49 protein-coding genes, 3 tRNA genes and 1 pseudogene (1 of these 53 running past the window's edge) are annotated in these 57,671 nt (G+C 45.0%); 18 read left to right on the forward strand and 35 right to left on the reverse strand.

Annotation, left to right across the window (positions count from 1 at the left end; translation table 11 throughout):
- Nucleotides 1-133 precede the first annotated feature (133 nt).
- Together CIK89_RS12155 and CIK89_RS12160 are read left to right on the forward strand one after the other, a co-directional pair.
- Nucleotides 134-1,165 (forward strand): glycosyltransferase family 4 protein, encoded by a 1,032-nt coding sequence (locus tag CIK89_RS12155; RefSeq protein ID WP_094391629.1) that lies wholly within the window; start codon nt 134-136, stop codon nt 1,163-1,165.
- 15 nt (nt 1,166-1,180) lie between these two features.
- The gene (locus CIK89_RS12160; RefSeq protein WP_094391630.1) at nt 1,181-1,630 is read left to right on the forward strand and encodes a WbuC family cupin fold metalloprotein; all 450 of its coding nucleotides are present in this window, start codon (nt 1,181-1,183) and stop codon (nt 1,628-1,630) included.
- A 128-nt stretch (nt 1,631-1,758) separates the two neighbouring features.
- On the opposite strand, the gene CIK89_RS12165 is transcribed toward CIK89_RS12160, so the two are convergent.
- From CIK89_RS12165 to CIK89_RS12195, 7 genes are all read right to left on the reverse strand, one after another.
- On the reverse strand, nt 1,759-2,244 hold the full coding sequence (locus tag CIK89_RS12165; protein ID WP_094391631.1) for a D-Ala-D-Ala carboxypeptidase family metallohydrolase: 486 nt from the start codon (nt 2,242-2,244) through the stop codon (nt 1,759-1,761).
- A gap of 36 nt (nt 2,245-2,280) precedes the next feature.
- A complete protein-coding gene (locus CIK89_RS12170; RefSeq protein WP_094391632.1) occupies nt 2,281-2,712 on the reverse strand; it encodes a DUF5675 family protein in 432 nt (143 codons plus the stop codon).
- Between the two features lie 66 nt (nt 2,713-2,778).
- On the reverse strand, nt 2,779-3,714 hold the full coding sequence (locus CIK89_RS12175; RefSeq protein ID WP_094391633.1) for a CHC2 zinc finger domain-containing protein: 936 nt from the start codon (nt 3,712-3,714) through the stop codon (nt 2,779-2,781).
- Nucleotides 3,711-5,090 carry a DUF3987 domain-containing protein gene (locus CIK89_RS12180; RefSeq protein ID WP_094391634.1) on the reverse strand — a complete coding sequence of 460 codons (1,380 nt, stop codon included), beginning with the start codon at nt 5,088-5,090 and terminating at the stop codon, nt 3,711-3,713. The genes CIK89_RS12175 and CIK89_RS12180 overlap by 4 nt, the downstream gene beginning before the upstream one ends.
- Nucleotides 5,091-5,092: 2 nt before the next feature.
- Entirely contained in the window at nt 5,093-5,425 is a 333-nt protein-coding gene (locus CIK89_RS12185; RefSeq protein ID WP_094391635.1) for a hypothetical protein, read from the reverse strand.
- A 13-nt stretch (nt 5,426-5,438) separates the two neighbouring features.
- A complete protein-coding gene (locus CIK89_RS12190; RefSeq protein ID WP_094391636.1) occupies nt 5,439-5,780 on the reverse strand; it encodes a hypothetical protein in 342 nt (113 codons plus the stop codon).
- A 16-nt stretch (nt 5,781-5,796) separates the two neighbouring features.
- Nucleotides 5,797-6,087: a hypothetical protein gene (locus CIK89_RS12195; protein WP_094391637.1), complete on the reverse strand. Its 291-nt coding sequence runs from the start codon at nt 6,085-6,087 to the stop codon at nt 5,797-5,799.
- 224 nt (nt 6,088-6,311) lie between these two features.
- Between CIK89_RS12195 and CIK89_RS12200 the strand changes: the two genes are divergently transcribed.
- From CIK89_RS12200 to CIK89_RS12215, 4 genes are all read left to right on the forward strand, one after another.
- Nucleotides 6,312-7,070, forward strand: coding sequence for a hypothetical protein (locus CIK89_RS12200; protein ID WP_094391638.1), 759 nt, complete (start codon nt 6,312-6,314; stop codon nt 7,068-7,070).
- A gap of 159 nt (nt 7,071-7,229) precedes the next feature.
- Complete coding sequence (locus tag CIK89_RS12205) at nt 7,230-7,706, forward strand: transposase (protein ID WP_144007418.1); 477 nt, start codon at nt 7,230-7,232, stop codon at nt 7,704-7,706.
- Between the two features lie 259 nt (nt 7,707-7,965).
- Nucleotides 7,966-9,231 carry an ATP/GTP-binding protein gene (locus CIK89_RS12210; RefSeq protein WP_094391640.1) on the forward strand — a complete coding sequence of 422 codons (1,266 nt, stop codon included), beginning with the start codon at nt 7,966-7,968 and terminating at the stop codon, nt 9,229-9,231.
- A 9-nt stretch (nt 9,232-9,240) separates the two neighbouring features.
- On the forward strand, nt 9,241-9,933 hold the full coding sequence (locus CIK89_RS12215; RefSeq protein WP_094391641.1) for an RloB family protein: 693 nt from the start codon (nt 9,241-9,243) through the stop codon (nt 9,931-9,933).
- A 521-nt stretch (nt 9,934-10,454) separates the two neighbouring features.
- Here the strand turns inward: CIK89_RS12215 and CIK89_RS12220 are convergent.
- The gene (locus tag CIK89_RS12220) at nt 10,455-12,206 is read right to left on the reverse strand and encodes a phospho-sugar mutase (protein WP_094391642.1); all 1,752 of its coding nucleotides are present in this window, start codon (nt 12,204-12,206) and stop codon (nt 10,455-10,457) included.
- A gap of 1,178 nt (nt 12,207-13,384) precedes the next feature.
- Nucleotides 13,385-13,457, reverse strand: a tRNA-Met gene (locus CIK89_RS12225).
- 187 nt (nt 13,458-13,644) lie between these two features.
- On the opposite strand from CIK89_RS12225, the gene CIK89_RS12230 reads away from it, so the two are divergent.
- On the forward strand, nt 13,645-14,247 hold the full coding sequence (locus CIK89_RS12230; protein ID WP_094391643.1) for a TetR/AcrR family transcriptional regulator: 603 nt from the start codon (nt 13,645-13,647) through the stop codon (nt 14,245-14,247).
- 58 nt (nt 14,248-14,305) lie between these two features.
- The gene (fabG, locus tag CIK89_RS12235) at nt 14,306-15,064 is read left to right on the forward strand and encodes a 3-oxoacyl-[acyl-carrier-protein] reductase (RefSeq protein WP_094391644.1); all 759 of its coding nucleotides are present in this window, start codon (nt 14,306-14,308) and stop codon (nt 15,062-15,064) included.
- A 92-nt stretch (nt 15,065-15,156) separates the two neighbouring features.
- Here the strand turns inward: fabG and CIK89_RS12240 are convergent, their stop codons facing one another.
- Nucleotides 15,157-15,867 (reverse strand): LytTR family DNA-binding domain-containing protein, encoded by a 711-nt coding sequence (locus CIK89_RS12240; RefSeq protein WP_094391645.1) that lies wholly within the window; start codon nt 15,865-15,867, stop codon nt 15,157-15,159.
- 293 nt (nt 15,868-16,160) lie between these two features.
- Here CIK89_RS12240 and CIK89_RS14060 point away from each other — a divergent pair, with 293 nt between their 5' ends.
- On the forward strand, nt 16,161-16,244 hold the full coding sequence (locus CIK89_RS14060) for a hypothetical protein (RefSeq protein WP_371593509.1): 84 nt from the start codon (nt 16,161-16,163) through the stop codon (nt 16,242-16,244).
- Here the strand turns inward: CIK89_RS14060 and CIK89_RS14065 are convergent.
- The 5 genes and pseudogenes from CIK89_RS14065 to CIK89_RS12265 form a co-directional block, all read right to left on the reverse strand.
- Nucleotides 16,218-16,868, reverse strand: a pseudogene (locus tag CIK89_RS14065) (histidine kinase); the annotation flags it as partial. The gene CIK89_RS14060 and the pseudogene CIK89_RS14065 sit on opposite strands and share 27 nt — an antisense overlap.
- A complete protein-coding gene (locus CIK89_RS12250; RefSeq protein ID WP_094391646.1) occupies nt 16,861-18,081 on the reverse strand; it encodes an ABC transporter permease in 1,221 nt (406 codons plus the stop codon). The pseudogene CIK89_RS14065 and the gene CIK89_RS12250, both read right to left, overlap by 8 nt.
- 32 nt (nt 18,082-18,113) lie before the next feature.
- Complete coding sequence (locus CIK89_RS12255) at nt 18,114-18,872, reverse strand: ABC transporter ATP-binding protein (protein ID WP_094391647.1); 759 nt, start codon at nt 18,870-18,872, stop codon at nt 18,114-18,116.
- Nucleotides 18,873-18,877: 5 nt separating this feature from the next.
- Nucleotides 18,878-20,065, reverse strand: a complete 1,188-nt coding sequence (locus CIK89_RS12260; protein ID WP_094391648.1) for an efflux RND transporter periplasmic adaptor subunit — start codon at nt 20,063-20,065, stop codon at nt 18,878-18,880.
- A gap of 41 nt (nt 20,066-20,106) precedes the next feature.
- Nucleotides 20,107-21,444: a TolC family protein gene (locus tag CIK89_RS12265; protein ID WP_094391649.1), complete on the reverse strand. Its 1,338-nt coding sequence runs from the start codon at nt 21,442-21,444 to the stop codon at nt 20,107-20,109.
- An 840-nt stretch (nt 21,445-22,284) separates the two neighbouring features.
- Between CIK89_RS12265 and CIK89_RS12270 the strand changes: the two genes are divergently transcribed.
- From CIK89_RS12270 to CIK89_RS12285, 4 genes are read left to right on the forward strand one after another with little or no spacing between them, the layout of a single operon-like run.
- The gene (locus CIK89_RS12270) at nt 22,285-23,115 is read left to right on the forward strand and encodes a prephenate dehydratase (protein ID WP_094391650.1); all 831 of its coding nucleotides are present in this window, start codon (nt 22,285-22,287) and stop codon (nt 23,113-23,115) included.
- A 38-nt stretch (nt 23,116-23,153) separates the two neighbouring features.
- Entirely contained in the window at nt 23,154-24,320 is a 1,167-nt protein-coding gene (locus CIK89_RS12275) for a pyridoxal phosphate-dependent aminotransferase (protein ID WP_094391651.1), read from the forward strand.
- A gap of 51 nt (nt 24,321-24,371) precedes the next feature.
- Nucleotides 24,372-25,436, forward strand: a complete 1,065-nt coding sequence (locus tag CIK89_RS12280; RefSeq protein WP_094391652.1) for a bifunctional 3-deoxy-7-phosphoheptulonate synthase/chorismate mutase type II — start codon at nt 24,372-24,374, stop codon at nt 25,434-25,436.
- Nucleotides 25,433-26,230 carry a prephenate dehydrogenase/arogenate dehydrogenase family protein gene (locus CIK89_RS12285; protein ID WP_094391653.1) on the forward strand — a complete coding sequence of 266 codons (798 nt, stop codon included), beginning with the start codon at nt 25,433-25,435 and terminating at the stop codon, nt 26,228-26,230. Before CIK89_RS12280 ends, CIK89_RS12285 begins: the two co-directional genes overlap by 4 nt.
- Nucleotides 26,231-26,379: 149 nt before the next feature.
- On the opposite strand, the gene CIK89_RS12290 is transcribed toward CIK89_RS12285, so the two are convergent.
- The 11 genes from CIK89_RS12290 to CIK89_RS12340 form a co-directional block, all read right to left on the reverse strand.
- On the reverse strand, nt 26,380-27,678 hold the full coding sequence (locus CIK89_RS12290) for a serine dehydratase subunit alpha family protein (RefSeq protein ID WP_094391654.1): 1,299 nt from the start codon (nt 27,676-27,678) through the stop codon (nt 26,380-26,382).
- 26 nt (nt 27,679-27,704) lie between these two features.
- Nucleotides 27,705-28,547 (reverse strand): 4-(cytidine 5'-diphospho)-2-C-methyl-D-erythritol kinase, encoded by an 843-nt coding sequence (gene ispE, locus CIK89_RS12295; RefSeq protein WP_094391655.1) that lies wholly within the window; start codon nt 28,545-28,547, stop codon nt 27,705-27,707.
- Nucleotides 28,548-28,593: 46 nt separating this feature from the next.
- Entirely contained in the window at nt 28,594-30,321 is a 1,728-nt protein-coding gene (locus CIK89_RS12300) for an AAA family ATPase (protein ID WP_094391656.1), read from the reverse strand.
- A gap of 30 nt (nt 30,322-30,351) precedes the next feature.
- Nucleotides 30,352-32,826, reverse strand: coding sequence for a transglycosylase domain-containing protein (locus tag CIK89_RS12305; RefSeq protein ID WP_094391657.1), 2,475 nt, complete (start codon nt 32,824-32,826; stop codon nt 30,352-30,354).
- Nucleotides 32,823-33,710, reverse strand: a complete 888-nt coding sequence (miaA, locus tag CIK89_RS12310) for a tRNA (adenosine(37)-N6)-dimethylallyltransferase MiaA (RefSeq protein WP_094391658.1) — start codon at nt 33,708-33,710, stop codon at nt 32,823-32,825. Before miaA ends, CIK89_RS12305 begins: the two co-directional genes overlap by 4 nt.
- 1 nt (nt 33,711) lies before the next feature.
- Complete coding sequence (lpxA, locus tag CIK89_RS12315; protein WP_094391659.1) at nt 33,712-34,482, reverse strand: acyl-ACP--UDP-N-acetylglucosamine O-acyltransferase; 771 nt, start codon at nt 34,480-34,482, stop codon at nt 33,712-33,714.
- Nucleotides 34,483-34,539: 57 nt separating this feature from the next.
- Nucleotides 34,540-35,922: a bifunctional UDP-3-O-[3-hydroxymyristoyl] N-acetylglucosamine deacetylase/3-hydroxyacyl-ACP dehydratase gene (locus tag CIK89_RS12320; protein ID WP_094391660.1), complete on the reverse strand. Its 1,383-nt coding sequence runs from the start codon at nt 35,920-35,922 to the stop codon at nt 34,540-34,542.
- A 2-nt stretch (nt 35,923-35,924) separates the two neighbouring features.
- Nucleotides 35,925-36,962 (reverse strand): UDP-3-O-(3-hydroxymyristoyl)glucosamine N-acyltransferase, encoded by a 1,038-nt coding sequence (lpxD, locus tag CIK89_RS12325; RefSeq protein ID WP_094391661.1) that lies wholly within the window; start codon nt 36,960-36,962, stop codon nt 35,925-35,927.
- Nucleotides 36,963-37,011: 49 nt separating this feature from the next.
- On the reverse strand, nt 37,012-38,232 hold the full coding sequence (locus CIK89_RS12330; protein WP_094391699.1) for an HD domain-containing protein: 1,221 nt from the start codon (nt 38,230-38,232) through the stop codon (nt 37,012-37,014).
- A gap of 238 nt (nt 38,233-38,470) precedes the next feature.
- A tRNA-Cys gene (locus CIK89_RS12335) sits at nt 38,471-38,542 on the reverse strand.
- Nucleotides 38,543-38,737: 195 nt separating this feature from the next.
- Nucleotides 38,738-39,775: a diacylglycerol kinase family protein gene (locus CIK89_RS12340; protein ID WP_094391662.1), complete on the reverse strand. Its 1,038-nt coding sequence runs from the start codon at nt 39,773-39,775 to the stop codon at nt 38,738-38,740.
- A 162-nt stretch (nt 39,776-39,937) separates the two neighbouring features.
- On the opposite strand from CIK89_RS12340, the gene CIK89_RS12345 reads away from it, so the two are divergent.
- The 3 genes from CIK89_RS12345 (at nt 39,938) to CIK89_RS12360 (ending at nt 44,229) form a co-directional block, all read left to right on the forward strand.
- Nucleotides 39,938-41,125 carry an aminotransferase class I/II-fold pyridoxal phosphate-dependent enzyme gene (locus CIK89_RS12345; protein WP_094391663.1) on the forward strand — a complete coding sequence of 396 codons (1,188 nt, stop codon included), beginning with the start codon at nt 39,938-39,940 and terminating at the stop codon, nt 41,123-41,125.
- 207 nt (nt 41,126-41,332) lie between these two features.
- A tRNA-Pro gene (locus CIK89_RS12350) sits at nt 41,333-41,405 on the forward strand.
- 370 nt (nt 41,406-41,775) lie between these two features.
- Nucleotides 41,776-44,229 carry a helix-turn-helix domain-containing protein gene (locus tag CIK89_RS12360; protein ID WP_158215029.1) on the forward strand — a complete coding sequence of 818 codons (2,454 nt, stop codon included), beginning with the start codon at nt 41,776-41,778 and terminating at the stop codon, nt 44,227-44,229.
- On the opposite strand, the gene CIK89_RS12365 is transcribed toward CIK89_RS12360, so the two are convergent.
- Nucleotides 44,221-45,504, reverse strand: a complete 1,284-nt coding sequence (locus tag CIK89_RS12365; RefSeq protein WP_094391666.1) for a DUF5103 domain-containing protein — start codon at nt 45,502-45,504, stop codon at nt 44,221-44,223. The genes CIK89_RS12360 and CIK89_RS12365 overlap by 9 nt on opposite strands.
- 71 nt (nt 45,505-45,575) lie before the next feature.
- Between CIK89_RS12365 and CIK89_RS12370 the strand changes: the two genes are divergently transcribed.
- The gene (locus CIK89_RS12370) at nt 45,576-46,214 is read left to right on the forward strand and encodes a hypothetical protein (RefSeq protein ID WP_094391667.1); all 639 of its coding nucleotides are present in this window, start codon (nt 45,576-45,578) and stop codon (nt 46,212-46,214) included.
- Nucleotides 46,215-46,322: 108 nt separating this feature from the next.
- Here the strand turns inward: CIK89_RS12370 and CIK89_RS12375 are convergent, their stop codons facing one another.
- From CIK89_RS12375 to rho, 8 genes are all read right to left on the reverse strand, one after another.
- The gene (locus CIK89_RS12375) at nt 46,323-47,384 is read right to left on the reverse strand and encodes an endonuclease/exonuclease/phosphatase family protein (RefSeq protein ID WP_094391668.1); all 1,062 of its coding nucleotides are present in this window, start codon (nt 47,382-47,384) and stop codon (nt 46,323-46,325) included.
- A gap of 30 nt (nt 47,385-47,414) precedes the next feature.
- Nucleotides 47,415-48,668 carry an ATP-binding protein gene (locus CIK89_RS13980; RefSeq protein ID WP_094391669.1) on the reverse strand — a complete coding sequence of 418 codons (1,254 nt, stop codon included), beginning with the start codon at nt 48,666-48,668 and terminating at the stop codon, nt 47,415-47,417.
- 100 nt (nt 48,669-48,768) lie between these two features.
- Nucleotides 48,769-49,953: a glycosyltransferase family 2 protein gene (locus tag CIK89_RS12385; RefSeq protein WP_094391670.1), complete on the reverse strand. Its 1,185-nt coding sequence runs from the start codon at nt 49,951-49,953 to the stop codon at nt 48,769-48,771.
- Nucleotides 49,954-49,977: 24 nt separating this feature from the next.
- Complete coding sequence (locus CIK89_RS12390; protein ID WP_094391671.1) at nt 49,978-51,555, reverse strand: Rne/Rng family ribonuclease; 1,578 nt, start codon at nt 51,553-51,555, stop codon at nt 49,978-49,980.
- A 242-nt stretch (nt 51,556-51,797) separates the two neighbouring features.
- Entirely contained in the window at nt 51,798-52,073 is a 276-nt protein-coding gene (locus tag CIK89_RS12395; protein WP_094391672.1) for an HU family DNA-binding protein, read from the reverse strand.
- Nucleotides 52,074-52,251: 178 nt separating this feature from the next.
- Complete coding sequence (locus CIK89_RS12400) at nt 52,252-52,854, reverse strand: riboflavin synthase (protein WP_094391673.1); 603 nt, start codon at nt 52,852-52,854, stop codon at nt 52,252-52,254.
- 403 nt (nt 52,855-53,257) lie between these two features.
- A complete protein-coding gene (glyA, locus tag CIK89_RS12405) occupies nt 53,258-54,538 on the reverse strand; it encodes a serine hydroxymethyltransferase (RefSeq protein WP_094391674.1) in 1,281 nt (426 codons plus the stop codon).
- 28 nt (nt 54,539-54,566) lie between these two features.
- Complete coding sequence (rho, locus tag CIK89_RS12410) at nt 54,567-56,546, reverse strand: transcription termination factor Rho (protein WP_094391675.1); 1,980 nt, start codon at nt 56,544-56,546, stop codon at nt 54,567-54,569.
- Nucleotides 56,547-57,306: 760 nt separating this feature from the next.
- Here rho and fabD point away from each other — a divergent pair.
- A protein-coding gene (gene fabD / locus CIK89_RS12415; protein WP_094391676.1) for an ACP S-malonyltransferase crosses the window boundary here: on the forward strand, nt 57,307-57,671 show its start. Its footprint extends 526 nt past the window's final position; 365 of the gene's 891 nt are visible here — the first part of the coding sequence; it begins with the start codon at nt 57,307-57,309; its stop codon lies off the right edge, out of view.

Genomic DNA, 57,671 nt, shown 5'->3' on the forward strand with positions numbered 1-57,671 from the left:
AACCTTAATCAGGCTCTTGTAGAAATTTCTGTAAGAGAGTATATAGATAGTATTGGTTTTACAGGTGTTGCTATCCATAAATCAGGAGTACCTTTTAGAAATTTATAGTATAACAATTATTTATTGACATAATATGAATCTATATGTAACTTACGGAATCATTTTCATGATTCTTTTGGTCTTGGAGCTTGTCTATTTCAAGATTGCGGACAAGTGTAACATCATCGATAAGCCGAATGAGAGGTCTTCGCATAGCACAATAGTGCTGCGTGGTGGCGGTATCATCTTCATGTTGGGGCTGTGGATATGGTCGGCGTTTTATGGGATTAGCTATCCATGGTTCCTAACAGCTGTCACGTTGATTGCGGGCGTGAGCTTCGTGGATGACATCCAATCGTTGCCCGACTCGGTGCGGCTTGTGGCTCAGTTTGTGGCTATGGGACTGATGTTCTATCAATTGGACATGCTGCATTGGGAGATGTGGTGGGTGGTGATCATTGCGCTTATCGTGTGTGTGGGTGCTTCAAACGTCATCAACTTCATGGATGGCATCAACGGCATTACGGGCGGATATGCGCTCTCTGTGCTGCTGCCTCTGCTGCTGATCAACAATGGTGCTGCCGGATGCGACCTGAACGCTAAAGTGGCTTTCGTGCCTACTTCGCTCATCATGACGGTCATCTTGGCGGATGTGGTGTTCTGCCTGTTCAACTTCCGTCCGAAGGGTAAGGCGAAATGCTTTGCAGGCGATGTGGGTTCAATTGGCATTGCCTTTATCCTGCTGTTCATGATCGGGCAGCTGATAATGAAGACTGGCGATGTGACGTATCTTGTTTTCTTGTTGGTGTATGGTGTGGATGGCTGCCTGACTATCTGCCACCGCATTATGCTGCATGAGAATCTCGGAGAGGCGCATCGCAAGCATGCGTATCAGTTGATGGCGAATGAGCTGAAAATTGGACATGTGACTGTTTCGTTGATTTACATGGGAATACAGTTGGTCATATCACTCGGATTTATTTACTTAATTCCGAATACAATTGTGGCGCATTGGGCGTATCTTGTCGGTATGTTTATTTTGTTGGCGGTGGCTTATGTGCTATTTAAGAAGAAGTATTATCATTTGCATGAGGATTATTTGAAGGAATTAGGAATTAGAAATTAGGAATTAGGAATTAAGATGGAAATAATTGAAATTAATGATAATCTGTTGGCGGCATTGCATCTGCGTGCTGCTGACTCGGAGAGACTGAGGATGAACTATGACCTCAGGACGACTGCCGATGACACGTCGCAGAGGATGCTGAATGCCTTGGAGGTGGGGACGAGGGTGCCGATACATCGGCATTTGGAGACGAGCGAGACGACAATTTGTCTGCATGGGTGCATGGATGTAGTGTTCTATGACTTGAAGCCGAATGAGGACTGTGGCGGCCCGGTGATGGGGGACTGCGGAACGGTGATTGCCGATGGCATGGAGGCGAATGTGTTTGAGCGGTATCGGGTGAGGCTCTGTCCCCGAGAGGGGAAGTATGGGGTGCAGATACCGCTTGGGGCATGGCACTCGGTGGAGGTGTATGAGCCGAGCACGATATTCGAGGCGAAGGACGGGGCGTATAGGGTCAGGTGACAGGTACCTTAACCATCTATAAACAATTAAGAATTGGCACGAGACAAAAACGAATCAGGGACCTGACTCCTGACCCTGCGGGGATGGAAAATGCTCCCATCCCGATTGGGGAATGAGAGCATTGAGGGTTACTTCTTCCAGATGTTGCTGATGACGCAACGACGGTTGTGCTTGAGCGAATGGCTGACGTGGATCCAGTGGGTGACGGTGCCCTCCTTGTTCTTGCGGTGCTCCATGATGCACTGGTCGAACTGGGTGTTTTCGATTATCCAATCCATCCAATCACTGAGGAGCGAGAGGGATTGCGATGGCGATAGCTTCTTGCCGTTGATGTCGAGCAGGGGGGCGGCGATGTCGGCTGCCTCGCCGGTCATGTGCTGAGAGGTGCGAACACCACCCACGAGCTGGTTGAGCTTCTTGCAGCGGTAGCCGCTGGAGATGACCACCGGACGGTCGAGGTGACGACGCAGGGGTTCGAGGACTTCTTGACAGAGGCGACGGAGATTGTCGATAGCCGAGGCCGATGGGGTGTTGTCGATGCCTCGGGCTGAGGCGGTGGCGCTTCGGGTGAATTCCGAAAGGCGAAAATGCTGACTTAAATACGTATCTTCCATACTATATATATAATGAGTGATAATGTCAGAATAGTTTCATGCGTTGATGATTTTGAGGGTTACTTCATTGCCTCGCTCTATACTTTTGCGGAGACGTTCGTAGAGGGTGTCGAAAGCGGCTCTTGAGTGCTTGAGGCATCCAGGACAGATGAAGGTGCCGACGATGATGCTGCCGTCTTCACGATGATATACGCCATTGCCGGGTTTGAGCAAGTGGCATACCTGTGGCTGATTGCGGTTGAGCTTGATGCAAGTGAGCCTTTTGCAGCTGCTGCAGTCGCCTATCTTGATGACGGGCATCTTGCGGGCATACTTGCGGCACTTGACGATGCTAAGTGGATAGACTCCGGAGGGAAGTGCCGTGGCGACATTCTCGGCGGTGTTGCAGAGACGGAGTGAACCGTCGATGGTGAGACTACCATCAATTGTCTCATTGGTTTTGCGATGGCGGGTGATAAGTATCTGCATAATATAAAAATGAAATTCTATCGAGTTGACGTTTGACGTTTTGACGTTTTAGACTCTCTCGCAGGCTCAGTGCTTGCTAAGATAGTAATCAGAATAGTCCTTGTAATCAGGTGGGAGCTGGTGGCGGACAATGGAAGAGGGTGACCCAAGCAATCGTCGCAAATCCAGAAACAAACGCTCACCGGGCTCGTCCTGATCGGGATACATGTGTAAGACTGTTGATAGCTGAGAGTTGAGGGTTGAGAGTATTTGCAGATCCTGCGGCTTGAGGAGCGTTGCCGACGGTATTGCAACGGCCTTGTGACCACTGGAGAGCATTGCCCAACAGTCGCTTGCTCCCTCTGTGATAAACAGAGGCTCGCCTTTCTTGAGAAGCTTCAGCACGGGCAGATTGTAGATGTGGCAGGTGTGACCGTAGGGAAACTTAAAGCGAGGGGCGGATGATGACTGATTGTTGATTGATGATGACTGATAACTGAGATTGCGGTTCTGAACGCCTATCAGATGGCTGTCGATGTCATAATAGGGAATCTGGAGCCACGACGTGCCTTGCTTGTCGGTGAAGGAGTTGAGGCGACACCAACTGACGACTCGCGGGTCGAGCTTGCGCTGGTCGAAGAGAAAAGTGCGTGCTGCTTCGTTGAGGAAGGGACGCTCGAAGAACCTGAGGTACTTGCTGGCGTCGAATGTGTGCTTGGGCGTTTGGGGTTTGTCGGCAGGTTGCCACTCTGAGAGAATGACGTTGTGCTCGTCGGCAAGCCACTTGCAGGCATCGGCAAACTTTAGATTGAGATGGTTGGCCACAAGATCGATGGTTCGGCCATTTGCTCCACACACATAGCAGCGGTAGCGGTTCTTGGATGTATTGAAATGTAGCGACGGACGTTGGTCGTCGTGGAAGGGACAGAGAGAGAAATGGCGCTTCACTATGAGTCCCAGTCGCTTAGCGACCCCCTCTATGGGGAGGTCGATAAGCTTTTGGATGTCGTTTTGGTCTATCATATTTTCTTGAATGTGTTTTTGTCGAGTTCAACAATGAGCTTGAGCTTCTTCCACAGACTGATGAAGGTGCGTGCTGGCGAGGTGAGCTCTTGCTGCTTGATGAGCAGCTTGAGCTGGTCGCGGGTGAAGGTCTCGGTGCAGAGGTCGTAGAGCCTTGGCTTCTGGGATGGTGCTTCTCCGGCACGCTTGGCGTTGAGCTCGTTGAACTTGTCGCCCCAGCGGTTTAACATTCCATGGATGATATACTCGCTGAGAAAGCGGTAGATGCGGATGCAATGATTCTGGATGGCGACTGATGACTGATTACTGAACGCTGATGATTGAGAATTTAATGATTCCTCCAGCAGATACAGGTAATAGCATAAAGTGGTGGCTCGGAAGGCACTCACACTGGCACGCTTGCGGAACACCTTGATGGCTTCCGACCCCGAGAGGCTGTACTCCTTGGCCTTGCGCTTGATGAAGCGGCGGCACTCGTTGTCGAGCCAGCACATGTCGATCTCCTTCGTGGGCTGCAACTGTCCTTCGGGAGTGTAGGTGTCCTGCATCATCTTTTCAAGTATGGCGTTGATGCTCTGCAGTTGGGAGTCACTATAGGGTATGAACACCTCGTTGTCGGATTCCACGTCGTCGTCGAGTTGACAGACAATGCATCGGGTGATGTTGCCGCCCTCGATGGCCTTGCGGTCGTAATACTCGTCGAGTGCCGCCGGAGTGGCGCAGAACATCGAACAAATATTTATATCAACGATCGCCGAATAGCTGTTGTCCGACGCATAGTCGATACCGAAGAGCGAGCCAAGGTCGTAGGCCGTACGCATGATGGTGCGAAGGTTTGAATAGCCTTGCTTGCCGGCATCGGTCACCTGGGCGAGTTCCTCGGCGAACATCCAAAAGGTGAGGGTGTCACCAAGGATGCGCTCGTAGAAATCGGCTCGCTTGGTGAGGACGGTCTTGGAGATGGTGGGAGGAATGACGCGGATGGTGGTTCGCGGTTCCTCTTCCAACTTCTCGTTGGCTTTCCGGCGCTTCTTCTTCTCGCGATACTCCTGTTCGAGTCGGCGTTGCTCCTTGTCGCGAGCTTTGAGGGTGTCGTTCATGATGAGACCCTCGATGTCGGCGGCAAATGACTTGCCGCACGACTGGGCGCCCTCGATGACCACCTGAAGCAGCAGCGAGTGCATGCGGGTGGTGTCGTGATAATACTTAACGCGGATGCGGCTTGCCAATGCACACAGGGGGGCGAGTGAGGCAATGAAGCTCGGCACCTTGCGCGAGCAGGGGGCATTGCTGACAATCTCGCGGATGATGGGTGGCAGGTCCTTGTCCTTGGGCAGACTAAGCCGATCGAGTGTGGTTTCAAGTTCGTCTTCCATCTTTAGTCAATGATATTAAATGCGTTCAACAATTCAGAATATACCTTGAAGGCAAGATATTGGCGGTTGGTGATGCCACTGGCGTTGATCGTCTTCATGTGAATCTGATACTTGCCGTTCTGCATGTGCACCAACGAGCAGTAGTTGCCATCGAAGAGCTTCGGGTTGCGCTTGGGGCGACGGCTCTTCACCGCCTCCTCGAACCGGAAGCCACCGGTGATCTTGCTGATTACGCCGTTGAGGCACTGTCCTTCTTCGATGGGGAGGGACGGTTGGGTGTTGTCGGGTGTCTGGAATGTGCAATCCAGGGTCACGTTGGGATAAGTCTTTTTCATAATGCAAAATGAATTAGAGTTTGGGAATTGACTTGTTGCGGTAGTGAAGCGGACGGAGAATCTTCTTGTTCTCAGGCTCGTCGTTGAAGCCGCCTCCGGCACGTGTGATGTAGAAGTAGAGCGCGCCTAAGGTGAAGTTGGCGGGCGGAATGATGTCGCCACTTTCGAGATAGTCGAGAAGCGAGTAGCAGAGCTCCTCTTGGGCGCGCTTCTTCAATACGCGAAGGATGGGGCGCACGAAATCCTGCTGCTCGGGCTTCAGGTAGTTGAACAAATCAGACTGAACTGATTTTGGGAATACGATCGGATCGGTGGATTGACCTGCCGATGATTGACGGTAAAAATTCTGTTGCATACGGAATATAAATATATTAGAAATGAAATTGCTGGATGAATTGTTCGATGTCGGCACATATATCGCCCATCTGGATGAGCATGTTGTCCTGACGGTTTTCGCTCATCTGAGCGGCACGGCGCCATGCTTCGAGTGCCACCTCGTTGCTGAGGTCTTCGAGAAAGCGGCGCGAGGATCGTTCTGACCTTCTCCTCAGGTAGGGCTTAAGACGACGGGCACACTCTGGACGATCGCTGATGTAGTACTCGGTGAAGCTGCGGAAGCTGATGAACTCTTCGTTTTGCTGAAGTGATTTCTTAATTCTCATAATTGTTCATTTAAATTAATTTTATTGATTATTATGTGGTGCGGAAAGCCGACATGCGCCTGACCTGCATCTGACATTGAATCAGCAAAAAATCATCCATCAGGGGCGTAATACCTGTTAATACCAAATCTATTTTTTCGACCGCTATAGAGGCAAACTATTAAGATTTGGCGCAAACTATTAAGAACTATTAGAAACCATAGAAAATGTATTAGAACGATATTATGATAAGACTGACTGAGGCTGAAATCGACACTCTGGATGCCGAATACAGCAGGATCTATCCTCTCTACAACGTCATCTCGACCGTGGTGGAGGACTATGAGGGAAGCAAGGGCGGACTGCGTGCAGTGGAAGTGTGGCGCGAGGTGCTCGATCTGGAGATGCGATTGCCCACTGCCCCTCGTCCCGACAGATTCATCGCCAGCGAGCGAACACGGCTGATGAAGAAGTTCAGGCGATTTATGGTGTATTATAAGGGTGAGCTTTGCAGAGAGTCAGCAGAAGACCGAAGCGACGAGGATGTGGAGCGAAGCCTGATATGTGTGCTGCTGGCTTTCGGAATGAGGCTGGCAAGCTATCCCGAGGGAATGGACAACCCCTACGAGCCCATCATGAGGCGCATACGCAAGATGGCTCTGCAATGCAAAGACCTGGAGATGGTGGCAGCCATCACTAACGAATACTACGATGCTGAGGACGAGGAGGAGGAACTTGGCAACTTTGTGCCCGAGGAGGACGTGCTGAGGCCTCACGTAAGGCCAAGGCTCACAAGTGAGATGCAGGCGATTCACGACCGACTGAAGCCGGTGTTCACTTACTTTGCAGATGTCCTGGTGTACGAGAAGACCGTGAGTGCCAATGTGGCTGAAGAGGTCTTCTATGGCATTTGGGACAATCTGTTGATGAACGAGAGCATACTGAAGGAGCTTGACAAGCCAAACATGCCAGAGGGACAGGTCAGTGGCATCAGCTTAAACTGAGGGTATAAACGGATCTACAATACAAGCATGCCGAGGCAAGCGAGGAAGGAATCTTGCACAGGGATATTTCATGTGATGATGCGTGGCATCAATCATCAGAATATCTCTGACCTTCGGTCGAGCCTGCTCACGCTCGACAATGCTCAAGCGAGCTAGGCATTGTACTCGCTTAATCGCAGCCTTGAAGATGAAGAGGATAATTGGCAGTTTATCAATACTCTTGATCGGATGCGCTTGCGTACTGATGATAACGGGCTTCCTTGTGGAACGAACTGCACCTATTATGGCTATTGCCTGATGGCTAATCATTTCCACCTTTTGATTCGTGAGCGTGAGGAGAAGGTGGGGGAGACGGTTAAGCGTATAGCAAGTTCTTATGTGTATTACTATAATAAGAAGTATGGACGTGACGGGCACTTGTTTAAAGAACGCTTTAAGAGTGAGCCGGTGAACGACATGGCTTATTTCGTAACGCTTCTGAGATATATACACCAGAATCCAGTGAAGGCAGGAATCGTGAGCGACATCAAGGATTATGATTTTAGCAGCTGGGGCGAGTTACGGAATTACGGAGTTACGGAGTTACACTCCTGTCGCACAGGCTCAAGCAGCAGGGCATCCTCTGAGATCCTTTGAAAATCCTCAAAGAATCCTGGACTTATTCCGAGAATCTTGGAGAATCCTGCAAGATTTTGAAAATCTCTCTAACATTTTAGGAGGAACTCTGCAAGACGGGGTTCGCTGATGGCTTACAATGAAAAATGTGTTTTTTTTTCTAATTTTTGGGCTGTTAAATAGGTTGTTTGTGTTAAAACGTCTTGATTTTTGAGATATTTTCTCGTAATTTACAGGTTATGCCGATTGTTATTTGTATCTTTGCACAAAAAATTGAGATATGCTAGTAAATTTCACAGTTAAGAATTATCGCTCTTTTAAACAGGAACGAACTTTTGGTATGGAGGCGAGTTCCATAAAGGAACATAAAAAGTCTGTCATCAACAAAGGTAAATACAAGCTGCTTCCGTTGGCAGTTTTCTATGGTGCAAATTCTAGTGGCAAGAGTAATTTCATTCTGGCAATATCTACTATGCGAAGTATGGTCAGACGTTCTGTGCGTTTGAATGAAGGTGATGCGCTACCTTACGACCCTTTTGCATTGGATGAAAATTCTGACTCGCAACCTACGTTGTTTGAGATACAGTTTATAAAAGGTGAGGTCCTATATCGCTATGGTTTTGAATACAACAAAACCGATATTATCTCTGAGTGGCTTTATGAGAAGCGATTTGGCGAGAAAGAGTATGAACTCTTCATGCGCTCGCGAGACATCATTGAAGTGTCTGAGAAAAGATTCCCTGAAGGTCAAGGAAAAGAAGATCTGACCAATTCGAATCGTCTCTTTCTGTCACTTGTTGCTCAGCTGAAGGGTGAAAAGTCCAATTCGATAATGGGCTGGTTTGGTGAATGTAATGTACTATCAGGAATCGATAGTGAAGGTTATGAGGCCTTTACGCTCAGAATGTTTTTGGAGCATTTGAATGGAGCTGATCAGGCTCAGGAGTTTTTTAAAACTCTGCAACTGGGCTTTACCCGATTTTCTGTAAAGAAAGTAGATATTCCCAAAGAAGCCTTAGATAGTGCTCCTCTGTCTATAAGGGCACAGCTTGAAAAGGATATTGTGACAGGTAGTTTTGTTGAGCCAATTACTACTCATAATGTCTATAATGAAAATGGTCTTGTGATAGGGGAACGCAATTTCCACAAGAATCAGATGGAGTCTGAGGGGACGAAGAAAGTTATAGAGATTTCCGGCCCTATATTTGATACGCTGAACGAGGGCAAGACTCTGATTGTTGATGAACTTGATGCAAAGCTTCACCCATTACTGACTCGGAACATCGTACTTCTATTCATGGATCCAGAGAAGAACAGACATGGTGCACAGTTGATCTTCGCTACTCACGATACAAATCTGCTTGATTTGGAAATTATTCGGCGTGACCAAATCTGGTTCGCTGAGAAGGATACGGTGGAGGCTACAGATATCTATTCTCTTGTGGAATTCAAGGATGAGGATGGAAAGAAAGTGCGCAATGATCGTGACATCAAGCGAGATTATATTCGCGGACGATATGGCGCTATACCTTTCATTGGAAAATAGAGTACTGCTATGGGATATTCTAGAAAAGAAGAAATCGCAAAACTGAGGCGGGAACGAAAAGAAGCCAAGGCTGCCAAGAAACGCAAGGAGAATGTTCGTGAAAAGCTCGTGCGTTTCCTCATAGTCTGTGAAGGTACGAAGACAGAGCCGCATTACTTTGAGGCTCTAATCAAGAACTACATTTCTACTGTCCGTGAGGTGACGATTGAGGGCGAAGGTAGGGCTACGGTAGCTTTGATTGACAGAACACAGGAAATCAAGACAGAACTGGAGCGTAAAAATGCCATGTCTTTTGACCGTGTGTGGGTGGTATTTGACAAGGATGATTTCGATGATTTTAACGATGCCATCAAGAAAGCCCATAAGTTGGGTTTCCAAAGTGCCTGGACGAATGAAGCCTTTGAACTCTGGTACTATTTGCATTTTGAGTATCTTGACACAGCCATTAGCCGCGAGGCCTACATTGACAAATTGCAAGATGCCTTTCGTAAGAAGATGGGCGATGAAGGCTTTAAGTATCGGAAAGGAAATCCCGATATATACAGCTTACTTCAGCAGTATGGTCGTGAGGACTTGGCCAAGCGCTTTGCAAAACAACTTCGGGCATTACATAATGATGGCAACTATGCGATGCATAAGCCTTGCACGATTGTAGATAAACTGGTAGAAGAACTGGAACATCCTGGGAGGCTGTTAGAGTGAATGTGATACGGATCATCGGAATTTAAACGGAATTATTTTGGAAGTTGCTTCGCAAGATGTTTTGGAGCAGCGAGAGCAGAGGGAAAGCACGCTTTCACTATGCCGAGTCGTGACAAAACAAACCACAGGTAAATCTTTGGGGGAAATCTTTAATAAAAATATGGCCTATGGCCAGAAATAATCTATCACTAAGGTAGGCAGCTACAACATAATCTTTAACTATAATCTTTGACCAAAATGCGCTCTTCCTCAGGGTGTTGCCCTGGGCTAGGGAAACCATTGGGCTTTCAGCCCGTTTTTGCTTGTGTATCAAAATCTTTAGAATAATCTTCAACTAGAATCTCGAAACTCTAAACTCTAAACACTAACCTATAACCTATAACCTATAACCTATAACCTATAACCTATAACCTATAACCCATATCCCATAAACTAAACACTAACATCTGACAATGAAAACGCCACCCTGGGTTCGGTGAGAACAGGGTGGCGTGGTATCTTCCTGTGGAAGTGGGGGAGGGTTAGTCGAGTTTCAAATCTTTTTTGATGGCTTCAATGCGCTGGTCGGCTGCTTTGGTGCAACGCTCGTAGCAGCCTGCACACTTGAATGAGGCATCTTTGATTTCAAGGTAGAACTTGATCTTGGGTTCGGTACCTGAAGGACGTACGCTGATCTTGGTGCCGTCTTCACAGAACCACTGGAGTACATTAGAGGTGGCGGGCATGTTGAGCTTCTCTACTGTGCCGTCGGCATGCTTGGCTTCGAGTGACTGGTAGTCTTTCCACAGCACTACCTTGGCACCACCCAATACCTGTGGGGGATTGGCACGGAAGTCTGCCATCATCTGTTTGATCTCGTCGGCTCCTGTCTTTCCTGGACGTACTACATTGACGGTGAACTCGCGAGAGAATCCGTATTCGGCATAGATGTCCATGAGGAGGTCGTAGAGGGTCTTGCCGTTGTCTTTTGCCCATGCTGCTATCTCGCAGATGAGGCAGATAGAGGCGGGGGAGTCTTTGTCGCGTACCTTGTCGAAGGGGAGGAATCCGAATGATTCTTCACCACCACCGATATACTTCTGTTTGCCTTCTGAGATTCTAATCTCGTTGGCAATCCATTTGAAGCCTGTATAGCAGTCACGCAGTTCTACACCGTTCTTCTTGGCTATCTCGGCAATAACTTCTGTGGTGACGATGGTCTTGACGAGGAACTCGTTGCCCTTGAGTTGACCGAGCTTCTTCTTGTTGGCGATGATATACCAGCAGAACATCATGCAGGTTTGGTTACCGTTGAGGATTTCCCATTCGCCCTTGGCATTGCGGCAGACAATGGCGAGACGGTCGGCATCGGGGTCGGATGCTATGACGAGGTCGGCATTGAGGCGTGTTCCGAGTTTCATACCGAGTGTCATGGCTTCAGGATTCTCGGGGTTGGGTGATACTACAGTGGGGAAATTGCCGTCGATGACCATCTGTTCGGGTACGACGTGGATGTTTTGGAATCCCCATGAGCGCAGTGCTTCAGGAATGATGACGCGTCCTGTGCCGTGCATGGGCGAATAGACGATATTGAGGTCTTTGTTGCGCAGGATGACATCCTGATCTACCATGGCCTCTTTGACTGCCTGGAGGTAGTCCCAGTCCATTTCTCCACCGATAATCTCGATGAGGTCTTTGTTGCCTTCAAACTTCACATCGTTGATGGTGACTTTATTGACTTCATCGATGATACCTTTGTCGTGGGGTGCCAATACCTGTGCACCATCATCCCAATAGGCTTTATAGCCATTGTACTCACGTGGGTTGTGAGAGGCAGTGACGTTGACACCTGCCTGACAATGGAGCTGACGGATGGCGAAGGAGATCTCTGGTGTGGGGCGCAGGCTCTCGAAGAGATATACCTTGATGCCGTTGGCAGAGAAGATGTCTGCTACGGTTTCTGCAAACATACGTCCGTTGTTACGGCAGTCGTGGCCTACTACTACGGCGAGGTCGTTGCGGTTGGGGAATGCTTTGAGGATATAGTTGGCAAAACCTTGTGTGGCCATGCCTACGATATATTTGTTCATGCGGTTGGTTCCTGCTCCCATGATGCCTCTGAGTCCTCCTGTTCCGAATTCGAGGTTCTGGTAGAAGGCGTCGATAAGGTCGGTCTTGTCGGCATTGTCGAGCATGGCCTGTACTGCTTTGCGTGTCTCTTCATCAAAGGCTGGTGAGAGCCATTCTTTTGCCCGTGCTTCGCATTGGGCGATCAACTCAGTGTTGTTTTCCATAATTCATTTATATTGTTTATATTGTTAGTTATTGTTTCTAATAGCACAAAGTTAAAACAAAAAAATGAAACGATGCAAGGAATGGCTATGAATTTTGTTTTTTTAACCTTGATTGTTGCATGAGGGCACGGATCATCGGAATTTTATCCACGGAGCACACGGAGGACACGGATCATCGGATCATCGGAATTTAGACGGAATTTATACGGATGGTTTGGGGTTGCCTGTTGGCAAGAAATCTTTGGAGGAAATCTTTGTTGAGATGTTGCTTCGCAAGAAATGAAATTCCTATGAACCAAAATCTTTAAACGCAAATCATTGACCAAAATGCGCTCGAGTTCCTCGCTTTTGGGAAGGGTTTTATCTTGGATCGCATCGGAGATGCTCGAAATCTTAACGAAAATCTTTAGAAGAATCTTTAACTAGAATCCGTGTTCTCCGTGTGTTCCGTGGATTTTTTGGGGGGTTGCTTCGCAAGAAATCTTTGGAGGAAATCTTTTATGAGATGTTGCTTCGCAAGAAATGAAATTCCTATGAACCAAAATCTTTAAACAAAAATCATTGACCAAAATGCGCAACAGTACGTTGCTCTGCAGGAGGGGTTTAATGGGGATCGCCTTACAGGATCGAAATCTAAAACAAAATCTTAGCAAAAATCTTCAACTAGAATCTTTTTCCGTGTCTTCTGTGTGATCCGTGGATTATTCAGTAGCTTCGCTAGAAATCTTGGAGGAAATCTTAATAATAAAGAATGGCCTGTGGCCAGAAATAATTCAATAACCAAGAAACTATAATCTTTAAAGAAAATCCTAAACAAAATGCGCTCTTCCTCAGGGTGTTGCCCTAGGCTAGGGAAACCATTGGGCTTTCAGCCCGTTTTTGCTTGTGTATCAAAATCTTTAGAAGAATCCTAACTGAAAATGCGCAACAGTACGTTGCTCTGCAGGAGGGGTTTAATGGGGATCGCATCGGAGATGCTCGAAATCTTAACGAAAATCTTGAAAATAATCTTCAACCTATAACCTATAACCTATAACCTCTAACCTTTAACCTCTAACCTTTAACCTTTAACCTTTAACCTCTAACCTTTAACCTTTAACCTTTAACCTCTAACCAAAACACTCCGTGAATATAAAAAATCGCAACAACTGATTATCAGAATGTTGCGATTTCATTAGTTGCGGAGGCAGGACTCGAACATGCGACCTCCAGGTTATGAGCCTGGCGAGCTACCAACTGCTCCACTCCGCTGTATTTCTTAATTGCGGGTGCAAAGGTACAAACTATTTTTGAAAATACCAAATTTTTATGCGATAATTTTTTGTTTTTCCTCCAAATAGAACAAAATAACGGAAATTGTTTGCACAATAGAAAAGAAATGTGTAATTTTGCACACGTATGCATGCATGTGCAATAGAAAAATAGGAGGAGTCATACTATGTCAATATCAAAGACGCGACAAAAATTAGTAGATGTAGCCCGTCAGTTGTTTGCCAAAAACGGAATGGAAAACACGACGATGAACGACATTGCCATTGCCTCTGGCAAAGGACGTCGCACGCTATATACCTATTTTAAATCCAAGGAAGATATTTATTTTGCTGTCATTGAGTGCGAACTGGAGCGCCTGTCTGATAAATTGGATGAGGTAGCAGCTAAGCGTATCCGTCCACAGGATAAGGTGATAGAATTGATATACACCCATCTGAGTATGATCCGTGAGACGGTGGTGCGTAACGGTAATCTACGTGCTGAGTTTTTCCGTAATATATGGATGGTGGAGAAGGTGCGTAAGAACTTTGATGATGCAGAAGTGGAATTGTTCCGTAAGGTATATACAGAGGGCAAGGAGGCAGGCGAGTTTGACATAGAAAACGTAGATCTTGTAGCTGACATCACCCACTATTGTATCAAGGGACTTGAAGTGCCTTATATCTATGGTCGTATTGCCCATGGAATGACAGAAGAAGCCACCAAACCTCAGGTTGCCAAATTTGTGTATGGCGCATTGGGAAACTTCAAGAAGAACAGTGACCGATGATTTGACAGGAATAGTAACACTAACAATAAAACATATAACATAAACAAATAAACACATTATGGGATTATTAACAGGAAAGACTGCCCTCATTACAGGTGCAGCACGTGGTATCGGCAAAGCCGTTGCTATGAAATTTGCCCAGGAAGGCGCTAACATTGCATTTACTGATCTTGTACTCAACGATGATATGGCTGCAGGCCTTGAGGCTACCCGTAAGGAAATTGAGGCTCTTGGCGTGAAATGTAATGCCTATGCAGGAAATGCTGCTGACTTTGCAGAGACAGAGGCTGTGGTCAACAAAATCAAGGAGGATTTCGGTTCTATTGATGTACTGGTGAACAATGCCGGTATCACCAAGGATGGTCTGATGCTCCGTATGACAGAGGCCCAGTGGGATGCAGTATTGAATGTCAATCTGAAATCAGCTTTCAACTTCATTCATGCCTGCGCTCCTATCATGTTGCGCCAGCGTAAGGGTTCTATCATCAATATGTCGAGTGTGGTAGGTGTACACGGTAATGCAGGCCAGTGTAACTACTCTGCTTCTAAAGCAGGTATGATTGGTTTGGCAAAGTCTATTGCTCAGGAACTCGGTCCTAAGGGTGTACGTGCCAATGCCGTAGCTCCTGGTTTCATTGAGACTGCCATGACGGCACAACTGCCAGAAGAGATTCGTAAGGACTGGATGAAGAAGATTCCTCTCCGTCGTGGCGGACAGGTAGAAGATATTGCTAATGTTTGTCTGTTCCTGGCTTCTGATATGTCAAGCTATGTATCAGGTCAGGTGATTCAGATTGACGGTGGTATGAATATGTAAAAATCTAATTATTACGCTATAAAAAACGCAGACTCCTTTGTTGGGAGCCTGCGTTTTTGTTGGTATGCCCGATGGCAATCGTGCTGTGCATCTTATGCCAGCGTATGCGCATCGAGATACTGTTGGACGTTGTCTTTGTAGGATTCAGATACGGGGATAAACTCCTTGCCGAAGACGATACGGAAGCGGTCGATAGATTCCGCCTTGCTCATGTGCACGATATAGGAGCGGTGTGTGCGCTGGAACTCCGGTCTGGGAAGGAACTCTTCGAGTTTCTTCATGTTCATGAGTGACATGATTTTCCTACCGTCGTCGAGATAGAAGCGGACATAGTCTTTGAGTCCTTCAACATACAGGATGTTGTCGAGGTCAATGCGTACCAATTTATAATCGCTCTTGACAAAGATAAAGCGGTCGCGCATATAAGTCTCTTGTTTGCGGAACACCCTGAACCATTCCAGCGCTTTGTTGGCAGCAACCAGGAAGTCTTCGTAGGCAATGGGCTTGAGCAGATAGTCGAGTGCCTTAACCTTATAGCCATCCAGGGCATACTGTTGGAAAGCGGTGGTGAAAATGATTTTTGTTGTTTTAGGAACGATTCTGGCAAATTCTATGCCTGACAGTTCTGGCATCTGGATATCGAGAAAGAGCAGGTCAACAGGATTGTCGCGTAGCACCTTCATAGCCTCGATAGCGCTTCCATACGAACCTTGTAGTTCGAGAAATGGTGTCTTTTCGGCATAACTCTTCAGGAGTTCAATTGCCAACGGTTCATCGTCGATGATAGCACAAGTGATGTTCATAATTTAATTGTAATGGTAGAATGATACATTTTTTGATTATCGTTAACGCCATGCGTCCATTCATAGCGTCCTTTATAAGCCAGTTCCAATCGTCGTCTTACAAGTTCGAGTCCCACGCCGTGTCCACTCCTGTCAGTAGAAGTCTTGGGGTGGTTGGAGTTGACGATGTCGCAGACGATTTGTTTGTCATTGGCTTGGATGGTAATATTGATGGTACAGGGAACGGCAGGTTTTACTCCATGTTTGAAGGCGTTCTCCACCAGTGAGATGAAGATCATTGGAGCCACTTTCTGTTGTTCGTTGGTGATATGAAACGAAGTATTGACTTCTACCGACGGCCCCTGACGCAGTTTCATGAGTCGGATATAGTTTTTTAGGAACTCCACCTCATCGCGCAGTTCTATCTCCGATCTCTGATAGTCATAGAGCATGTGTCGTAACATCTTAGAGAGATCTTGTATCGCCTCCTGTGCCTTCTGGGTATTGATAGCAGTCAGCGCATAGATGTTGTTGAGCGTGTTGAGCAGGAAATGAGGATTGATCTGTGAACGAAGATTGCTCAGTTCAGCCTCTTTTCGTGCCTCTTCTGCTGTCTGCCACTGCAAGGCGAGATGGAGTAGGGTGGCAATTGCTGCCGCAATGACGAGGTTGACAATGTCGCGTATGACAAAAGCAATGGTCAATATCAACGGCGGTTCCCTGTGGTTATGTCCCAGCATGTCGTGTGACAGACTCATCCAGAGGTGAAGGGCAATGCCGAGCACGATGACTATGAAGGTATTGGTCACAAAGAACTGCGTGCGGTGTCCTGTTACGAAATACCTTGGGGTGAGCCATAGGTAATCGATATAGAACACTGCCATGAATGTCAGCGGTACCGTTGTGGTCAGCATAAACTGACTGACGGACATGCCTCTGCCATGATTCATGAACATCAGCGGTAAAAGGATGATAACAATCCAGATGGCGATGTGGATGAGAATCTCTAAACGTTTATTCATGTCGAATAGCTTCTATTGGGTCCATATTAGCAGCCTTCTGTGCCGGAATGTATCCGAAGAGTACACCGATGCAGACACAGACAAAGAATGATACGTAGATGCTCCATGCAGGAACACTTGACGGCATATTGAACATCGGTACGATAAATTCGCTTGCCGAGCATCCTACGAGTATGCCGAGTAGTCCACCTGTTACAGAGATGAGTACGGATTCTATCAAGAACTGCAATGAGATGACCGGTCCTGTGGCTCCAACAGCCATACGCAATCCAATCTCCTTGGTGCGTTCGGTCACGCTGACCAGCATGATATTCATGATACCGATACCAGCCACAAGGAGTGAGAAGGCAGCAGCCACCACGAGGATGATGGTCACGGTATCCATGGTGGATGACATGGTCTCCATCATCTCAGCCTGTGAACGGATGGTGAAATCATCGGCAGCATCACCTTTCAGTTTGTGGTTGTCGCGAAGAATCTGTGTGAGTTCTTCGATGGCCGCATCGCTCAGTTCTTCGGTAATTGCCGAACACACAATGCTGGAGAACCACGTCTGTGCCGCGATGCGTTTCATGACGGTAGAATAGGGAGCGATGATGACGTTGTCCTGGTCCATACCCCAGTTGTTGTAGCCTTTCGACTTCAGTACGCCGATGATGCGCATCGGTATGGATTTGAAGCGGATAGTCTTGCCGATGACATCAGCCCCCTCTCCATAGAGTTCCTTGACGATGGTAGTACCAACGACACACACCTTAGCTGCCTTTTTGATATCCTCCTGTGTAAAGCAGTCGCCCTGTTCTATGCTCCATTGCTTGATGTCGAGGTATTCCGGACTTTCTCCATATACCGTAGTATTGGTATTGCTGTTGCCATAGATAGCCTGTCCGCTTGCTGTGACCTCAGGAGAAACATTCGTCACATATTTTTTCTCGCGCATGATGCGTTCATAGTCAGCCATCTTCAAGGTTTGCATGCTTGACGGGTCCTGGCGTACGCCGCCACGCATATCAGCCCCCGGTCGGATATTGATCAGGTTGGTGCCCATGGTAGAGAGTTCCGCACGGATACTCTCTTTAGATCCCTGTCCGATAGACATCATGATGATGACCGCTGCCACTCCGATGATGATGCCAAGCATGGAGAGGAAGGATCGCATCTTGTTGTTGGCGACAGCCCTGATACTGACTTTGAAAAGATTGAGTATGTTCATAATCTGATGGGTTCAATATATAGTATGTGAGTTTAATCGTCTTGCGGTTTCGGTAATGCAGCGAGTGCTTCTGCCGCCGACTTGATATTGGTGTTGATGGTATCTTCACGTATCTTACCGTCACGGAGGTTGATGTTACGACTAGAATACTCCGCAATTTCCGGATTATGGGTCACGAAGATGATGGTATGTCCCTGTCGGTAGAGTTCTTGGAAGAGCACGAGCATCTCAAACGATGTACGCGTATCAAGGTTACCCGTAGCTTCGTCAGCTAAAAGTACGGCAGGGTCGTTGACAAGAGCCCTGGCAATTGCCACACGTTGCATCTGACCACCCGACATCTGATTAGACTTATGGTCCAGACGGTCGCCCAGTCCTACAGCCTGCAGGGCTTTAACGGCAGCCTCACGACGTTGTGCTGCATTATACTTGTTGTTGTACATGAGCGGCAGTTCAACATTCTCTACAGCTGTTGTCTTAGCCAACAGGTTGTAGTTTTGAAACACAAAACCAATCTTGTTGTTGCGCAGGTGTGCCCGTTCCGTCTTCGACATGGTGCGTACAGCCACTCCGTCAAGGAAGTATTCTCCACTGGTAGGTGTGTCGAGACATCCCAACTGGTTGAGGAGTGTAGATTTTCCAGAACCCGATGTGCCCTGAATGGTGACAAACTCGCCCTCATAGATTTTGAAGGAGACACCCCTTAGTGCCTTCACCGTCTCACTTCCTACCTGGAAGTAGCGTTTCACATTCTGCAGTTCGATGACTGTTTTTCTTTTCTCTTCAGCCATAGTACTTACTTCTTCTGGTTGTTTTTCTTGTTGTCGCGTGGTTTAGGCATGAAGGGATTCCTTGCCTGCTGGTCTTGGCCTTCAGCCTCGTTACCACCCATGATATTGAAATCAATCAAAACCTCAGTACCCTCTTTGATGCCACCGGTAATCTCTGTTGTAGTACCGTTGGTTGTACCAATCTCAACGGCATGAGCCTTGAAGACATTATTTTCGAGTGTCCACACCTTGTGATCACCCTTGCAATCTGCAATGGTCTGTCCTTCTAGCAGCAGGGTTTCGTTGGGTGTAAAGCGTAATGCCTTGGCAGGTACAGCCGTAACATTTTTCTTCTCCAGTGTGAAGATGGTGACATTGGCAGTCAGTCCCGGTTTCAGTTTCAGATCTTTGTTTGGTGCCGAGATCACCACTTCGTAAGTCACGACATTACTCTCAGTAGTAGCCTGTTGGCGAACCTGAGTCACTTCACCTTCAAACAAGTCATCGGGGAAGGCATCCACTGTGAATGTCACGCGTTGTCCCTCTTTTACACCACCTATGTCAGCCTCGTCGACATCGGCAATCACGCGCATGTCGGTCAAGTCTTTGGCAATAGTGAACAGTTCAGGTGTATTGAATGATGCCGCAACGGTCTGTCCCTCTTCTACCGATTTGGACAGCACCACACCATCAATAGGTGAGGTGATTGTGGCATAGCCCAGGTTGGTTTGTGCCTTCTGTACAGTCTCTTTAGCTGAAACCACCTGCTGTCGAGCCTTGTCATAGGAAAGACGCGCATTCTCATAGTCATCCGCACTAACCAGTCCCTTCTGATACAAGGTTTTGTATCTTCCGAAGTTAGTCTTTTCGTAGTTCAGCGTGCTCTGTGCACTCGACAGGTTAGCCTTAGCGGTATTGAGTTCGCTGATGAGGTTGGTCTTATCGAGTTCAGCGATGACCTGTCCTTTTTTCACCACCGAGTTGTAATCCACATAGAGTTTAGAGACGATACCGCTAACCTGAGTACCCACGGTAACAGAAGTCACAGGTTCTATGGTACCAGTTGCTGTGACGGTATTCTCAATATTCTGGCGTTCCACCTTTGCGGTTGTGTATGTTACTTTCTGTTCCTTTTTGTTGCCTGTCAGCAAGAAAGCCACTATGGCGATGAGTACTATAGCAGCAGCTGCTATACCTATTTTCTTGATATTCATATTGTTGTGGTATTATGTTTCTGTTAGATATGTTGTTTATGTTATAATGTCATTTTCTCGCCTTGGTAGAAGCGGAGCAACTGACGGTTGAGGATAGTGGTGTATTTCGCCTGCAATTTATTTTGTTGTGACGAGAGCAACCGGTCTTTTCCAGTCATCAGTTCAACGATGTTTTTGAGACCGAGTCGAAACTGCTCTTCGAGCAAGTCATAGCTTGCCTGTTCACTCTCAACGGTAGTCAATGCCGTTTTGAATTTCTGTTGGTTTGTTTCAGCGTCGAGCCAGTAGCCTTCGATGGTGGCATAGAGTTGCTTCTGTTGGTCGAGCAGTTCCAGTTGAGCCTGTTCCCGTTGGATACGTGCCTTATTGACAGCTGTTTTTGTCTTTCTGTTATCGAAGAGCGGTACGCTAACAAAAGCACCCACCGAAGCATCGAAATTTGTTTTAATCTGCTTGTCCCAGTTTTGAGAGCTCATCGATGCCGTACTGGTGCCCACACCTCCGTTGATGCTGATGGTAGGCATGGCACCAGCCTTGGCGATATTCATCTGTATGTCGCTTTGTTTCAATCCCAGTTGTGCATTTTTAATTTCCGGTCTTCCGCCCAGAGCTGTCTCATAGACCGTAGATAGAGCAGGAATTTCAGCTAAAGCCTGTTCGTCGCCTGCTGTTAGCATTTCGATGTCAAAAGCCTCATCTCCTGTGAGTTCCAGTAGTTGCTTCAACTGTAGCTTATAGTTAGCGATATTGCTCTCAGCTTCTACGATGGTATATTCGTCGGCAGCCCGTTGTGCTGTGAGTTGTGCGAGGTCAGCCTTTGCCATTTTACCCACCTCAACCATTTCTTTACCACGTTGCTCGTTCCTTTTACTAGTTTCGAGACTTTGTTTATTGACCTCCACGGCTTCGTTCATATATAGAATCTGCACATAGAGCTGAGCAATCCGCTCTTGAATATTGTTAGCGGTCGTTTCGGTTTGCAGTTCTGCCTGTTGTTCGCTAACCTCGCCGAGTTTCACTTGATTCCGGTTTTGGTTTCCGTTCCATACCGTCCATTGTGCGTTGATGCCATAGCTTCCATTATAATAGGTTTTGTTGACCTTCGAGTTTACCGTACCGTTTGTCACGGTAGCGACACCATTTTCCAGCCACGGTCTGTAGCCAAATGATTGGTTTGTTGATGCCGACAGCGATGGCAGTAGTGCCGCTTTAGCCTGTTTGCGTTCCTCCGTAGCCGATTGTTTTTGCAATTTCGCCTGTTGTAGGGTAATGTTGTTCTGTAACGCATAGTCTATACACTCAGTCAGCGTCCATTTTTTCTGGGCGCTGGCCGATAGCGCTATAGCTATTGCCGTTACCATTAGTGTTGTCCTTTTCATACCTTAATTAATATATATGCCTATGATTACTTGTGTTGTATTTTCACGTTGCAAAATTAGACAGAATATCTGATATATAAAAATGTGATAGACGTTTCGTTCCAGTTAGTAGAAAGTATCTTCTTATTCTTCGATATTTTCCTTTGTTTTAACGATTCTTTAGAATAGCGGTTGCGTGAGTCCTTTCATTATATTTTCAGCTCGGCTCTCGGCTTCGGGATGAATACGGGATGCCTTGACCTATGGTCGAGTCATTTTTGCCTCGGCATAACCAAAAAGTGAACTTTAGTCTTTGCTCTCGGCTTCGGGATGCCTTGACCTATGGTCGAGTCATTTTTGCCTCGGCATAACCAAAAAGTGAACTTTAGTCTTTGCTCTCGGCTTCGGGATGACTTTGGAACATAACCATTCTTTGTACGTAAACAGTAAGTCCCGAGTAAGTTCCAAGTAAGTCCCAAAAACTGCGTTGAAAATGGGAGGAGGATGGGATAAGCATCCTTGAAACATATCAGAAAGATGAAGTTTGGTCAAAAGCGAAACTATAATATATAAATAAGGTGAATCATAAGAAAAATAAGAAATTCACATCTCTTTGGTATATTTTCCATTAAAATGTTTGCATAATTGGTGGAAATATTATACTTTTGCAAGCGTTAATATTTAAAAACAAGAAATATGTTAGACAACAAGGCATTCTTTTACGGTTATTACTTTTACTTTACAGGATACTGTGAAGCGGTTGGCCGTAACTTGAAATGAACTAACAACGAACGATAATAAGGTCCCGCTTCACTTACATGTGAAAGCGGGATTTCTTTTAATATAAAGATAAAAAAGATAATGAAAAGAATCGCAATACAAGGAATCATAGGATCGTTTCATGATATGGCAGCACACCTGTATTTTGAAGGAGAACAGATACAACTCGTTTGCTGCGCCACCTTCGAGGAGGTGTTTGAGCATATGAAGCAGGATCCTACCATGATAGGAATGACAGCTATAGAAAATACTATTGCCGGTTCGCTACTCCATAATTACGAACTGTTACGTTCGTCAGGAGCAACCGTAGTAGGGGAATACAAACTGCATATCTCACATTGCATCTGCTGTCTGCCTGATGATTCGTGGGACACCATTACCGAGGTACACTCACATCCTGTTGCATTAATGCAATGCAGACAGTTTCTGGCACAACATCCTAACATCAAAAATGTGGAAGGCGAAGATACAGCAGGAAGTGCCAAGGATATCAAGGAACATCAACATCACGGATGGGCAGCCATCTGTAGTGCTGAGGCTGCCAAACTCTACGGACTGAAGATACTGGAAGACCATATTGAAGACAACAAGCATAACTTCACACGATTCCTGGTCACTTGTCAGCCACAGAAAGCAGACTTCCTCAGACCCTTGGAGAAAGCCAACAAGGCAAGTCTGGTATTCTCATTACCTCACGAGGAAGGTTCGCTCTCTCAGGTGCTCAGCATACTGTCGTTCTATAAGATCAACCTCACGAAGATACAGTCGCTCCCGGTCATCGGACACGAATGGGAATACCTGTTCTATGTGGATGTGACCTACAACAGTCTTACACGGTATAGACAGGCCGTTGACGCTATTATGCCTTTGACCAAGGAACTCACCGTACTGGGCGAATATCGAGAGAATTGACAGACAGAAATTTACTTGAACAATAACAATAACACGTCATGATACAACCAGCAGACAGACTTACACTCGTTAGTGAATACTATTTCAGCCGAAAACTCAAAGAAGTGGCTGCACTCAACGCACAAGGTATGGATATTATCAGCCTTGCCATTGGAAGTCCGGATATGCCCCCGTCACCACAGACTATTGACAAGCTCTGTGAGGTGGCCAAACAGCCAGACGCGCATGGCTATCAACCGACCATGGGAACGCCAGAACTAAGACAGGCGATGGCAGGATTCTATAATAGATGGTATGGAGTGCAACTCAATCCTCAAACTGAAGTATTGCCACTCATCGGTTCGAAAGAGGGCATTCTCCATGTGACGCTCGCCTTCGTCAATCCTGGCGATGAAGTCCTCGTACCCAATCCAGGTTATCCTACCTATACCTCGCTGAGCAAACTCCTTGGAGCAAAGGTGGTCAACTACAATCTTGTGGAGGCCAATGGATGGCAACCGGATTTCGACGAACTGGAGCAGATGGACCTCAGCAAGGTGAAACTCATGTGGACCAATTATCCCAATATGCCCACAGGAGGAAATGCAAGGCGCGAGACCTATGAAAGACTGGTTGACTTTGCCAAGAAACACCATATCGTAGTGGTCAACGACAATCCCTATTCCTTTATCCTCAATGAAGAACACCTCTCAATTCTTCAGGTAGAGGGAGCAAAAGACTGTTGTATCGAGTTCAACTCCATGTCGAAATCACACAATATGCCAGGATGGCGCGTAGGACTCTGTGCTACCAACGCTCAGTTTATATCATGGATTCTGAAGGTGAAGAGTAATGTAGACAGTGGAACATTCAGAGGACTGCAACTGGCTGCCGCAACAGCCTACGACAATAGCGACGAATGGCATCAAGAGGCAAATATCGACACCTATCGCCGTCGCCGACACTATGCAGAGCAGATTATGGAAACGCTCCATTGCAGTTACGATCCCCATCAGGTAGGAATGTTTCTGTGGGGAAAAATACCTGATCAGTATGATGATGTGGAACAGTTGACAGAAAAGGTACTCCATGATGCACGGGTATTCATTACACCAGGATTCATCTTTGGATCCAACGGCAAACGTTATATTCGCATCTCCCTCTGTGCCAAAGAGGAAAAGCTACAGGAGGCACTAACACGTATTGCAGATATGATGAGAAAATAAGCTATTTAGCAGTAAATAATAAATAACAGATAAAAACAAAAACAAGATATTATGGAATTGGAATTAGAACCTTTGAGACTTCCGAGTGACAACGAACGTCCCTTCGTCATTGCAGGACCTTGTAGTGCAGAGACAGAAGAGCAGGTGATGACCACAGCACGACAACTGGCCAATTACGGATGCCACATGTTTCGTGCAGGAATATGGAAACCCAGAACAAAGCCAGGAGGATTTGAGGGTAACGGAGAAAAAGCGTTGCCATGGATGCAACAGGTGAAAAAGGAAACAGGCATGTTGACTGCCACAGAAGTTGCAACGCCAGAACATGTGGAACTCGCTCTGAAATATGGTATCGACGTGTTGTGGGTAGGAGCAAGAACCACAGCAAACCCCTTTGCCATGCAAGCCCTCGCAGATGCGTTGAAAGGTACAGACGTGCCCGTATTGGTGAAAAATCCAACCAACCCAGATCTCGAATTATGGATAGGAGCACTGGAACGCCTCAATCTTGCAGGCATCAAGAGGCTCGGAGCCATTCATCGCGGATTCTCAAGCTACGACAATAAGATTTACCGTAACTTGCCCACGTGGCAGATTCCCATCGAGCTGCACAGACGCATTCCCGATCTTCCTATCGTCAACGACCCCAGTCATATAGGAGGACGACGCGAACTGATTGCTCCGCTCTGTCAACAAGCCATGGATCTTGGTTTTGACGGACTGATTGTAGAAAGCCATTGCGATCCAGACAAGGCATGGAGCGACGCTAAACAGCAGGTGACTCCAGATGTTCTTGACTACATCCTCTCGTTGCTCGTTATACGTGATGAAACTGTCACCACAGAAGGAATCGTACAGCTTCGCAAGCAGATTGACGAGATAGACAACCAGCTCATGGAAATGCTCTCAAAACGTATGCGTGTCTGCCGTGAGATAGGTCACTACAAGAAAGAACACAACATGACCGTACTTCAGACATCACGTTATAACGAAATCCTCGACAAACGAGGTGCACAAGGTGCACTCTGCGGCATGGCACCAGAGTTTGTTGCCAAGGTATTTGAAAACATTCACGAAGAATCAGTAAGACAACAGATAGAAATCATCAACAAATGAAAATACTCGTATTAGGGGCAGGAAAGATGGGGAGCTTCTTCATAGACCTGCTGAGCTTTGACCATGAAGTAGCGGTCTATGAAAAAGACGCCAGGCGAATGCGGTTTACCTATAACTGTCAGCGCTTTGCTGATTTAGAGGAAATCAGACAGTTTAAACCTGAACTCGTCATCAATGCCGTTACCGTGAAATATACTATCGCGGCATTTGAAGAGGTGATGCCTTTCCTCCCGAAGGACTGTATTATCAGCGATATTTCATCTGTTAAAACAGGGCTGAAAGACTTCTATGAAAAGACAGGTCATCCTTATGTTTCTACACACCCGATGTTTGGACCTACATTTGCCAATCTGCAGCAGTTGTCAGAGGAAAATGCCATTATCATCAACGAAGGTGACTATATGGGACGCATCTTCTTCAAGGACCTCTATCAGAAACTGGGACTGAATATCTATGAGTATTCATTTGACGAACACGACAGAACAGTTGCTTACTCCCTCTCTATCCCATTTGTTTCAACCTTCGTCTTTGCTGCCGTTATGAAACATCAGGATGCGCCAGGAACAACGTTCAAGCGTCACATGAAGATTGCTCAAGGGGTTCTCAACGAAGATGATTACCTATTGCAGGAAATCCTTTTCAATCCCTATACCCATGATCAGGTGGCTCAGATTCGTACAGAGTTGAAAGAGTTGCTAGAGATTATCGACAATCGTGATGCTATGGGCATGAAAGCGTATCTAACAAAAATCAGAGACAACGTGCGACGTGACATAGAAATCAAACATAGTTGATGTCCCATTCTGACGACCGATTGCAGATGAAGATATATCTGACAACCAGTCTCATGCGATATCAATAAAACAACAAGACTGACCTTTATGATAGGCCAGTCTTGTTGGGTTTTATACCGACTGATAAGCGACAATTGTCGTATCGTACGTTATGATTTGTTGGTCATGATAGTCAATACCATATCATCGGTAGCAGACATCGCTTCCTTGCCGATACTCGTCAGGTTGCGGATAGAACAATCCACATCATGGTCTATAATACCTTCTGCTTCGGTGACATGCTTGCCTTCGCGAGCCAATAGGGCAGAGAGTAATGCTGTGGAAACACCAGAGCAGATCTTTAATGAACAACTGGGTTTTGCTCCGTCGCAAATCATTCCTGTTAAGTTGGCTATCATATTCTTCACGGAGTGGCAGATATCCGCATATTGGCCACCCATGAGGTAAGTAATACCGCAACTGGAACCGATACTGGCCACAACACAACCGCAGAGGGCACTCAGTCTGCCGAGACTTTGTTTGATATAGATGGCGGTGAGGTGACTTAACGTTAAGGCACGGATGAGTTCTTCCTCGGTATTCTCATTCTCCTCAGCAAATACTACAACAGGATTGGTGGCACAGATTCCCTGATTGCCCGAACCGCTGTTACTCATTACGGGAATCATAGCACCTCCCATACGAGCGTCACAAGCAGAGGCTGTCTTGGAGATGATATGGGAAAACATGGTATTGCCAAAAATGCCATGGCTGAGTGGACGGTCCATCGTCTTACCTAAACAATGACCATAATTGCCTTTGACAGCTTCGGCAGCCGCACGCATGTTATACTCTTTTGTTTGCAGAATAAAACGGAGTTCGTCTATGGGAGCAGAGATGGAAAAGTCATAGACTGTCTGCATGGTCAAGGAGACGTGTTCTTCACCCTCTTCCGATGTAGCAGGCTTGCGGTGGTCAACAAGGACTTTGTCATCCGTTGCCTGATAGTCGATATTGGTATGGTCGCCTGAGATGATGGCTGTGGCATGATGAGGTAGGGAAGAATCGTCGGAACTACATTCTACCTCGATGTATAGTTTATCGCAAGCGTCGGCCTTGAGACCGATGTTGATATGGTTGTCCTTGACATATTGTTTGCCGAGTTCAAGAGACTGTGCATCAAGGTCTTTCAAGACCTCGAGTTGATAGTCAGAACAGCCAATCAGCGCACCCAAAGCAATGGCAATGGGCAAACCTATCATACCCGTGCCGGGAATTCCTACTCCCATAGCATTTTTTAGAATGTTAGCACTGAGTAGGACATTGATATGGTCGGGAGTTCTACCAAGGAGTTCTGTGGCACGTGCTACACAAAGGGCTACTGCCATAGGTTCTGTGCATCCAACGGCGGGTACAATCTCTCGTTTCATCAGTTCGAGAATCTCGTTTTGTCTAATGGTATCAATCATAAGCTTTGTATTATTGTTTATTCATTTTAGAGTTGCAGACAAGTGGTGAATGTATCGGGTGAGGTGCATGGAAAACTGACAGGCCTACGGAAAAGACCGAAAAGGGCGCTACCGCTACCGCTCATTGCTGCATAGACTGCACCAAGGTTGTAGAGTTGCTTTTTGACGGCAGCCAACTGTGGGTGTGCACGAAAGACACTATATTCGAAATCGTTGACCAGTAGGTCGCGCCATGTTTCCACAGGTTGCGAAACGATATCAAGGCAACAATGTTCAGGATGACGTGGGGTGATATGAGCAAAGGCTTCACGTGTGGGGACAGGGATATTGGGGCGTACCACACAGAGATACCATCCTTTCAAATCCAATGAGATAGGACGTAACCGTTCGCCAATCCCTTCCGCATAAGCAGGTTTGTTGAGAATGAAAAACGGACAGTCGGCTCCAAGTCTTGCAGCCCGTTCTATGAGTTGTGACGCTGTGAGGTTGAGATTTCCCATTCTGTTCAGCAGAGTCAGCATGGCAGCACAGTCACTTGATCCTCCACCCATTCCAGCCTGTGTAGGAATGCCTTTGTAGAGGTGGGTGTGCAGTCGTGGCAATGTTGGAAACTCATCTTTCAACAGATGGTAGGCGCGCACTACCAGATTGCGTTGTTCGTCACCTTCTACGTCAATACCAGTCACCTTCAGGTCGCAGTCAACGGTAGATGGAAAGGCATCGTTCATCTCAGACACTTCAAGAGCATCCATGATAGGGACTGGATAGAACACGGTCTGAAGGTTGTGATATCCATCAGGTCTGCGCTCTACGACATTGAGGCCGAGATTGATTTTTGCTAAAGGGAATATGATGTCTGTATGTTGCATAGTTCATTTGTTTTTTTTTGTATCACACTTACCGGTCCACGTTATTTTATTTCTTCTTCTTCAATACTTTGATACGTCGGCTAGCTTCATGAGCCTCAGGGTATAGTTCAAGCGCTTTCTCATAGTTACGGATGGCGGCATCTGTCATGTGTTCTTTCTCACATTCACGTCCCAATGAGACATATTCTACAGCCAAGCGTTTGAGCATCTCATCACGATCATGTAGTTTGTTGATAGCCTCCTGCCGTTGTTCTTCCAGTTGGGTGATGACAGCGAGTTTTCTGCGGATGAGTCGTTGTGCAGCAGGCCGTTCGATGTCGTAACGACTATGGATGGCGATGAAGAAATGTTTCAGAAATGCTTGAAAATCGCGTTCGTCGAAAGCACTCATGGCCTCCCTGTATTCGTAGTCGGCTTTACTCTCATGGAGGGCTTTGTTGATGAGGCTGCTGTTATTGTATCGCTGAGCGAACGCGATTACTTCGGGTTTGACAAAGATGTCGCTGCGACGAAGTGGCGACTCTAAACAAATGCCTTGCAGGGAGGTGCATCGGCTTAATGCCACATAGGCTTGTCCGCCGGCAAAGGCGCCTCCTGTGAAATCGATACGCACATGACGGAAGGTAAGTCCTTGACTCTTATGAACGGTAATGGCCCATGCCAGTCGGATTGGAAACTGGATGAATGAACCGAGCAATTCCTCTTCTATCTTCTGTTCCTTCTCATTGAAGGTATAGCGCATATTTTCCCAAATGGCACGTTCTACGTCGTGCTCATGACCAGTCTCGTCGCAAATGGTGATGATACCTTCTTCTTCGTCAAGGGCGACGACAACCCCTAAGGTACCATTGACCCATCGGTGTTCTTTGTCGTTCTTGATAAAGATCACCTGTGCGCCAGGTTTCACCTCTAGCGCAATAGGGGCAGGGTAGGAACTCTCAGGAAATTCTCCAAGTACTTTTCCGTTGAAGACGGTAGCTTTGCCTTCAAGAGCTGCCAGTTGTTCGTTGTTGATATGTTCTGCTGTATCTCGACGGGTAGCCAAGGTAATAGCCATCTCGTCTTGGCTGTTATGGAAAGAAGCCCCCAGTCGTTGATTGATGATTCGCAGGTCATGATCCGTTGTGGTATTGCTTCTGATTCGGTCCAGTATGTGGATGAAATCTTCATCCTTTTGCCGATATACTTTCCGTAATTCTATACTAACGAGATCCATCTTTTGCCAAACGGAGGCAGAGAAGAAATAGGCAGAAGCATAGAATGGTTGCATGAGTTGCCATTCGTCAGACTTCACCACAGGCTGTAACTGGAAGATATCGCCAACGAGTAAGAGTTGTTTGCCTCCGAATGGCTCACGCATATTGTGGCAGTAGATGCGCAATACTTTGTCAATGAAGTCGATGATATCAGAACGAACCATCGATATTTCATCGATGATGATGAGTTCCAACTCACGCAACATCTTGATCGTGTCTCCGCTATATTTCAAACTTTTGCGGATATGGCGTGCATCATACCGGCTGTCGTTAGGAAGAAGCGGGTGGAAAGGGAGTTTGAAGAAACTATGGATTGTCTGTCCTCCTGCGTTGATGGCAGCAATACCTGTTGGTGCGAGGATGACGTGTTTCTTCTTTGTATGTTCAGACACATAACGCAGAAAAGTAGATTTACCCGTGCCTGCCTTCCCAGTAAGGAAAAGCGAGCGACGGGTAAAGTTGACAATCTGGAGTGCCGATTGCCACTCCGCATTGGTAGTGTCTATAGACGATTTCAATACAGAAGGTCTGTTAAAGGTCTTGCAAAATTAAATTTCCGTATGTTTGGGCTCCTCTGCAGCCTTCGGTTGTGAGGGCGTTCCGTGTTGGTTACCATCAGGTGATGGCGCAACAGGAGCAGTAGGATCAACAGCATTCTCATTGGGCTGTTCCAGTTCGATATGCTGGATACTGTCGCTGGCAATAGAGTCTGAATCGGCAGGCTCTTTGAAATAGCCACCGCAACTATACATTTGCATGGTGATGTCGCTATCGTGCGGTTTGTCGAATTTAGCACGATACATTTTGAATGCAGGGTCTCCAAGAACCTGTTCTAAGAAGTCTCCACAGATGGGAAGAGCTGTCTTGGACCCTTGACCTAATGCTCCAGTACGGAAGTGGATACAACGGTATTCACCGCCTACCCATGCTCCGACAACGAGATGTGGGGAAACACCAACAAACCATGCGTCGGAATGGTTGTTAGAAGTACCAGTCTTACCGCCGAAATCTGTATCACGAGCAAATTGGTTGGTCCAGCGTCCCAATGCAGAACTTGTTCCTTGCATACCGCCCTGCAGCAATTGTTGGAGGAGAAAAGCACTCTTGTAGGTCAATACTTGTTTCTCCTCTTCAGGAGCAGTATAGATTTCTTTGCCGTCGCGATCTACGATACGGGTGACAAGGACGGGGTTGTGTGTTTTACCGTCATTGACCGGTGTACAATATGCATTGACGAGTTCAAGGAGGTTGACATCGCTACTACCCAAGGCGAGTGCAGGGGTAGCATCCAACTTACTTTTTATACCCATATCGTGTGCGGTTTTTACAATATTGGGAATACCACATTCTTGGCCGAGTTTGACAGCAATAGAGTTGATACTCATGGCGAAAGCCTGTTTCAGCGTGACATTAGCACCGGAGAAACGTCCGTTGGCATTGGTTGGGGCCCATAATACTTCTTCGTTTTTCTTGCTGTCGAAGACTTTCATAGAGAAATAGGAGTCCTCACGTGTGTCACAAGGAGTAATACCTTGATTCATGGCCTCAGCATAGACAAAGAGCTTAAACGTAGAACCTGGTTGACGCATCGACTTCACCTTGTCGTACTTCCATGTTCTGAAATCGAGGTCACCGACCCATGCTTTTACGTGACCCGTCTCGGGTTCCATTGCAACGAATCCACAGTGCATGAAATGTTCCATATAACGGATGGAGTCGAGCGTTGAGATATTTTTCTCGATGATGCCTTCGTCGTAATCAAACAACTTCACAGGGTGTGGAAGGTTCAGATAGTAGTTGATAGAATCGGTATTATTGTCGTATCGTTGACTCAGATATTTGTAATAAGGCAATTTTTTGGCAAGATCTTCAATGAAATTAGGAATTTCCTGATGGTGCTCATCCTGCCATGGGTTCTGGCCAGACCAGTGGTTGTTGAAGTTACGTTGGATGATACGCATCTGTCGCTTTGCAGCCTGTTCTGCGTATTTCTGCATACGCGTATCAATAGTGGTGTAAATCTTCAAACCGTCTCTGTAGAGATCAATATCATTGTCCTTACACCAGTCGTGAAGTTCATCAGCAACGGCCTCACGGAAATACTGTGCCTGTCCATCGTAATTGTTCTCCACACTATAGTCGAGTTGGATAGGTTTCTTGGAAAGGGTGTCGTAAGCTTCACGTGTCAGATCCTTGTGTCGACGCATGTTGTCGAGTACCACATTACGACGTTTGAAGGAATTGTCGGGATTGGTTCGGGGATTATAATAGGTTGTAGCCTTGAGCAGACCGACAAGAATAGCAGCCTGTTCAGGGGTCAATTCCTTTGGTGTGGTACCGAAATATGTTTTTGCTGCAGTTTTGATGCCGTATGCATTGGACCCAAAATCCACTGTATTAGCATACATGGTGAGGATGTCTTTTTTATCGAAAAACATCTCAATCTTCACAGCGGTAATCCATTCCTTACTTTTCATGATGAGCATTTTTACACCAGGGATGTTGCCCAACAGACCTGTGGAATACTCAGTACGAACACGGAACATATTTTTCACCAACTGTTGGGTGATGGTTGAGGCACCACGAGCATCATGGTGAACCACAAAGTCTTTTGCTGCTGCAAAAACGCCCTGGAAGTCAATACCGAAATGATGGTAGAAACGTTCGTCTTCTGTGTCTATCAAAGCTTTCCAGAATACAGGGTTAATCTCTTCGTAGGCAACAGGGGTTCTGTTTTCGCTGAAATACTTACCAATCATGACACCGTCAGCACTGTATAGTTCTGATGCTTGTATGGTTTTTGGGTGCATAATAGCTCTCAAGGACGGTGACTTGCCGAAGAGCCACAGAAAATTGACATCTACCATGATGAGGTAGAAGATGAAGGCTATAATTAACGAGGCAAATCCTACACCACCTTTCACGTACCAGGCACGTCCCTGATACAAGCTTTTATACCATAGCCATGATTTCTTGAGCCACTGACGTGCTTTTGCTGTAAACTCAACGATTCTCTCTTTCATAGATTATCAATATACTTCAAAATGTCTTTTTCTTCTTCAGGATGAAACCATCTCATGGCTTCGTCACGTTTATACCAGGTCAATTGCTTACGAGCATAACGACGGGTGTTACCCTTGATACGCTCTATGGCTTCTTCTAATGACCAGCGCCCGTCCATATAGTCAAACAGTTCCTTATAGCCAACGGTATTGAGTGCGTTGAGATGTCGGTATTCACGGAGTGCAGCAGCTTCTTCTAAAAATCCTTGCTGCATCATTTCGTCAACTCTCGCGTTGATCCGTTGATAGAGTTGTTCACGGTCTCTGTTCAGTCCTATCTTGATAATACGGAAGGGTCTTTGTTTTTTTTCTTGTGTTCTAAATGATGTGTAGGTCTTCCCTGTCTGATAGCAGATTTCTAATGCGTGTATCACGCGTCGATAGTTTTGCTTATCCACTATCTCATAGTGTTCTGGGTCCAGACGTTTGAGGTCTTCACATAAAGTCTCAAGACCTTCTTCTGTATAACGACGTTTCATCTCCTTTCTGACGTCATCACGTATGGTAGGAATATCGTCAATACCATTGCAGACAGCATCTATATACATCATGCTTCCTCCCGATAGGAGTGCATAAGGATGATGGTCGTCTTGGAGTAATTGCATCACTTCCTGCTCATACATAGAGGCATTATAATAGTCTGCAATACTCTTGGTGCCTACAAAATAATGATGTGCTTGTTGTTGCTGCTCTATGCTCGGTGACGCTGTACCGATTCTCATCTCCCGGTATATCTGACGGGAGTCGGCATTGATGATGGGAATACCTAAATGATTGGCCAAACGTATGGTCAATGCGGTTTTTCCCACTGCCGTAGGACCGGTGACGACAATCAACGTATGCATATTAGCGGATTACTCCACGCTTGGAGTTCTCTATGAATGAGCAGATATAATCGACCTCTTTTGAGTCGGGATATTTGGCACGTGCCTCTGCAACACCCTCTTTGAGGATTCCCTTAGAGTAGATGATGCGATAGCTGTCGTGAATGGCCTCGATGGTCTCGTTGGAGAATCCACGACGACGCAGGCCGATCAGATTGACGCCAGCATAGCGTACAGGTTCCTTACCTGCAATCACGAAAGGAGGAATATCCTGGCTGGTACGTGAGCCGCCTTGGAACATGATATAGCTTCCGATATGGATAAACTGGTGGAACAGGCAGCATGCAGAGATGATGGCAAAGTCGTCAACGATGACTTCGCCTGCAAATTTGGTAGAGTTACCAATGATGCAACCGTTGCCAATCTCACAGTCATGACCGATATGCATATTCTCCATCAACAGATTGCCGTTGCCTACAACGGTCTTGCCTTTTGAGGCAGTACCACGGCTGATGGTAACGTTCTCGCGGATAGAGTTGTTGTCGCCAATCTCACAGGTTGTATCTTCACCTTTGAATTTCAAATCCTGAGGTTTGGTGGAGATTGATGCGCCAGGGAAAATCTCATTACCGTTGCCCAAACGTGTACCATAGTGTAGTGTGACTCCGTTGTAGAGCTTGTTGTTATCGCCAATGATAACATTCTTGTCAATGACACAGAAAGGTCCAATCACATTGTTGTCACCGAGTTTTGCCTCGGGATCAACGATAGCCATAGGATGAATCTGATTCATATATTATAAAATTAAGAGGGTCTGCATATGTTTGTGTATGCAGACACCGTGATGTTATTATTTGTTTTTTACTATTTGTGCGGTAAAGGTGGCTTCTGCTACCACGTGATCACCCACGAAGATGTATCCCTTCATGCTGGAAATACCGTGGCGTACAGGTGCCAACAGGTCAACTTTGAACAGCAACGTGTCGCCCGGTACTACCTTCTGGCGGAATTTTACATCGTCAATACGCATGAAATATGTGGACCAGCGCTCAGGTTCTTCCAGTGTGTTGAGTACTAGCAGACCGCCACATTGTGCCATGGCTTCAATCTGTAACACGCCAGGCATGACGGGTTCTTCGGGGAAGTGGCCTTGGAAGAAAGGTTCGTTGCTTGTCACATTTTTCACTCCGACAATGCTGCTGGCTCCTAAGGCGATAACCTTATCAACCAGTTGCATGGGATAACGATGGGGCAGCAATTCACGAATTTTGTTGATGTCCATCACCGGTTCGTCGTTGGGATCGTAGATAGGAGCTTGGATTTCGTGCTTGCGAATCTCCTTGCGCATCTGACGGGCAAACTTGTTGTTGATGGTATGGCCTGGACGAGTGGCGATGATACGTCCCTTGATGGGTTTGCCGATGAGAGCCATATCGCCGATGATGTCAAGCAATTTGTGGCGTGTACATTCATTCTCCCATACCAATGGCTTGTGCTGAATATATCCTAAATCCTCTGCGTTAAGGTGGGGCACTTGAAGCATGTCTGCCAGTTGGTCGAGTTGCTCTTGACTAATCTTTCTCTCATAGATAACGATGGCATTGTCCATGTCGCCGCCTTTAATCAGATTAGCTTGAAGCAGGGGCTGTATGTCTCTTACAAAGACGAAGGTACGTGCTGCAGCAATCTCTGTGGGGAAAGCTTCAATCTTTTCGAGGGTTGCAAACTGAGAGTTGATGAACTTCGACTCAAACGAGCACATGGCTGTGAGTGAAAATTCTTCGTCAGGCAGAATGGTGATGGTAGAGCCGCTTTGCTCATCTTTTACCTCAATCTTCTTGCGGATGATGTAATAGTCTTTCGGCGCATTCTGTTCCTCAATGCCCACTTCGTTGATTTTGTTGACATACTGTATAGCACTTCCGTCGAGAATAGGAAATTCAGGACCATTCACCTGAATACGACAGTTGTCGATGCCTAAGGCGTAAAGGGCGGCAAGACCATGCTCTACGGTACTTACGCGGGCTTCTCCTTTAGCAAGAACCGTGCCACGCTGGGTGTCAACGACATTCTCTGCAATGGCATCGATGACAGGCTCCCCTTCAAGGTCGATACGCTGGATTTTATATCCTGTATTCTCTGGAGCAGGATTGAAAGTCACGGTGAGGTTCAGACCGGTGTGCAGTCCTTTTCCGAAGAGGGAGAAACTGCCTTTCAAAGTTTTCTGTTTCATATTTATTTTTGTTTTTTCAATTCATCGAGTTCTTTACGAAGCATGTTGAGTTCACGATACATATCGGGCAACTTACGGAAAATGGCAGAGGATTTGAAGAATCCCTTTGGTTCAATGGCAGGAGAACCAATCAATTGCTCACCATTGCCTTTTGTGTTACTGATTACGCCAGCCTGTGCGCCGATGAATGTCTTGTCTGCCACGTGGATATGACCAGAGAATCCTGCCTGTCCACCTACCATACACCAAGCGCCTATCTTAGTAGAACCAGCAAGGCCAACCTGGGCAGACATTACCGTGTTCTCACCAATCTCACAGTTGTGAGCCACCTGGATGAGGTTGTCTATCTTCACACCTTTATGAAGTACGGTCTGTCCCATGGTAGAACGGTCAACACATGTGTTGGCACCAATTTCTACATGATCTTCGATGACCACGATACCAATTTGTGGTATCTTATCATAACCCTCTTGGCTGGGGGCAAAACCGAATCCGTCTGCACCAATCACGCTACCAGCATGGATTGTTACATCGTTACCCAGGCGGCAACCCTGATAAATGGTGACGTTGGGATAGAGCAGGCAATCGTTGCCGATGCTCACGCCGTCGCCTACTACAGTATGGGGGTAAATCTGAGTGTTGTCGCCAACTGTTGTGCCGTCTCCAATGTATGCAAAGGCCCCAATATATACATCTGCGCCGATTTTTGCGGTTGGACTAACGAATGCCAGTGGATCGATGCCTTTCTTCTTGGGCATGCTTGCGGCATAGAGTTGCAACAATTTAGCCACACACTCATAAGCATTTTCCACACGGATGAGTGTGGCTTCTACAGGGTGGTCCAGTACCACATCGTTGTTGACAAGAACAATACTTGCCTTGGTGTCGTAAATATACTGTGTGTATTTAGGATTTGACAAGAAGGTAATGGAACCTTTTGTGCCTTCTTCAATTTTAGAAAAAGTGTGTACAGTGGCGTTATCGTCACCTTCTACACGACCACCGATAAAATCGGCTATTTGTTTGGCTGTAAACTCCATATTTTTGTTTGTAATAATATTAAATTGGTGCAAAGTTACAATTTTTTTCTCAAACTCTTTGGTAACAAAGGTAATATTTGCGTATTTTTTTGGAAAGTAGTTGTACATTGAGAATTTCTGAAGCCTCTGAAATATCCTTAACGGTACCGTCTTTGTAAAGAATACCGATGCTGTCGTCTTCTGGATTGTACATATCTTTGCCTATTTCAGCGACGGATACCATGTATTCAGTTTCTTCGAGAGAGATGTCTAATGTGTCTGCTATATTCTTGCGTATCTCGTTGATAGTATGCTTGTCAGGAGCGTTTTCAAGAACTTCTACTTTAAATAGTCTTCTGTCGAGCATGTCTGTGGCAAGAGTGGAAAGAATTTTGTCTTCGTTGTATCTCCATACCTTGAGTGTACTCCATATATCACAATCGTCAAGGTCGGCATAATGGCGTAATGCAGCACTTTGGGTCCGGAAGTCTTCTGCGCTGATGTCGTTGTTCAGAAAATAGGCGAGGGCGGGAGGGGCGAAAAGGGAATTTCCTTTTCTTACGAGGTCTTTTGCTCTTCGTAGTGTGTTGATCAATACTTTTTCGTATCCTACGGCGGTTTTGTGCAGATAGACCTGCCAGTACATCAGACGTCTCGTTGTCAGGTAGTTTTCTATTGAATATATACCTTTCGACTCCACCACGAGTTGTTCATCCACCACGTTGAGCATCTTGATGATTCTATCGCTGCCAATGTTTCCTTCAGTCACTCCGGTAAAGAATGAATCGCGACGCAGGTAGTCGAGACGGTCCATGTCCAATTGGCTGGAAATGAGTTGGTGGAATATCTTGTTGTGGTATTCGTCTTTGAAGATAGAAATGGCGAGGTTGAGAGCGCCATGAAAGTCTTCATTCATGCGTTCCATCATCATCATGGAAATCTCTTCGTGCGATATGTCGTGGATGAGCGTATTCTCCAGGGCATGTGAGAAAGGGCCATGACCGATGTCGTGCATGAGGATGGCTGCAAGAACAGCTTCCGCTTCCATGTCGAAGATATATACGCCTTTCTCAAGTAACGACTTGATTGCTTCTGACATCAAGTGGTAGGCGCCGATGGAATGCTGGAAGCGTGTATGTCGTGCTCCTGGATATACCACAGATGCGAGTCCGAGTTGGTTGATGCGATTCAAGCGTTGGAACAACTGGTGTTGCACGATATCGTAGTGCAGTCCTTTTCCGATTTTTATAAAACCGAAAACCGGGTCGTTGATGATGGAATATCCGTTCATGGGCAGGTGGTTTTCAAAATGATACACAAAGATACGCATAATATTTCTAAAAAGCAAATCTTCTGTGTTCTTTCGTTTATTTTCGTTGTACCCGTAAAAACTGAAGAGGAAAATAAGCCACACATTTTTTTGTGGACTGGTTGATTATGTCCTGGTGGAAGCTATGTGGCTTGTGCAGTATTTTATGATATAGAAAAAGAGAGCCGTGTGGACTCTCTTTCTGTTAACCTTACTCTTGAGGTGCCTGGCGGATTCGAACCGCCGTAGACGGTTTTGCAGACCGTTGACTAAGCCACTCATCCAAGGCACCTTGTTGTTAAGCGAGTGCAAAGGTAATACTATTTTTTTGAACAACCAAATTTTTTCCTGTTTTTTTTGCTTAATTCGCATCCTTTGCAGCCTTGACATGGATTTTCGTGGTCAGAAAGCTGACGGTAAATGCGCCAAGCAATATATCCCACGCATAAGACAAGGACTATGAAGACAAGGGTGTATTGCATGATTTTTATAATTTGGATAGTTTACGCAGCATTAGTTTGTTCATGGCTTGAATACGTCTGCCGCTTTTCTCAATATCCTCGCGAACATTATTTATATTATTGAAGAAATCGCTGAATGCGTTGAGGAAAGGATTGGGTTGACAGGGGTCTTCCATGGCATTGGGGTTGGTGACGATACGGATTCCTGCCGGTTCGATATGCACATCGACATCGGAACTTGTCATGATCGGGTCTCCATCGTAATGGATGGCGCCAGGTTGGGAACGGTGGATATGAATGGACCGCGTCTTAAAGGTTTTGATTTTAGAATTGTTGGTCAGCGTCTTGTTCATCAGGTCGATGCTGATCTGTGGTGCTTCCAATGCTGTAAATGGCTCCATGATGATGACGTCCATCATACCGTCTTTCATGGTTGCATTTGGTGCAATATAGGCATTGTTGCCATATTGTGATGCATTGGCACAGGCAATGAGGAATGCTTTGTAGCTTCGTGCACCGGTATCGTCGGTGACTTCATAGGTTTCTGGCTTGTATTTCAGACCTTCTTTTAGCACATTTTCTATATAGGTGAGCGGTCCACGCTTGCCGGCTTCTGCGAACTTGAGTGAGATGAACGCGTCGAATCCCATGCCACAGGTGCAGAAAAACGGCAGTCCGTTGATGACTCCATAGTCGAAACTTTCTACGACACCACGGTTGATGACTCCTAATGCCTTGCGTGGATTGAGCGGCAAGCAAAGATGGCGGGCAAGGCCATTTCCAGAACCGCAGGGCACGATTCCCAAAGCCGTGTCTGTGTGGGTGAGTGATCGCGCCACTTCATTGACGGTTCCGTCGCCACCAACTGCCACGACGATGTCGGCACCATTGTCTGCACACTCGCGTGCGATTGATGCAGCATGGCCGGCATGTTCGGTCAATCGGATAGTAACATCGAAGCGTTGTGCATCGATTTCGCTGGCAATCATGTCAGGAATAGCATCCTTTCCATGCGTTCCCGATATGGGATTGACTATGAATGTTATTCTTTTCTTTTCGTTCATACGATGCAAATGTACTAATAATCGTTCAAAAAGTATGCAAAAATAGATAAAATTACATTTTAATAACGAATAATATTTCTTTTTTTGCACGTTTTGATAAAATTTGTGTAACTTTGCAGTTCGAAACGAATAAAAACAGCTCAGCTGTAGATAACTATTCTCATGGGACAATTACAAGAAAGATACAAAAACTATCGCGAGCCTCAGAAATTTATGGAGGCTGGTGTTTATCCCTATTTCCGTGAAATTACAGGAAAACAGGGTACGGAGGTAGAAATGGGCGGCCACAAAGTTTTGATGTTTGGCTCTAATGCTTATACAGGATTGACTGGTGACCAGCGAATCATTGATGCTGCTAAAGCTGCTTTGGATCAATATGGTTCAGGCTGTGCAGGAAGCCGTTTTCTTAATGGTACTCTTGATCTTCACGTCAAGTTGGAAAAAGAAATCTCGGCGTTTGTTCATAAAGACGACTGCCTCTGCTTGTCAACTGGCTTTAGTGTGAATCAAGGAGTGTTGGCAATGGTAGTGGGTAAGAACGACTACATTATCTGTGATGATCGTGACCATGCAAGTATTGTTGATGGACGTCGTCTCTCGTTTGCTCGTCAGCTACATTACAAGCATAATGATATGGCAGATTTGGAGCGTGTGCTTCAGAATCTTCCTCACGAGGCCGTGAAACTTATAGTGGTGGATGGTGTATTCTCGATGGAAGGTGATTTGGCTAAACTTCCAGAAATTGTAGAGCTGAAGCATAAATACAACTGTTCTATCATGGTTGATGAAGCTCACGGTATTGGAGTATTCGGAGACCATGGACGTGGAGTTTGTGACTATTTCGGTTTGACCGATGAGGTAGATCTTATTATGGGAACATTCTCTAAATCTTTGGCTTCTATTGGTGGATTTATTGCAGGAGATAAAGATACCATCAATTTCCTGCGTCATAATTGTCGTACCTATATCTTCTCGGCTTCTAACACTCCAGCAGCTACAGCCGCAGCTCTTGAGGCTCTGCACATCTTGCAGAAAGAGCCAGAGCGCATAGAGGCTTTGTGGAAAGTAACGAAGTATGCTTTGAAGCGTTTCCAGGAAGAAGGTTTTGAAATTGGAGAAACAGAGAGTCCTATTATTCCACTTTATGTGCGTGATGTGGAGAAGACATTCCTTGTAACAGCACTTGCCTTTAATGCAGGAGTATTCATCAATCCTGTTATTCCTCCTGCATGTGCACCTCAGGATACTCTCGTGCGCTATGCACTCATGGCTACCCATACTGAAGAGCAGGTGGAGCGCTCTGTAGAAATTCTGAAGAAGATATTTGTCGAGCAAGGCATTATCAAGTAAAAGAGAAAGCCAATTTTTACCACTTTTTACGTCGGATACATTTTGTAAACCCGATGTGGAGTGAGTGAATAAGCGGATAATAAAGTGGCAGATGAAAGACTAAAAGGTCTGAAGTCTTAAAATAATGTTAAAAACGAAAGATTTTTCTGTTTTTAGTCTTTTGTCTGCCAAATTATTTGTACCTTTGCACCCGCTTAGATAAAGCAACGAGGTGTAGCGCAGTTGGTAGCGTTCCTGGTTTGGGACCAGGCTGTCGCAGGTTCGAGTCCTGTCACCTCGACAAAACATAAGAAAGATCCTATGAATTTAATATTCATAGGATCTTTTTTGCTTGCGGAATAATGCTTTCTAAATAGTTGAGTAACGAATTTATCTCAGCCGATGGCAAGGGGCATCCCGAACACATTCCGGGCACATCCCGAATGTCTCCTAAGTTCCTCCCTTGTTTCTTCCTAGTTTCTCCCAAATAGCTCCCAACGGTAAAAGCCATCTGTAGAATAATCAACAGAAGTGGAAAATAACAAGCATTTTGTACCTTACCAAGCAATTTTCGGTTCAAAAACTTGTTTTTCACAAGCATTTTGCTTAACTTTGCGACAAGTTACATGACTACTAAACCGAAAATGACTAAACGAACAATAATTTGCTGTGTGATAATAGCATTAATGCTGTTTTTTGAACCATTTTATACCAAAGCAAACGAAGCAGATCGGGTGTTCAGGGTTTATACCTCGTCACACGGCATGATAGATAATAGTGCGCAGACGATTAGTTGCACGACAACGGGCCGCATCATCCTCACCACACTTGGTCACGTGAACTTCTTTGATGGCGTGACATTCACACATATAGACCCACAGCCGTCTAATGTCTATCCCTTGGCAAAATACACAGGTTATTCGCATGTCTATTTTGATAATAATCAGCATCTCTGGGTTAAAGACACCCATCGTGTCACATGTGTGGATCTAAGAAAAGAAGAGTTTATCGATGATGTACAAGGCGTGTTCAACTCTTATGGTATCAAAAACAAGGTAGATGACTTATTTGCTGACGAGACAGCTACCGTTTGGGTGGTGTTGGGAGACAAATTGGTCAACATTCACACGAAGTGTACGCTTAAAATCAAGCGTTACCCTTTGCAGGATATTTCCCGTTTTGAAAATCGGCTATTTCTCTTTTATAACAATGGCGATGTAGATGTGTATGATATTAACACAAAAAAAATACTATACACGATACATACTTTGACAGCAGAAGCTGGCAAACGCTACAATGCAACCAGCGTCTTGTGTAAAACCGAACAAGGTATTTTTCAGATTCGTACAGGAGTCAATAAATCAATTTTGCTTTATTTAGATGTTAAGAAGCGGAGTGCCAAAACAATTCTCCAAACTCCTTACAGTCTAAACTCTATGGTCGTTCATGATAACAAGCTCTATATTGCATGCGTAGAAGGTTATTGGACATATAACCTGGCAACTGAAGAAACAAAACACCATGCTGAAATCACATTAGACAACGGTCAACGAATGGTTCCTGACATTAATGCCCTTACCTTCGATAAACAAGGCGGTATGTGGCTTGGAAGTAAACACAGAGGATTACTCTATTGCAAACCATATGCGTCGCCTATACAACAATACGGAACCAATACCGATTTTTTTAAACGCTACGAGTCCCAGATGGCTAAAGCGATTAAAACCAATACAAAAAATCTGCCTCCAACAATCACTTGCTCGTTTGTAGATAGCAGAGGATGGACTTGGCAAGGAACCTATAGCGGAATACGTCTTATGAGACCTAATGCAAAGACTATAGAGTATGGCTACAAGGATGGGCTTGCCAATGAGGTAATACGTGCTGTGATAGAAGACAACAACCACAATATTTGGGTTAGTACAAGTTATGGTATAGCACATATAGATGTCAAGAACAACAAAGTCAAGCATATTGAGTACTTTGCAGGAATAGATAACGTACCTGACGAAGCGTTTACAGAAGGAGCAAGTCTCAAGCTGGCGGACGGTACCATCATTTTCAAGTCGCTTGACCACATGGTGACATTCCATCCTGACAAGTTCCACACACAGGCAATCAAACAAATCCGGTTAACTCCCCAAATGTGCAAAATCTTGATGAATGGTCATGAAGTGCATCCGGGAGAGCGGTTTAATGATAACGTAGTAACCGATGTAGCTATCTCGCGTACACGTGATATGTACTTCAATTATGACCAAAACTCTATTACGTTGATGTTTGTCAGTCTGAACTATTTTCGTCCGTTTCAGACCTATTATAGAGTACGCGTAAAAGGATGTGAACCATATAACGAATGGACCGTTTTATCAACCTACAACGGAAGGGGATTGGTGGATAAGAAAGGCGCTTTGCATTTACCTTTGTCGGGAATAAGCCCCGGACATTATGAAGTGGAGCTACAAGCATCTATGAGTCCTGAGTATTGGACAGAAAAACCATACGTGTGGCATATTTACGTGAAAGAGCCATGGTGGCGCACCACTATCATATATGTCCTTTTAGGATTGACGCTGTGTGTGTTGATTGTAGGCAACCTAATGGTGTACAACAAATATATTCGTATGCGCGTGAAATGGATTAATGTTGAAGCGCAGGTAATGAAACGATTGAAAACATTTGTGCAACGCTGTAAACAACATGAGAACTCTGTACTTGAGCCATTAAACAATAATGGTGGCGCGGATGACAAGGGGGATGTAGGAGAAGATATGTTCGAGCAAATGATGTTGAAAATCATGCCTCATCTGCTCATCGATCACAACGAACATCTTTCGCTCAGACGATTGGCTGAAAAGGCTGAAGTGGACGAAGTGGAACTTTCGAAAATGGTAATGGCTAACAGCCATAAAAACCCAATCCATTTCTTGATATCGCTACGCCTTGAAACATCAAAGAAAATGCTGAGTGAATCTACAATGGGTATTCCTGAAATTGCCAAAATGTGTGGTTTCGTATCGGTAAACTACTTTATTGCATGTTTCTATCATCGCTATCAATGTACTCCAATAGCCTATAGGACAGAACAAAGGAAGAATGTTCTTAAAACAACAAGACTATCTTGATAATAATTCGCAAAAGCCGACTAAAAGCCATGTTCGTCCACCTATAGGACGATAATATGCGAGCATCTGGTAGTTATTGCTTGTTTGGAAGAAATTTCCTTCTGTTTCTGCCGGAAGACCTTTATCATCAACATAGATATAGGAATAATAGCCTTGTTTCTGCATGATAGTTGCATGATATGATGATGTGGTATTATCATAGTACATCAAATAGTCTCGACTGTCTGACGAATTGGTCCATTGCCCAAAAATGTATCTGTTGCCATGATAGGGGGCTTGTAATTGATAGTTTACAGAAACATAGTCGCACGTTACATCATCTTCCTGTCGGTCGCTATTACGAACAAGTGAAAAACCTTTAGCGGCTTCATCGGTTAGGTAGAACGGTCTGGGAACATCGGGATGGAGATAAGCGTCATATTGATGGCCATTCCATTCGATACGTTCTATGCCCATTGTTGGGTGGCTGGTGGCAAGTATTTCAAACTTGTGATATTCGTTGCCTGCCAAGAAAATGTAGTTTTCATCGTGGTCCCATTTCATTCCGCTTTTCATTTGATATGTAGGAGGAACGTTGATTCGTGGGCAATGCCAGTTCTGCATCATAACGGTATATAACTGTCGTTCTCGATCGGAAATATTAAGTGATGGATATTCTAAGGTCGCAGAAATCTGCTGATGTTTTCCGTTTACGTCCTTATCGGTAATGGTTGTCATAGTCAAGGCTACCTTAGCCTTCGGTTCAACAACCATGAAGCAAACTTCTGCTACGGGTTGATCAAGGCGATGATTCCTGTCGAATATTCTTAATCGGTAGTTTCCACTCATCGTAATCTGACATTGTTCGTTGGGAATCGTAATCGTATAGTGTGTATAGTCGATGGTGGTATTGATGGAATGTTGGTAATCCAATATCGGAAATTCTGAGAATCCTTGCATCCAGTCGTTTTCAAAAACAAATTGAGAAGTAGTCCAGTCGGGTTCACACCGTTCCAGTCTGCAAATGTAGTCGTGGACTTCGTGAGACATTTCATCAAAGCCAACTGTCATTCTTTCGTTTGTTGCATGAAGATGGAGTAGGGGCAACGTTTGCCAATTGTCATTCACAATAGCGGTAAGGGATTTTAATTGCGAAACATATAGTCGCGTAGAATTTACCCACTCGCCAGGACCTGACGTTTGGAAATGCTGACCATTGGCAACTGTAGAAATTGCTGTTATCAGGAATAGGAACAATAGAAAAAAGTTCCTTCTGCAATTGAACGTTTTCATCATAATGGCGCAAATTTAGTAATTTCTTGTTAGAAAACAGAATAGATTGAAAAAAAATTGCTACATTTGCATTCATGATGAAGAAATCTATAATTTGGGTAAGTGCTGTCTTACTGATGATGGCGTTCGGTTGTCGCAATCACAATCGAATGGCGGAGTATCAGCGTAAGATAGACAGTATTAAAAAAGCGGAAACCACGAAAGCTATGTTGCCTGTACCCGATAACCGTGAACCTTTGACTGTATTTTTCGACAGTCTTTCTATGATTGCGTTACCTTTGCATTATACCCCTGAGTTTGTGGAATATCTTCCCCAGATGACGCCTGTTCCAAAACTATTCAATAGTAGTATGGGGTGTGAGGGAGACCAGAAACTCAAAGCTGCGATTCTTCCACCAACCCCTCATTTTAATATGGTACTGTTGGCAGAGCGTATGGATTCTATAACTCCACCAACTTTATACCTTTGTGTTTTTGATCACGATAACGTCATGCAAGACCGGTTGACCATTTACGAACGTGCCGATGGTGATCTGAATGGTGAAATTGGAAGTATGAAACTTGAATATTCTGTGACGAGCCGTTACGAAGTGACATTAATGCGCTTCTTTCGTTCGGACAATAAGCCGGATGCTGATTTTGAATGGAAAGAAAGTCGTAAATTCCATATCAATCGTGAAGGTCATTTTGAAGAGGAACCGGCAGATTTATAATTATCGATAATGAGTATGTGGAATATTTAATGAAGGGATAAAATACAAAACCGGCAGTACTATAGGGTTGTCTGTGTAGTACTGCCAGTTTGTATATAGGAAATTATTCTATAAAGCAATTTTCATAAATACGGGATAGTGATCAGAGTATGTAAGCTCACGTTTGTAATAGGTAAGACCTTTGAGCATCTCATCATGGAAGATGTAGTCAATGCGGACACTTTTCTTTCCACCACGGAAGGTACTCATCCAGCCGAAACCACATTCTTTGAATCCGTCAATCATGTTGCCTAAAAGTGTCTTATATACATAAGAGTAGGGCACATCGTTAAAGTCGCCGCAGATGATACGTGGGTGTTCTGTCTGTCGCATATTGTTAGCTATAGTCATCGATTGGCCTGAACGAATCATCAGACCTAAAGTGTAATTGCCATAAATGGCGCGCAAAATAGAACTTTTATCTACATTTATTCCGTGATAGTTAGCTTTGGCAACTTGATGGAGTGTGCCGTTGATACCTGTTGTCTGCAGGTGAACATTATAAACGCGGATGATTTTTCCGTTTACCTCTATGTCTGCCCACATGGCACTATTGTTGGAATATTCAAAGAGAATCTTATCCGTTTTACGGATTGGATAGCGGCTGTAGATGATCATATCATCACGTCCATAAGCTTTGTAAGGAAAGTAGTTCTTATATGAATCAGACACTTTCTTATCGCCACTTGCATCAAGATACTCCTGAAAACAAAGCACATCTACTTTTTGGTTTTTCATTTCTGCCAAGATGTCTTGAGAGATGAAACCTGATGTCTCCCTTCCAAACATGGCAACGTTGTATGTGGCGATAGTTAAACCGTCTTGAGCTGCAACCGCTTTGGTGTTGTCAGACCGGAATTGGACTAGCGTACCAATATAGGGAATGCAACAAAGTAATGTGATGATTGGTACAAATGTCAACAGCCAGTTCCGTTTAATCAACCAATATACCAACAATAGTAGGTTGGCAAGGATGAGCAGGGGCAAGATATAAACTATCATTGCCTTTGCATTATTTCCTACTGGCGAATAGTTTCCTCCAAACAAACCGAGAATCGTGAAGATAGATACTATAATCTGCATTATAAGAAACATCATAGCCACATAGCGATAAACAGCAAGTTTTCCCATATAATTTGTGTCAAAAGATTTAGAATATACTTATTCGGTCAAATAGTTGTGAATCTTATCCAACAAGTCTTCCACGCGGAATGGCTTTGAAAGAAATCCGTTGCATCCTGCAGCTTGGGCCTCTCTTATATTTTCCTCAAAGGCATAGGCGCTGAGGGCAATAATGGGTACGTCTGGATTTACTTCTTTGATGATTCGAGTGGCATCGAGTCCATCCATTTCCGGCATTCTGATGTCCATGAGAATAAGGTCGGGATGCTCGTCTTCACAAAATGTTACGGCTTCTATTCCATTGTGGGCGCGTAGCAAGCGATAGCGTTTGGAAAGCACGACCTTAACCAGCTCATAGTTGTTGTCTTCATCTTCTGCAACGAGAATAAGTGGAGCATCTTGCAAATTGCCATGTGTACTAACTCGTATGGTTCGCGAATTAGTGGTGATGCGTGAGTTTTTGGCAAGTCCTCCAACTGATCCATCGAAAGGTATTGTAAAGCGGAAGGTCGAACCTTGGCCGAGCTTGGAAGATACGCTGATGGTTCCTCCAAGTTTTTCTACAATAATTTTGCTTAAAGGCAAACCGAGGCCAAATCCGTTTTGAATAAAGTCGGCATCTTTCGAAACATAGGTCTTGAAAATGTTGTCTATGTCTTGTGGGTCAATACCTGAACCGGTATCGCTCACATAAAATTCTACGTCTTGCCCGTCGTTAATCAGTCTGTATCCATAAGAAATGCTACCTTGTGTGGTATGCTTCAGAGCGTTGCTGATTAAGTTTGAGAATACCTGCGAAATACGGTTACCATCAGTATTGAGCATGACAGTCATATTAGGTTCTTCCCACACCATGTTGACAGTATCAGGACATCTAAACTTGAATGTGTTGTTGAGTGTTCTACAAAGTTCGTTGAGGTCTGTTAACGACTTCTTTATCGAAACTTCTCCGGCTTCTACTCGTGAAAGGTCAAGAATTTCATTGATAAGTGTCAGCAAACGCGAATTGTTGCTCTCAATAATCTCCATGTATTTCATGCGTTCTTCCTGTGATTCAGTTTCACACATGACTCTTGAGAAACCTTCGATTGCATTGAGCGGTGTTCTTATTTCATGGCTCATATTGGCCAAAAACAACGATTTCATGCGGTTTGCCCGTTCGGCCTCTTTTGCTTTTGCTTCATATTCGCCTATCTTTTTCTGGAGACTCAAAAATTTGATTTCAGCAGCATCAGCTCTGGAATTTGCTTCGTTTATCTTTGCTATAAGCTCTTTGCGTTCATCTTGGTTCATAATATTTAATTTTTCAAGATGTAATTAGTTCTTGTTTGTAATATACTTCTGCAAAGATATAATTTTTTTTTTATTCCGCCAAACCTGGGGAGTATATATTTTAAGCGCGTTTGCTTTTTTCCCATTTTCCACTATTCTTATGTGATTGAAGATAAGATATTCCGTAGAATACATTCAGGTTCATAAATACAAAGTAGCAAGGGATATATAGAAATTTGTTCTTCTTTCCATTGAGTTCTTGCATATAGCCACACAATGCTGCAAGATAGAAAACTATCTGCAATATCCAAATCACGTTGTAAACCATGCCTGCTTTCATCAAGACAAGGGCAATGTTAAGTGGAATCAAACAGAAAAGTGCGAAAGGGGTAATGGTCCAACGGAGTACACGATGTGAAACAAACTGAAAAGAAGCTATGGGATAGCGTAGGGGATTCATGAGTTGACGAAGCCACCAGATACTCTGTAGTCCACCTGCTGCAATACGTTTTTTTCTTTTGGCTTCTTCTGCTAAATTGGCAGATCCGTGCTCAAGTGCATAGGCTTTTGGAGTATAAGCAATACGATAGCCTTGCATCAGCATTCTCAACGACATGACAAAATCATCAAGCAAAGCGTTCTCTGGCATGGGTACGTATAGAGAGCGGCGAATGGCACAAAGCTCGCCTGCTGCTCCCATGGCTGAATAGAGTTCGCTGTCAAGTTGTTTAAGTTTGCTTTCATATTTCCAGTAGAGGCCTTCACCTTGAGCTGCTGCTTGTTGTGGGCCTTGCTCGTTGGCAGCAACACGCTTTTCTCCTGCTACGCATCCTACTTTTGGATCAAGAAAGCATTTCACGATTTCGCGTATGGCATTGCTGTTGAGCATGGTATTAGCGTCTGTCATCACTACAAGTTCTGTATCAACCAATGCCAAGCCATGATTAAGTGCTGCGGTCTTTCCACGACGCTCAGGTGAAAATATCACCTTCACGTCGTAGGAAGACAGCTTTAGGTTGGTATCGTCATCCGATCCGTCTGTAACCCATACGGTTTTTAGTTTCGGATAATCGATTGCCAACGTATTGTTCATTTTGTCGTTGACAATATCCTGTTCGTTGTATGCACATATCATAAGCGTCACTTCAGGAAGCTTGTTGTCTTCCGGCAGTTTCGTCTCTTCCTTTTTGCCTTTACTTAAAAGCCGTTTCACTCCGACTATGATATAAAGTAAGATTCCATATCCGAAGTAGGTATAAAATACCAGCGCTATAGCTGACCAGAATACGATTTTCAGTAAAAGCATAAGAAATGATATTGTGTCTGTTGTTTAGTTTTTACTTTCCACTTCTTCGCGCATGTCGATGAAATGGCCTTTTTTGTCATAGAACTCGTATTGCAGGAATGCCAGTTTCTGCGAAGGGATTATGCGCACTCCAAGTCCATATTTAATTTGCCAGCGACGCTTCATGGAAATCATTCCTTGATTGATGTATGCTGCCACATAGGGATGGACATGGAGGGTGAATTGCTTGATTCCAATCTTGTTGACCAGCTGGTCAATCTTATTTTCCAATTGGTCGGTAAAGAGTATTGAGGACTTGATTTTGCCTGTTCCGAGACATGTTGGGCACACCTCTTCCACATTCACATCCATAGCAGGGCGTACACGTTGTCGTGTAATTTGCATGAGGCCGAATTTGCTAAGCGGAAGAATGTTGTGTCTTGCACGATCTTTCTGCATGTTCTTACACATTCTTTCGTAGAGCAATTGTCGATCTTCTGCCAAATTCATGTCGATGAAATCGACAACAATGATACCTCCCATGTCTCTTAGTCGCAATTGTCTTGCCAATTCATCGGCCGCTCCGAGATTTACCTCGAGTGCATTGGCTTCCTGTCCGTTTTCAGCCCTTGTTCTGTTTCCGCTGTTTACATCCACCACGTGCATGGCTTCTGTATGCTGAATAATCAGATAGGCTCCTCGTTTGTAGTTGACAGTTTTGCCGAATGATGACTTCAACTGTTTGGTTACGTTGAAATTGTCGAAAATGGGGACGCTTCCTGTGTAGAGTTTGACAATGTCTATCTTGTCTGGGGCAATAATCTCGACATAGTTCTTGATTTGCTTAAATACCTCTTTGTCGTTGATGTAGATTCCGTCGTAAGTAGGATCAAACAGGTCGCGTAGCAAAGCTACCGCACGACCTGTTTCTTCGTGTATGAGTTGTGGCGATGTTGTGGCCTTCTGTGCATTTTCTATGGCTTCATCCCATCGTTTTAACAGTTGTTTCAGTTCTGCATCAAGTTCTGCGACACGTTTTCCCTCTGCTGATGTCCTGACTATAACTCCGAAATTTTTTGGTTTTATACTCTGAACCAATTGTTTGAGTCTGGCTCTTTCTTCTCCTTTTTTGATTTTTGTGGAAACTGATACTTTGTCTTGGAAAGGCATCAGTACCATATATCGTCCCGCGAAACTTAACTCGCAGGTAAGTCGTGGTCCTTTGGTTGAAATGGGTTCTTTCACCACTTGGACAAGAATTTCCTGACCAGGCTTCAGCGTATTTTGCACGCTTCCTTCTTTGGGTAAGTCTGGCAGTCGTGTAGCTTTAGAGATGGGAAAGAGTTTTCTTCTGTCGCTTTGTACTTGTTTAAGGTATTTCTCGTACGAACAGTAATGTGTTCCTAAGTCAAGATAATGCAAGAAAGCGTCGCGTTCCGAACCGACATTGACAAAGCATGCGTTGAGTCCGGGCATGAGTTTGTGTACTTTTCCCAGATAGATATTGCCTACAGAAAACGACATCTCACGCTTTTCGTTTTGGTATTCTACCAAGTTCTTGTCTTCGAGAAGTGCAATGGAGATTTCTTTCTGTTGTACGTCAATGATAACTTCACTTGTCATTCTTAAAAACTTTTTGTATTTGTATTTTGAAATACAGAAAGGGGTGTACTGAGAATTGTCGGCACTCGACATTTTCTCGGTACACTCCTTTCATTTTTCTCGTTGAGCTTATATGCTTATGGCTTACTTGCTCTTGTGACGATTCTTGCGCAGTCTTTTCTTACGCTTGTGAGTAGCCATCTTGTGGCCCTTCTTTTTCTTTCCGTTTGGCATAATGTGTATAAATTAAGTTGTTGTTATAATTATTTCATTTTGGCGATAAAGCTCTTTGCAGGCTTGAATGCAGGGAAGTCGTGTGCATCGATAACAAGAGTGGTGTTCTTGGAAATGTTGCGTGCAGTTTTCTGGGCACGGTGTTTAACGGTAAATGTACCGAAACCTCTGAGATATACGTTTTCTTTTCTCACTGACATGCTCTGGCGTATTTCTTCCATGAATGCTTCAATGGTGCCTGCAACATCTTTTTTCGAGATTCCTGTTTCAAGGACAATCTTGTTGATAATTTCTGCTTTCGTCATGTTTTCTAACGATTTTATTTTCTTTCTGTGATTATAATTTTTATTTCGGAGTGCAAAGATACTGATTTTCAGCGTGAAACGGAAATATATTTTCGTTTTTTTTTGATAATCAGTATTTTTTGTGCTATTTTTGTGGTCTTACACCTTATATTATAGGTGTGGTCTGCTGTGAATTTTGTTATTTCAACTGTTGTAGCCGTGCGATGTATTTGCCTATAATGTCAAACTCAATATTGACAACACTTCCTTTTTCGATATTACAAAAATTGGTATGTTCAAAGGTGTAGGGGATGATGGCTACCTGAAAGCTGTTGGCGGTAGGGTTGCAAACGGTAAGGGATACACCATTGACGGTAACCGAGCCTTTATCTACTGTAAAATAGCCATTGAGAGCCATTTCTTGGTTTTCTTGGTATTCAAAAGTAAAATAGGTAGAGCCGTTTGCGTCTTCTTTTGCGATGCACACAGCGGTTTGATCGACGTGTCCTTGTACAATATGTCCGTCGAGACGTCCGTTCATCATCATCGATCGTTCCACATTGACTTTGTCGCCTATGTGAAGTAGTCCTAAGTTGGTGCGCTCTAACGTTTCTTTCATGGCTGTTACCGTGTAGCAATCGTTGTCAATGGCTACTACGGTAAGGCATGTTCCGTTGTGTGCTACACTTTGGTCGATACCTAACTCGTTAGTAAACGGACAACGTAATTTTAAGTCGATATTGTCGCGGTCGCGTATGATATCAACAACTGTTGCGGTTTCTTCGATTATTCCGGAAAACATATTATTAATGTTGGTTTAATATTTCTTTGATTATTTTGATGAAAAAGAAAAAAGAGGCCGCACCGGTGATGTGATGAAAACTCCTTTTTTAGAAGATATGGGGTTCTCCTGCCTTTGTAATCCACTGGTCTGTTGCCAAACTGCTCCTTAGGAGTTGTGGCCCGCCATTGTACAGGAAATACGCCCTGTTTTCATAGTAATTTGATGAGTATCCCTATCGAACCGATACGGCCATTCTCTTTCTGTTTGCAAAGATACGAAAAAAAATGGAGAGCACGAGGTTTGCTCAACATTATTTTTCATGTTTCTGATAAAAAAAACAGTTCTGCGTGACTTTTGTTGTCAGCAGAACTGCTTTGTATTTAGTTGTTTGAAGGGTTAAAACCTCTTGCTTTTCAATAGTTTAGTAGGCAAAGAGTGGATATTCCTTCATGCGTTCGTTGACGCGTTTGCGAACACTTGCAATAACTTCTGGATTTTCGGGATCGTTGAGTACTTCTTCGATGAAAGCGGCAATTTCTACCATTAAGTCTTCTTTTGCACCACGTGTAGTGATGGCAGGAGTGCCGAGGCGAATACCTGATGTCTGGAAGGCAGAACGGCTGTCGAATGGTACCATGTTCTTGTTGACTGTGATATCTGCAGCAACGAGGGCATTCTCTGCTACTTTACCGGTCAAATCGGGATATTTTGTACGCAGGTCAACGAGCATAGAGTGGTTGTCTGTACCGCCGCTTACGATGGTGAAACCACGCTTGATGAGTTCTTCAGCCAATACCTTGGCATTCTTTTGTACTTGTTTGGCCCACTCTTTGAACTCTGGCTGTAGTGCTTCGCCAAAAGCTACTGCTTTAGCAGCAATAACGTGTTCCAGAGGACCGCCTTGCTGTCCAGGGAATACTGCTGAATTGAGCAGTTGTGACATCATTTTGGTGACACCCTTAGGCGTTTTGAGTCCCCATGGGTTTTCAAAGTCTTTACCCATCAAGATGATACCTCCGCGTGGACCGCGCAGGGTTTTATGTGTGGTAGAGGTTACGATATGAGCCCATTTCACCGGGTTCTCGAGGAGTCCTGCGGCGATGAGACCTGCTGGGTGTGCCATGTCGATCATGAGCAAAGCCCCAACTTTATCTGCGATTTCGCGCATGCGCTTGTAGTCCCATTCGCGGCTGTATGCTGATCCGCCACCGATGATGAGTTTTGGTTTGTGCTCGAGTGCTAAATGCTCCATTTCATCGTAATCTACACGTCCAGTTTTCTCATCAAGATTGTATCCTACGGGTTTGTAGAGAATACCGCTGGTATTGACGAGTGAGCCATGTGAGAGGTGACCGCCGTGAGCCAGGTTAAGGCCCATGAATGTATCACCTGGTTTCAGTACGGCGAGTAGTACTGCAGCGTTTGCTTGTGCTCCTGAGTGGGGTTGTACGTTGGCGTATTCAGCTCCGAAGAGTTTGCAAACACGGTCGATGGCGAGTTGTTCTACTTCATCCACGACCTGACAGCCACCATAGTATCGGTGTCCAGGGTAGCCCTCAGCATATTTGTTTGTCAGATAGCTGCCCATGGCTTCCATCACTTGTTCGCTGACGAAATTTTCTGACGCAATCAGTTCGATGCCTTTGAGTTGGCGCTGATGCTCTTTTTCGATGAGCTCGAAAATCGTGTTGTCTCTTTGCATAGTTGTAATTATTGGGATGATTTAAAGGTTATCCATTCATTGTGGCCAAGAATTCCTCGTTGTCCATGGTTTTAATTATGCGGTCTCGCATGGTATTCATGGCTTCAAGAGGATTCATGTCTGCAATAAAATTGCGTACAATCCACATACGCTGGAGTGTGGTTGGATCCTGCAACAAGTCGTCGCGTCTGGTAGAAGAGAGGACGAGGTTGACAGCAGGGAATATGCGTTTGTTGGCCAATGTGCGGTCGAGTTGTAATTCGGAGTTACCGGTTCCTTTGAATTCTTCAAAGATTACCTCATCCATTTTTGAGCCCGTATCTGTAAGAGCTGTGGCTATAATAGTGAGTGAACCTCCGTTTTCTATATTACGTGCAGCTCCGAAGAAGCGCTTTGGTTTCTGTAGTGCGTTGGCGTCAACACCACCTGTGAGTACCTTTCCTGATGCAGGACTTACGGTATTATAGGCACGTGCCAATCTTGTGATGGAATCGAGGAAAATTACTACGTCGTGTCCACATTCAACCATTCTTTTTGCTTTTTCCAGTACGATACCGGCAATTTTTACATGTCTGTCCGCTGGTTCGTCAAAGGTAGATGCAATTACTTCTGCGTTGACAGTACGGCTCATGTCTGTGACTTCCTCAGGTCTTTCGTCAATGAGGAGCATCATGATGTAAGCCTCTGGATGGTTGGCTGCTATTGCGTTGGCAATGTCTTTCATCAGTACTGTCTTACCTGTCTTTGGCTGTGCCACTATGAGTGCGCGCTGTCCTTTTCCTATAGGTGAGAAGAGGTCAACGATGCGTACACTTGGATTTGTGGTGGCGCTATTGCCGCAGAGGTTGAATTTTTCATCGGGGAAGAGTGGGGTGAGATGTTCGAAGCTTACGCGGTCTCTGACCTCTTGTGGGTTTCTTCCGTTGATGCTTTTTATTTCTGTTAAAGCAAAGTATTTCTCGTTATCGTGCGGTGGTCTTACGGTACATTCCACCACGTCGCCTGTTTTGAGACTATAGCCTTTTACTTGTTGTGGACTTACGTAAATATCATCGGGTGATGAAAGGTAGTTGTAGTCGCTTGAACGAAGGAAGCCGTATCCATCTTGTAGTATTTCGAGTACTCCGTTACCAGAGATAATACCGTCGAAGTCGTATTTATCCTGTGCAGGTTGTTGTGGTGCAACAAAAGTGCTGGCTGTTGGGGCGTTACTGCTGATGGGTCTGTCGAAGATGTCGAGTGAAGGTAGTGCCTCTTGGTCTTCTATGGGCAGGTCGACAACGGTAATAAAATCAGTACCGTCTCCTGGGTCTCCACTCCAAACATCATCTTCTGTCATTGGACCTTCGTTGTAGTCTGTGTTATTGTTTTGCTCCATGTTCTGAGCTTCGGACTGTGGTTCTGTCACAGGCTCCTCTTGTGCAACAGTATTGGGGTCTACGTTTTCAATCTGCTCTTGGGGCTCGTTAGTTTCGGGTTGTTGCTGAATAAGGGCCGCTTCTTTTGCAGCCTTTTCCAGTTCGAGAGCTTCGAGTTCCTTTTTCGATTTCCTTCCTCGTTTTTTAGGAGCAGGCTTATCTGTAGCTTCTTTTTCTGCCTTTTCCACAGGTGCTGTTTCTGTTTCAGCATCTTTTGCTGTTTCTATAGATTGTGGTGCAATGGTTTCGCTGTTGTCATTTTCTTCTGTGGGAATAGTTTGTTGTGCGGCAGTAGCAAGGAGTGTGTCGAGAGAAGGTTTCTTCTCGCGTTTTGCAGGCTTTGTATCAAGGTTTTCTCCGTCTTTTCCGCTGACAGTATATACTTTATCTTTTTCTTTTTTAGCTATACGTGTGCGTTTGCGTTTGGTGTTAGCCACAGACTCCGCAGCAGAATCTATGGCATGTTTATCGAGTATGGCATAGATTACGCTTTCCAAAGAATCGTCAGGTGACACTTTTACACCTACTTCATGGGCAATCTCCATAAGTTGAGAGATTTCCATTTTTTCCAAATCTTCTTTTAAGTACATATTTATTTCTAAGTATTCTTGGTATGAATGTGTGCGACAGGAATTTGTCGCAATACTATTGTTTCTCGAATGGAAACAAGGGAATGATTAATATCGGCTGCAAAAGTAATCAATATATTTGAGATTTCCAAACTATTTCAACAAAAATAATCTGATAGAGATTCAAATTATTCAATTATGTTTGGTGTTCAAAGACTTTTATCTGCTTTTTTTATCTCATAATATAATAAGGTTAGCACATCGGCAGTTCTTACCTATATGGTCCTATCATGTTCCTATTGTTGTGGACATGATTTTGGGACTTACTTGGGATTTACTTGGGAGCTTCTTGGGACATGTTACGCGATTTCTGTTCTTCGCTTTTTTCACGGAAAATCTCGAACGGATCATTTGACTTAACAAAGTTGAGGACGATTACCTGAACGAATCCCGAATGCAACTCGAAGATAAAAGGTTTTGTTTGCTTATTCGTACCTCTGAGACTGTTGTCTCTTGGGTACTTTCGTTCGATAATCCAAAAAGAAAATGTGTTTTTCTTTTGGATTCTGCTCGCTTATTCGTACCTTTAATCCTTCGGATTTTAGGTACTTCCGCTCGGAAAAACTCAAATAAGTTTGGTTTTTCCCTCGCTTATTCGTACCTTTAATCCTTCGGATTTTAGGTACTTCCGCTCGGAAAAACTCAAATAAGTTTGGTTTTTCCCTCGCTTATTCGTACCTTTGCACGCGGAAAGAATTTCATAATAAAAATATATAAGAAAATGAAAGCATTTGTATTTCCCGGTCAGGGAGCTCAATTCGTAGGAATGGGCAAAGACCTCTACGACAACAATCCTAAAGCAAAAGAACTTTTTGAAAAAGCCAACGAGATTCTTGGCTATCGTATAACCGACATTATGTTTGAAGGTACTGACGAAGACCTCAAACAGACCAAGGTAACGCAACCCGCCGTTTTCCTTCACTCTGTTATTTCTGCCATCTGCATGGGAGACGCATTCCAACCAGCTATGGTTGCAGGACACTCTCTTGGCGAATTCTCGGCACTTGTTGCTGCTGGAGCATTGAGCTTTGAAGATGGTCTTAAACTGGTTTATGCTCGTGCCATGGCTATGCAGAAAGCTTGTGA

The sequence above is a fragment of the Prevotella sp. P4-119 genome, from assembly GCF_002251345.1.
Classification (GTDB): Bacteria; Bacteroidota; Bacteroidia; order Bacteroidales; family Bacteroidaceae; genus Prevotella.

Excerpts from the sequence above, each read along its gene's own strand:
- CIK89_RS12165 (WP_094391631.1), bottom strand. The coding sequence starts at position 2,244 with ATGGAAGATACGTATTTAAGTCAGCATTTTCGCCTTTCGGAATTCACC.
- CIK89_RS12340 (WP_094391662.1), bottom strand. The coding sequence starts at position 39,775 with ATGAACGAAAAGAAAAGAATAACATTCATAGTCAATCCCATATCGGGA.
- CIK89_RS12400 (WP_094391673.1), bottom strand. The coding sequence starts at position 52,854 with ATGTTTTCCGGAATAATCGAAGAAACCGCAACAGTTGTTGATATCATA.
- CIK89_RS12285 (WP_094391653.1), top strand. The coding sequence starts at position 25,433 with ATGAAAATACTCGTATTAGGGGCAGGAAAGATGGGGAGCTTCTTCATA.
- CIK89_RS12170 (WP_094391632.1), bottom strand. The coding sequence starts at position 2,712 with ATGCAGATACTTATCACCCGCCATCGCAAAACCAATGAGACAATTGAT.
- CIK89_RS12210 (WP_094391640.1), top strand. The coding sequence starts at position 7,966 with ATGCTAGTAAATTTCACAGTTAAGAATTATCGCTCTTTTAAACAGGAA.
- CIK89_RS12190 (WP_094391636.1), bottom strand. The coding sequence starts at position 5,780 with ATGCAACAGAATTTTTACCGTCAATCATCGGCAGGTCAATCCACCGAT.
- CIK89_RS12385 (WP_094391670.1), bottom strand. The coding sequence starts at position 49,953 with ATGCTTTTACTGAAAATCGTATTCTGGTCAGCTATAGCGCTGGTATTT.
- CIK89_RS12330 (WP_094391699.1), bottom strand. The coding sequence starts at position 38,232 with ATGAACGGATATTCCATCATCAACGACCCGGTTTTCGGTTTTATAAAA.
- CIK89_RS12180 (WP_094391634.1), bottom strand. The coding sequence starts at position 5,090 with ATGGAAGACGAACTTGAAACCACACTCGATCGGCTTAGTCTGCCCAAG.
- CIK89_RS12345 (WP_094391663.1), top strand. The coding sequence starts at position 39,938 with ATGGGACAATTACAAGAAAGATACAAAAACTATCGCGAGCCTCAGAAA.
- CIK89_RS12280 (WP_094391652.1), top strand. The coding sequence starts at position 24,372 with ATGGAATTGGAATTAGAACCTTTGAGACTTCCGAGTGACAACGAACGT.
- CIK89_RS12240 (WP_094391645.1), bottom strand. The coding sequence starts at position 15,867 with ATGAACATCACTTGTGCTATCATCGACGATGAACCGTTGGCAATTGAA.
- miaA (WP_094391658.1), bottom strand. The coding sequence starts at position 33,710 with ATGCATACGTTGATTGTCGTCACCGGTCCTACGGCAGTGGGAAAAACC.
- CIK89_RS12395 (WP_094391672.1), bottom strand. The coding sequence starts at position 52,073 with ATGACGAAAGCAGAAATTATCAACAAGATTGTCCTTGAAACAGGAATC.
- CIK89_RS12290 (WP_094391654.1), bottom strand. The coding sequence starts at position 27,678 with ATGATTGATACCATTAGACAAAACGAGATTCTCGAACTGATGAAACGA.
- CIK89_RS12160 (WP_094391630.1), top strand. The coding sequence starts at position 1,181 with ATGGAAATAATTGAAATTAATGATAATCTGTTGGCGGCATTGCATCTG.
- CIK89_RS12270 (WP_094391650.1), top strand. The coding sequence starts at position 22,285 with ATGAAAAGAATCGCAATACAAGGAATCATAGGATCGTTTCATGATATG.
- CIK89_RS13980 (WP_094391669.1), bottom strand. The coding sequence starts at position 48,668 with ATGAACCAAGATGAACGCAAAGAGCTTATAGCAAAGATAAACGAAGCA.
- CIK89_RS12275 (WP_094391651.1), top strand. The coding sequence starts at position 23,154 with ATGATACAACCAGCAGACAGACTTACACTCGTTAGTGAATACTATTTC.
- CIK89_RS12195 (WP_094391637.1), bottom strand. The coding sequence starts at position 6,087 with ATGAGAATTAAGAAATCACTTCAGCAAAACGAAGAGTTCATCAGCTTC.
- fabG (WP_094391644.1), top strand. The coding sequence starts at position 14,306 with ATGGGATTATTAACAGGAAAGACTGCCCTCATTACAGGTGCAGCACGT.
- ispE (WP_094391655.1), bottom strand. The coding sequence starts at position 28,547 with ATGCAACATACAGACATCATATTCCCTTTAGCAAAAATCAATCTCGGC.
- CIK89_RS12185 (WP_094391635.1), bottom strand. The coding sequence starts at position 5,425 with ATGAAAAAGACTTATCCCAACGTGACCCTGGATTGCACATTCCAGACA.
- CIK89_RS12375 (WP_094391668.1), bottom strand. The coding sequence starts at position 47,384 with ATGGGAAAACTTGCTGTTTATCGCTATGTGGCTATGATGTTTCTTATA.
- lpxA (WP_094391659.1), bottom strand. The coding sequence starts at position 34,482 with ATGAATCAGATTCATCCTATGGCTATCGTTGATCCCGAGGCAAAACTC.
- CIK89_RS12260 (WP_094391648.1), bottom strand. The coding sequence starts at position 20,065 with ATGAATATCAAGAAAATAGGTATAGCAGCTGCTGCTATAGTACTCATC.
- CIK89_RS12175 (WP_094391633.1), bottom strand. The coding sequence starts at position 3,714 with ATGATAGACCAAAACGACATCCAAAAGCTTATCGACCTCCCCATAGAG.
- CIK89_RS12265 (WP_094391649.1), bottom strand. The coding sequence starts at position 21,444 with ATGAAAAGGACAACACTAATGGTAACGGCAATAGCTATAGCGCTATCG.
- CIK89_RS12220 (WP_094391642.1), bottom strand. The coding sequence starts at position 12,206 with ATGGAAAACAACACTGAGTTGATCGCCCAATGCGAAGCACGGGCAAAA.
- CIK89_RS12255 (WP_094391647.1), bottom strand. The coding sequence starts at position 18,872 with ATGGCTGAAGAGAAAAGAAAAACAGTCATCGAACTGCAGAATGTGAAA.
- CIK89_RS12200 (WP_094391638.1), top strand. The coding sequence starts at position 6,312 with ATGATAAGACTGACTGAGGCTGAAATCGACACTCTGGATGCCGAATAC.
- rho (WP_094391675.1), bottom strand. The coding sequence starts at position 56,546 with ATGTACTTAAAAGAAGATTTGGAAAAAATGGAAATCTCTCAACTTATG.
- CIK89_RS12155 (WP_094391629.1), top strand. The coding sequence starts at position 134 with ATGAATCTATATGTAACTTACGGAATCATTTTCATGATTCTTTTGGTC.
- lpxD (WP_094391661.1), bottom strand. The coding sequence starts at position 36,962 with ATGGAGTTTACAGCCAAACAAATAGCCGATTTTATCGGTGGTCGTGTA.
- CIK89_RS12370 (WP_094391667.1), top strand. The coding sequence starts at position 45,576 with ATGATGAAGAAATCTATAATTTGGGTAAGTGCTGTCTTACTGATGATG.
- CIK89_RS12215 (WP_094391641.1), top strand. The coding sequence starts at position 9,241 with ATGGGATATTCTAGAAAAGAAGAAATCGCAAAACTGAGGCGGGAACGA.
- CIK89_RS12320 (WP_094391660.1), bottom strand. The coding sequence starts at position 35,922 with ATGAAACAGAAAACTTTGAAAGGCAGTTTCTCCCTCTTCGGAAAAGGA.
- CIK89_RS12390 (WP_094391671.1), bottom strand. The coding sequence starts at position 51,555 with ATGACAAGTGAAGTTATCATTGACGTACAACAGAAAGAAATCTCCATT.
- CIK89_RS12305 (WP_094391657.1), bottom strand. The coding sequence starts at position 32,826 with ATGAAAGAGAGAATCGTTGAGTTTACAGCAAAAGCACGTCAGTGGCTC.
- CIK89_RS12365 (WP_094391666.1), bottom strand. The coding sequence starts at position 45,504 with ATGATGAAAACGTTCAATTGCAGAAGGAACTTTTTTCTATTGTTCCTA.
- glyA (WP_094391674.1), bottom strand. The coding sequence starts at position 54,538 with ATGCAAAGAGACAACACGATTTTCGAGCTCATCGAAAAAGAGCATCAG.
- CIK89_RS12250 (WP_094391646.1), bottom strand. The coding sequence starts at position 18,081 with ATGAACATACTCAATCTTTTCAAAGTCAGTATCAGGGCTGTCGCCAAC.
- CIK89_RS12230 (WP_094391643.1), top strand. The coding sequence starts at position 13,645 with ATGTCAATATCAAAGACGCGACAAAAATTAGTAGATGTAGCCCGTCAG.